Source organism: Methanobacterium sp. BAmetb5 (genome assembly GCF_003491305.1).
GTDB lineage: Archaea > Methanobacteriota > Methanobacteria > Methanobacteriales > Methanobacteriaceae > Methanobacterium.
Genome location: NZ_CP022706.1, coordinates 1,405,001 through 1,462,671, shown reverse-complemented (window position 1 = coordinate 1,462,671; position 57,671 = coordinate 1,405,001). Strand labels below are relative to the sequence as shown.

The following is a 57,671-nucleotide window of genomic DNA, read 5'->3' as shown; positions in this document are numbered from 1 at the left end:
AGGTCTTATAAAATCCATTAAATCCCTGTAAAAATATTTATTGGTCTGACAAATACTGTAACTGTCCAAATTTCAAAATAAGATAGGAGATATACCATGATTATTGACCCCCATATTCACAGTACCTATTCCGGAGACTCCACAGCCTCAGTTCGGGACATAGTCAAACACTCCCGGAAGATTGGTCTGGATGCCCTTGCCATTGCTGATCACAACTCTCTCAAGGGTTCGGAGGCAGCTTTAAAGGAGTTTGGCCCCCTGGAAGATCTGGTGATCATACCGGCCATGGAAGTCTCCTCCAGCAAGGGACACATCGTGGCCCTGGGTATAAGTGAAGAAATTCCCCAGGGACTCTCACCGGAGGATACTGTGGAGTTAATCCGGATTCAGGGTGGAATTGCCATAGCCGCCCATCCATTTGTATCTTACCGGGAAGGACTCTTCACTCAGGTGAAATTCGTGGATGTGGATGCCATGGAAACTCTTAACTCCCGTTACATATTTGGATACTCTAACTGGCGGGCTAAAAACCTGGCCAAGGAGAAAAACATCCCCCAGATCGGTGCCAGTGATGCCCACTTTTTGGGAGCCATTGGTAGCTGTGTCACGGAACTGGAAGCAGATTTCACGGTAGATGGCATCATTCAGGGTATCCTCTCGGGGAAGACCAATGTATTCGGAGACAGAACCCCTCTCCCTCTGATACTCAAGGAAGTTATTAACAAGAAGATCAGGAAGATTCAATAATCCTCCTATTTTCCCTAATATGAGATTTTCCCAGTGAAATAGCCTAGATTTGACCTAAAACCTGTGGGGAGTAGGGATTTAATGTTTAAAGAAGGGATTAAGTACAGAAAATGCGACAACGGGGACTTTATTAAACTTCATGAAATCAACCAGGAACGTTTTATTAATAAAACTTCCTTAACAACATTTAAAGTAGGGGAAAGACTCCATAGAAATACTATTTTCCTGGCAGAAGATAATAATAATGCAGTGGGCTATGTTTTTGGAATGGGGAGTCAGGATAATCCTGAAGAAGGTTGGATTAGGCAAATTGCAGTTTTAAAGAAATACGAGGGGAGGGGCATAGCAAAAACGTTGCAAAAATTGTGTATCGAGGCTTTCAAGAGTATGAGGGGAGTGCGTTATGTTGGTTTGTCTGTCGAGCCAGGGAATAAACCGGCACTATGCCTGTATAAAAGTTTAGGTTTTAAAATAGTCGAACCGGAACAGGTTTATGAAACAATAGCTGTAAATGGAAAATTAGCCATTAAAGATTATTATGGTCCCGGTGAACATAGATTTATAATGAAAAAGGAATTATAAAGTATTTTTATAATAAAAATAATCAAATATGGGGATTTAATTCATGGGTATCGACTCTATAATACAGTACATCCAGGAGAACTTCGTCTATCTGCATCCGGGTTACACCACTTACAATACCATTGTGTTCGGCATTATACTGGGTTTAATAATTCTCTTAATCATTCGGATGTTCAAATGGATTGATAAAGACCCTAAGGACCTTTTCATACCCTTAATTCCCTTCATATTCTTTGGATCCAGTGCCCGGGCCCTGGTGGATAATGGGATATATCCTCTAACCTACACTCTGGTAACTCCAGGGATATACATTTTAACGGGACTAACCGCTATTTTCACCCTGCTGGGATCAGTTCTAATCGAACGAAAAATCGGCTGGGACTACCGCTACGTAATATTTGCAGTGGGGGCTGCCATGTGTGTTCCCAACATATACTATGCTCAACACCTCAACCCCGTGGTAGTTTTCCAGGTACTGGGTCCATGGGCCCTGCTGACTGCAGTTTTTGTTTTAATCGGTAGAAAATGGAGTCTTCTAAAGGATAAATTCAATTTGAGTGTACTTTCAGCCCACCTGCTCGATGCCAGTTCTACCTTCATCGCCGTGGATTACTATGGTTACGGTGAGCAGCATGTTCTACCCAACGCACTCACTCAGCTGGCAGACAGTGCCATTATAATGTATCCCCTTAAAATTGCAGTTATACTTCCGGCCCTCTACATCATAGACACTTATGTGGAGGATAAAACCATCCGTAACATGTTAAAACTGGCTATATTCATATTAGGATTGGCACCGGGTATCAGGAACTTCCTGAGCCTAGCCATGGGCACATGATCTCCTCATGATTCTTTAGAGGGGAACAGTTTTTAACACAATTTTTTTAATTAAGTACCGCCCAATAAGTCTACTAACTAATGTCAAACCACAGGGGTCTTCCCAATGTACATAGATAAAGTAAAGCAAGAGATGAAAATACCTGAAAAGGTGCGAATATTCGATACCACCCTCCGTGACGGTGAACAAACACCTGGGGTGGCTATAACGCCGGAAGAAAAGATAAGAATAGCCAAGAGGCTGGATAACCTGGGAGTGGACGTGATTGAAGTAGGGTTTCCAGCAGCATCACTGGGTGAACGGAAGGCAGCCCAGGAAATTAAGGGTCTGAATCTGAATGCAAAGGTCTGTGGTTTGGCAAGGGTGCTGCAGGAAGACTTGGACGCAGCCCTGGATTCAGATGTGGATTACATTCACACTTTCATTGGAACTTCTCCTCTACACCGGGAGTACAAGCTGCACATGGACCAGGAAGAAATACTCACCAAGGCTGTGGATGCTGTGGAGTACATCAAAGACCACGGTATCATAGCTGAGTTCTCAGCCGAAGATGCCACCCGGACAGAGTTCGAATTTTTGAAAAACATCTACAAGGCTGTGGAAGAAGCAGGGGCCGACGTGATCAATGTCCCGGACACCGTGGGAGTCATGGTACCGGCTTCCATGCGCCAATTAGTGGGGGACCTTAAAGAAGTGGTGAGCATACCCATCAGTGTGCACTGCCACGATGACTTTGGACTGGCCGTGGCCAACAGCCTGGCTGCAGTGGAAGCCGGAGCCCAGCAGGTCCATGCCACCATTAACGGCCTGGGAGAAAGGGCAGGTAACACCTCCTTAGAAGAGGTGGTAATGGCCCTAATGACCACTTACGGTATTAAAACCAACATAACCACTGAACTTTTAGTGAGCACCTCGGAACTGGTTTCCAGAATAACCGGGGTGAAAATGCCCCCTAACAAGGCCATTGTAGGAGAAAATGCCTTTGCCCATGAGGCAGGAATACATGTCCACGGAGTCCTGCAGAAGGCAGAAACCTACGAGCCCCTTAAACCGGAGATGGTAGGTCACACCCGTCGAATTGTAATGGGAAAGCATACGGGAGCCCGGGCTATTAAGTCCAAACTGGATGATTATGGAATTGAAATGAACGAAGACCAGTTCTGCACCCTGTACGACCAGGTGAAGAAACTGGGTGATAAGGGTAAAATGGTCACTGACGCTGACCTCCAGGCACTGGCCGAAACAGTTTTAGGTAAACCTAAGGAAGAAAAGGTCAAACTGGAAGGATTCACGGTGATGACCGGGGACAATGTCCTCCCCACAGCCACGGTAAAACTCAGCATTGACGGTAATATAAAAACCGCTGCCAAAACCGGTGTGGGGCCAGTTGACGCGGCCATTAACGTAATACAGGATCTGGTACGGGAAACTGCCGACATAGAACTTAAAGAATATCATATTGAAGCCATAACTGGTGGTACCAATGCACTGGCCGAAGTATTTGTAATAATGGCTGATGGAGATGGGCACAGTGCCACTGGTCGTTCTACTGTGGAAGATGTAGTCATGGCCAGTGTTGAGGCGGTTTTAGATTCCATAAATAAGATCCTCCTGGCCCGAGATATGGATCAGTTGCCGTGATTACTTCCACTGGTGATCATTATAAGAAGGAAATGATATAATAATCAAATAATAGTCTCATAACATAATATCAAACAATTCAGGAGCTACTATACCATGGCCAAAGCAACTATTCTAGTGGTGGAAGATGAAAGAATCACCGCTGAAGATATCCGGGCCGGACTGGAATTTGCTGGTTACAAAGTACCGGTAATATGCTCTACCGGTGAAGATGCCGTTAAAAAGGCGGGAAGGCTGGAACCAGATTTAGTGCTGATGGACATTAAGTTAGAGGGTGAAATGGATGGTATAGAAGCTGCTGCCCAGATAAGAAAATCCTATGACATACCAGTAATCTACCTAACTGCTTATTCTGATGAAAAAACTGTGGAAAGAGCTAAACTAACTGAACCATCTGGATTTCTGGTTAAAGGGCAGGGAATGCTAAGCAAACCCTTTGATGAGAACGAACTCCACGCGGCCATAGAAATAACCCTCTACCGGCACGAGATGGAAAGGGAGCATGACCAGATCTCCGCGGCGATTTTGCTTAGAACCAGCGAAGCGGTGATTGCCACCAATTCCACGGGCCAGATTAGGTACATCAACTCCCTGGCCGAGACCATAACTGGCTGGCCTAAAAATGAGGTCCTGGGTAAGAAACTGGAAGAGATATTCCTGCCTCTATCCAAAATAAATGATGAATCTCCTTTAGAAGATGTTCTGGTTGGGGGGGAACCGGAAATAATATCCCGTAATGGGGCTAAATTCACTGTTAAAGGCACAGTAACTCCTATAAAAGATTGCAAACAAAAAAACAACGGCATGGTGATATCTTTTAAAGTTGTTAATGATGATATTTAACTAAAGTGATTTTTTGGTGATGGGGAGGTTGTTATGGCTAAAATAAATATCGTAATAGTGGAAGATGAGAGGATAACCGCTGAAGATATTAAAAAAGCCTTAAATAGTGTGGGGTATGAGGTTCCAGCCATTGTACCGTCTGGTGAAGAGGCTATTAAGGCTGCTGAAGAGCTTAAACCTGATCTGGTGATTATGGATATTAAGCTGGAGGGGGAAATGGATGGTATTCAGGCCGCAGAACAGATACGTTCCAAGCTGGGAATACCTATCATCTATCTAACTGCTTATTCTGATGAAAAAACAGTTCAAAGGGCCAAAATCACTGAGCCTTCTGGATTTATTCTTAAACAACCCTATGGATTTTTGCGCAAACCCTTCGAAGAGAGCGAACTTAACACCACCATTGAAATAACTCTCTACCGGGACAGGCTGGAGAAAAGACTCCGCAAACATGACAAATGGTTAGGGGCCATGCTTAAAAGTATCAGTGATGGGGTAATTGCCACGGATCTCAATGGCCAGGTACGATTCATGAATTCCATGGCTGAAGAGTTAACTGGCTGGCTGGAAGAAGATGCTCTGGGCCATGATGTTCGGGAGATATTTGATCCGGTTGGTTACAAACTCCCCCTGGAAGATGACATGTCCCGTGAAGTGTCCTATCTTAAAAATACGGTTTTAAAATTAGAAGAGGGGGAGAAGTTAACCGTAGATGGTAGTGTAACTATTATTAAAGATATGGAAGGCAATGTTGATGGTTTAGTGATAGTATTCCGCCAGGTTAACCTTAGTAACATCTAAAATTCACTTATTTTGAAAGGAGAGGGATTAGCACGAATTTCTTTCTAGATTAAATCTCCGTCGTAGGATCATTCCTGAAAAAATATGGAGTTTAAAGCACTATTTATTGCTAGAAACGTTTTTAACACCGTAATTTCCTTAAAAAACTCCCATCACAAAATATATATAATACCAAGATAAAGTTTAGAATCATAGTATATCAATGGAGGTTAAGCGAATGTCAGAGGAAAATGTGGTGTACATTGGAAACAAACCGGTAATGAACTATGTATTGGCTGTAGTAACACAAATGAACGGCGGTACTCAGGAAGTAATACTAAAAGCCAGGGGAAGAGCCATTTCCCGAGCAGTTGACGTAGCAGAGATTGTCAGAAACAGATTCATTACTGACGTGAGTATCGGAGGTATCGACATCTGTACCGAAGAAATTATGAACAATGAGGGAACCTCAACCAACGTTTCAGCCATTGAAATACAACTTTCCAAAGATTTTAGTTAATTTGTAGGGTAAACTCTCTACTCTCTTTATTCCACTATGGGGTTTATGGAATACTGGAAAGATTTATATCTATTTTTTTTTAATTAAATTGGAGATTAGGCCTTAAAAATAATTTTAATGTCTAATGACTATTTTATGGTTTAACAATTCTTTTATTAACAGTAATTTCCCAAAATAGTTTTCCAAAAATATATCCTGAAATTGTTTCTCAGAAATAGTATTCTCTAATTTTAAAAATAAAAAAAAGTAACAGAAGAGAAGGTTATCTTCTGTGTTTTAGGATAAATCCGGTCTATTATTCATTTATTCATTCTTTTTACGGCGGTTTAACACAGCTCTACCTATAAGGAGTAGGGCTATGATGACTACAATGGCTCCACCAATGTAATAGATGTATACTGATGTCGGAGCAGTTTCTTTGTCGTTGTTGAGTGCGTAAAGTGACCCGTCATCTGCGCCAATGTAAATCATGTTTCCGTAGGTTGCGGGAGATGATTCCATGGGCTGGTTAATCACACCGTAACCTGGATTGTAACTCCATTCTTCGTTACCATTGTACTTGTTAAGTATGTAAACCGTGCCTCCGTTGGATCCGAATACTATTTTGTTATCCCGGAGGGATGCCGTGGACTTCACTGCACCGCTGGTGGTGAAATTCCACTTTTCAACACCATTACGGGTGTCTAAACACATCATTTTTCCATTATCTGCCCCGATAAACAGGCTGTTATCATTGGTATCAATGGTGGGAGAGGAAGTGACAGATTTACCCATATCGTAATTCCACTGTAATGTTCCATCGGTGGCACTGAGGGCGTACACTTTTCCGTCATCAGATCCCACGTAAACCGTGTTGTTCATCACTGCTGGAGAAGATTGTACTTTATCTCCAGTGGTGTATTCCCAAGTTTTATTTCCGGTGTCTTTGTCCAGTGCGTACACTTTTCCGTCATCAGATCCTACAAACAGGTTTTCTCCAGAGATAACTGGAGATGATCTAACTGAATTACCGGTGTTGTACTCCCAGACTTTGGTTCCGTTATTTATATCTATGGCGTAAACACGTCCATCATTGGAACCAATATACACCCGGTTATTCTGCACCAGAGGTGAAGATTCTATGGCATTTCCGGTTTTGTATTTCCATTTAACATTACCGTTTTTAATGTCCTGGGCATACAGGTATCCATCTGATGATCCCACGTAAAGAACATCACCCACAACTGAAGGAGAAGAGATTACTGCCCCGTCAGTTTTATAATCCCATATTTTGGTACCATCTTCCATGTTAACCGCATAAACGTGGCCATCATTGGAACCAAAATAGATTATCTTGTTCTGTATTGCGGGAGATGATTTTATAGCTCCCTGGGTACTGAAGTACCAGGCGGTGGGTGTGAAATCTGAGGCCTGATCAGTAAAACCGGTGTGCTGGGCATTTTCATGGAAGGAATTCCAATCCGCACCCGCAGCAGTGGCGATGCCCAGTGGCGATGCCAGCAGGCATGTTATCATAAATCCAAGAAGTAACTGCTTTTTTCCAATATCCATTGTATCACCTTATCAATCTACATTCGTTAGCTGAATTCTCCTTAAATATCTCTGTTAAATCTGGTAACACCCAGAGCAAAGAACAATAGGGTGAAACCTCCTAGAACTGCTATATCTAACCACACGTCCCCAATTCCTGCTCCTTTTAACATAACTCCTCTAAGAGCGTCGTTAGCATAGGTTAAGGGGAATATGTAAGCTATTTTCTGGAATATCCAGGGCATGGTTTCAATGGGGTAGAACACTCCAGAAACGAACATCATGGGCATGGTGAAGGGCATCACCATTTGAGTGTAGTCTTCCTGGGTAGAAACCCGAGCAGAAACCATTATACCGAATCCAACGAAACATAATGCCGAAAGGACCAGTAAAAGGATGGTCAGTACCATACTACCGTTTATGGTAATTCCAAACAGCACTATGGCTGCAAATATGAGTAATATAGCCCGGGCTGTTTCTATGGTCAGTTTGGATATGATCTTACCTCCCACCACAGTAGCCACACTGGTCGGGGTCATGAATAAACGTGCCAGTTCTCCTCTTTCCCTTTCACCGGCCAGTGCCTCACCCATACTGAACATGGCCCCCATCATGATGGTCATGGCCAGAATTGCCGGAACCAGGAAGTCGATGTACTTGATATCACCGTAAATCTTGTTAATCTGGAAGTTTATGGAATTCATTATGTTCTGGTAGTTAACTGCTCCCAGGGTGGATGTGCTTTGAACTCCCTGTGACTGAACCTGAATGGCTTGCGATTGGCTGTTCAATGCTTCCAGTTTTTTCATCCCGATCTGGGCTGATATCTGATTGAAAAGACCCTGCGTCGTCGGTATCAATGTCTGGGCTGCCATTTGATCTGAAGAATCAACGTAAGTTACCACGGATTTAGCATTAGAACTGTTTAAATCCTCATAATCGGATGGAAGTATAATGGCTGCCTTTACCTGGCCTGATTCGACCATCTCCTTTCCCCGTTGGGGATCACCGATGATATCCTTCACATTGTAAAATGACATGTCTTTGATGGCGTTGAGGGTGGCGTCAGTTACCGGACCATCACTCTGTTTCACCACCACCACCGGAACATTTTCAATGGTTCCTCCCATTCCGTAACCGAAAAGTGCGATCATGAGTATGGGGAAAATAATGATGGACATTAGCCGGGGTTTGTGTCTCCAGAGGACTATTAAATCCTTTTTAAGCATCCACAAGATTTTTTTAGTTTCCACCATTCCTAATCACCTCCCTCCGTATCTTTTTTAACCTTCCTTGCAGTTACCTTCATGAAAACATCTTCTAAAGAGGGGTCTTTAGTTGAAATAGAGGTAATATTCCCTCCGGTTTCCATAATGGTTGATATTACCTGGGTTACTGCGGTTTCGGTGTTGGATAATTTAAAAGCAAGCCGGCCCGAGGCATGGGTTTCAATATCCAGAACACATGGGATTTGGCTTAATTTGTTAATAAGTTCCTGATCAGTGTCAGTTATCATTAAACTCATTTCTCTTGCGTTATCAATTTCAGATTCTCGGGCAACTTCCTTCAACTTGCAAAATGGGGTGCTGGTACTGGCACTGGAATCGGATTCCTCCATTTCACGTACAATTTCTCCTATGTTGCTTTCCGTACATTCTTCCTGAACAAGTACCGTATCTTTAAGGCCCTGAGGAGTGTCAAATGCAGCCAGCTTACCCAGGTTGATTATGCCCACATGGTCGCAAAGCATATCCACTTCGTACATATCGTGGGAGCAGAGTATGATGGTGTGGCCGTTCTGGTTCAACTCATCGATCAAATCCCATAGGACACTTTTGGTGGTGGGGTCCAGTCCGATGGTGGGTTCATCCAGGAAGAGGATATCGGGCTGATGCACCAGGCTGGCCACCACCGATACCTTCTGTTTCTGTCCTCCGGACATCTGCTTTACCATCTTATTTTCAGCATATTTTATGTCCACCAGTTCCATTAGGTCGTCAATTCTCTGTTCCTTAAGGTCCCGGGGCATACCATAATAATCGGCACATAGTTCTGCGTTTTCACGGGCAGTTAGGTCGCCGTATAAACTTACCAGTTGGGGTACCATTCCAATTTTTTGACGCACTTCATCTGGTGATTTAACCACGTCGTATCCGGACACTGTGGCTGTACCGGATGTGGGGGGGATAAGACAAGTAAGCATTTTAATGGTAGTAGTTTTTCCAGCCCCATTTGGGCCTAAAAATCCAAAAATACTTTTATTTTTAACCTTCAAATTCAAAGCATCCACTGCGGTGAAGTCTTTGTATATTTTGGTAAGATCAGAGGTTTCAATGGCATATTTCATACCTTTAACTCCTGTTGTTTTTTATGGACATCATATCTATTAGAAAATCTTCGTAAAGATTATTTTTACTGCTTTTAAAGAAATTCCTTATATTTTCAAGGGTATTTGAACCTTTAGGGGTTATTTCATAATATTTAACTTTTCTTTTTCCATGTTTTTCCCAGGTTCCCTTTATAAGGCCTTCCTCTTCGAGTTGGTGTAATTTAGGATAGATGATGCTGGCACTGGGCATTTTAATTTTATCCTTAAAGGGGGAAGATTCATGTAGTTTGGTCATGATCTCGTAGCCGTGCTGGCCCTTCATGTTGATGAGCCAGAGCATCACTATGGGGCCCGAACCCCTCATAATGCCTTTAACCAGTTTTTTTTCATAATTATTCAGGTTATAGAATAGTCTATTATCTTCCAAAGCCTTTGCGTAGTACCCTCGTGGAATTTCAAGATTTTCAGCATCTTCTTCTGAAATTTCAGCATCTTCTTTGTCGGGCTGGTCTCTGATTAAATCATCATCCATCCACTTTACACCTCTATTATAGTAATCGATATATCAATTTCCGACATAGTTTAAATAGATATATCCACTTTCCATATAAATGTTGGGGTTAGCCCTGTAGAGTGAAAATAGGATCAACAATTGGCAAGGAACCCTCCTATTCGAAAAATATATCACAATTACTAGCACAAAAAGTGAAACATGAAAATCGGATTCTCCACCCTGGCGCTGTTTATGAAGTCCTTCGAAGACTTCCTGGATATGGCCACTGCCGATGGCTTCCAACTGGTGGAAATACTCTGTGAAGGTCCCTACTGGCCACGAAACATTTTAACTCAGGGTGAAGGTTTGGAGGTATTTTCCTCCTACGATGTGGATGTTTTCCTGCACGCTCCCACCATTGATCTCAACCCGGCCAGCCTGAACCCGGGTATCCGCGAGGAAACTATGCGCCAGATTAATGAAACATTAGAACTGGCTTCGAAGATGGGGGCAAAGGCCATAACCACTCATCCAGGAATGATTCACAGATTGGAAGACAGAGTCAGGGAAATGGGTAAATATTTCGCCATTGAAACTCTAAAAGAAGCAAATAACTATGCAGAAGATTTGGGGGTTATTCTATCGGTGGAGAACATGCCCTGTCGTTACGCTTATTTCTGTAACACTGCCCCTGAACATTCTTACTTCCTGGAACAATGTGGCTGCCACGGTACCGTAGACTTAGGGCATGCCAATACCACCAATCATCCCGCTTCATTTTTAGAACTGGAAAGAATCTATTATTATCATCTAAGTGATAACAATGGTAATAAAGACCAGCACCGAGCTTTAGGCGAGGGCACACTTGATCTGAGTTTGATTAATGGTATTGAAAGGGGAATAATTGAATTGAACAATTATGAGGATGTCCTAAAAAGCCGAAATCTTCTACTTCAACTGGCTAAATGAACCGGTAATTATGAACTAAAGGCCATTGATACAGATAAGGGCCATGATGCAGATCAATAGGGAATAACTACTTATACTATTTATAATGGTTCAAACACGAAAATAACTTAAAATAATCTTCTATGGAGTTAAAAAATGACTAGTGAAGTGTATTTTTCCAATCTCCGATCCAGGGGCCAGAAAGAGAACAAGAACAGTAAGATAAAACAGTTATTTGATGGGGCAAAATTCGGTGATTTAATCCAGGAAGAGGATTTAACCGCCATAAAACTTCATTTTGGAGAGAGGGGAAATGATGCTTTCCTTAAACCAGTTCTAGTAAATGCCGTTGTTGAAAAAACTTTGAATTCGAATGGAAAACCATTTTTAACCGATACCAACACTCTTTACTTTGGTAGCCGCCACAATGCTGTCCAGCACCAGGAGACGGCCATAAAAAATGGATTTGCCTATGCAGTAACCGGGGCACCGGTTATTATCGCCGATGGACTTCGTGGAGATAACTGGATTCCAGTGGAGGTGGGTTTGAAACATTTCCAGCAGGTGAAAATCGCCGGGGATATCATTAATGCGGACAGTATGCTGGTTTTATCCCATTTTAAGGGACACGGGATGTGTGGTTTTGGAGGGGCCATTAAAAATCTGGCCATGGGTTGTGCCTCAGCCCCGGGTAAGGTGGAACAGCACCAATGCGCCAGACCAGTTATAAACGATAATTGCACCGGCTGTGGGACCTGTATAAACTCCTGCCCCCTGTCGGTTATGTCTCTTTCTGATTGTAGGGCCATCATTGAACTGGAGGAATGTGTAGCTTGTAACAACTGTCTGGCCGTATGTCCAGAATCTGCGGTGAGCCTTGATTTTGATGCCCTACCTGAATTCATGGAACGAATGGTGGAATACGCTTATGGGGCCGTTAAAAACAAAAAAGGAAAGGTGGGCTACCTGAACTTCCTGATGGATATCACCCCAGACTGTGACTGTGAAGCTTTCAGTGATGCTCCCATAGTCCCGGACATAGGGATATTGGCCTCCACGGATCCAGTTGCCCTGGATACGGCCAGCTATGACTTGGTAAACCAGCAGGTGGGATTGGAAAACTCACTACTGGAACATCACCACCAGAAGGGCGGTGACAAATTCAGAGGGGTCTGGGAAGAAGTTGATGGCCGGGTACTACTGGAATATGCCGAGGAAGTGGGGATGGGTAGTAGAGAATACCATTTAATAAACCTATAATCATCTTTTCTCATTATAATCGGTCAAATTCTCTATTTGGCCGGGTAAAGAAAATCGTTTATAAGTGTTTCCATTTGCGTCCCAGAACAAGGTATTAAATAAAGGATAATAAAAGGCAAATAGTAATGTGTTAATTTTATATAGGAAGTAAAATTAGATAAGAGAGGGGTTTAAATGGATACAGCTTACATCTGGCTGGTATTGGGGATAATCATTGCATTGGTAATGCTGGGAGTTCAATTTTATTCCAAACGAGTTTTGACCCTGAAAAGAATAATAGGAACAACTCTTTTATCATTACTGGTTGTTACTGTAGGTATAGGTTCTATCTGGGCCTCCATTGGCCATTCATTTTTCGCTAACCAGGTAGCTTCCACCATAGGCTGGGCTCCGGGAAGTCCCTTTCAACAGGAGGTTGCCTTTGCCAATCTGGCCTTTGGAGTTCTGGGGATACTGTGTATATGGATCAGGGGTAATTTCTGGACAGCTACAGTAATAGGAGTTTCAATTTTCCTCCTGGGGGATGCCATAGGTCATATCAGTAACATCATGGTCACCGGTAATTATGCCGCCGGAAATGCCGGAGCGGTCCTGGTTCTGGATATACTAATTCCTTTACTGTTGATAGGTCTCCTGGTGGCCTACAAGATATTGGAAGAAAGGGCAGTGCGCAGTGCTATAAAGAGTTTGGAAAGATCACTGTAGTGGGGGCCAAATTTTGCAGGATAAAGGGGTGCCTGAAAAAGAAAATTCTTCAGGAGTCAATGCTAAACGCATAGAGACCCTGGTTGATGGTATATTTGCTATAGCCATGACTCTGCTTGTATTGGGGATTGCGGTACCATCCATTGCTAATCCCACTGAAGCAGCACTTTACCAGGCTATTTATAATCTCATACCTAATTTCTACAGTTACGCCATCAGTTTCATGCTTCTGGCAATTTTCTGGAGGATAAATCACCTTCAATTCAACCGTATTCAGCGGGCTGACGCCACTTTACTGTGGATAACCGTGGTCTGGCTCCTTTTCGTGGCTTTAGTTCCTTTTTCGGCATTCTTCGTGGGAGAGTATGGGAATTTCCAGCTACCCAACATATTCTTCGACTTGAATCTTCTGGCCATAGGTTTCCTGCTATTTCTCAATTGGCGCCACGCACTTAACAGTGGCCTCACTGATAAAATGGATGAAGAAGTGAAAAAATCAAGTTTAAGAATCAATTTAATGTTACCGGCCATTTCCTTCCTGGCCCTGGCCTTAACTTTTCTACCATTTATTAAGGAGTATGGTTACGGATGGTCCAGCCTGGCCTACCTTTTGATCCCGGTAATAAAACATTTCCAGTAACTTTAGATAATTTTTAAAGATAGTTTTTTGGATCCCACTAAATCAGTTGAGTAAAATAACTGTGGAGTAAAATAAAAAATATTATCATTAATTAAAATCAATTACACTTAAAATTCAATATCCAGGATCTCCTTAATATTGCTCACCACCACATCAGCAGCTTCAAACACTTTATCTGGTGTTTCTTCTTCTTGTTGGATGGTTAAAACGCCCACATCTGCTTCTTCAAGTGCAAGGATATCGTTGGCACTGTTACCCACCATCATCACCCGGTAGGTTCCTTTGAGCCCGGATACGATCTCCCTTTTTCTCTTGGAATCTGCAGTGCCGAATACGTTTTCTGAGGGGATGTTGATGAAACTGGCCAGCTCTTCCAGAGATTTCATCCGGTCTCCCGAGGCCACGTAGATATGGAATGATCTTCTCTTCAATTCTTCCACCACCATGGGCACTTCTGGAAATATTTTGCCCCCGGCAGTGATGGTAAATTCGATATGACCCGTTCGGGTGTTCATAATGAATCCAGATCCACTGCATATCTGCACGTTGTATTCCTTATCAATTACGGCTTGTATAGTGTCCTGAATATCACTGATCTTTGCTTTTTCATCTTTAATAAGGGTTAATATGTCCTCTTTGTTGAGAGGGGAAGAAGAGTAACTGATATCGAAGGGTACCTTGTTCCGCGTTATAAACTGAAAAATGGTCTGGTCTGGTCTGGCATTAATCAGACAGGTGGAAGGGTCTGTTTGAAGGACTACCAGTGCTCGATTGGGATGTTTGTCCACCAGATCAATGGAACTGATGTGATCATAGATTCGTCCACTATCTAACTCTTTGATAGCCCTGTAGCGGGATATAAGTGTCCCCGAGTTATCGAAAACAACTGCTTTCATGTTTTGATGGTTCCTCCTTGAAAGTAGTGTATTTGATCTTTCCCATTCAATTTAGGCAGTTCATCTATTTGTGTTTGTCTATGGTTTCTAGTTCATACTATCAGGGTGGAGTAAATAAAATAAAGCCCTAAAAACACCAGGAAAACTCCGCATACCATCATCATGACACGGTAACGTTTACCCGGGAGCACATGCCTCCCTTTACTGGTGAAAAATGACACCAAACTGTACCAGCTAAGATCCGAGCTCCAGTGGCCCACCAGGAAACTTAAAACCCCTATAATGCCGGCTAATTCTATCCCCTTAAGCATGAAAGCCCAGCCTACCGTGGCCCACCAGATATAGAAGTAAGGATTGGTGACACTGGTGACTATTCCACTTATAATTGACCCCCTTTTTTCTATTGGTTCTCCATCTCCCGGAAGTTCATCGGGCACTGGGGACCGGGCAATGCTATATCCAATGTAAATCAACATAGCTCCGCCTATGCCTCCAATTATCATGGTTACAGTTGGAGATCCAATAATCCATCCTAAACCCATTATCAGGAGTATTATCAAGGCGGTTTCAGCAATAACATGCCCTAAAACTACCAGTGGGCCAGCTCGGAACCCTTTTTTTAGTGAATCTGATATGGTAACGGTTAACATAGGTCCGGGAACCATGGCACCAGAAAAGCCCACCCAAAAGGAGGCTGCAGCAAATAAAATAACCTCTATCCACATTTAAATCATTTAATCCTTGAAATGGTATTATTAATTATTTCTTTAATTAACTGTTTCCATAATATGTATTAATCAGTAAAATAAGTACCTGTCCAGTTAGAACACAATTAAAACCGGGATGGAAAGATAGGTGGTCTAACCTGAAGATCCCGGGATAGTATCCGTTCCCCAGTATAAAAAAATCCAACAAACTTTAGGGAGAGGTTATGAAGTAATGATCTGACTAGGGTTAACTTTTGGGCTGGTTAAGCACTTCCATGATCTGGGATAGATGTTGATCTATGGCTTCTACCTGGTCATCACTCAGGGACCTGGTCCGGGATAAGAACTGGAAGCGTTTGTATAAATGGCCCATTTTATGGAGGACTTCGCTTCGAATTACTTTCTGGTACATTCACATCACCAGAACTAGATTGAACTTCCCAACCTATATATCTTACCTAAATTGGATGGGTTGTCGTCAGCAACCGTTACCAAAAGTAAATAAGAGATTCCAACTAACTTATAAAGTCAAAATCTGTTCCTATACCTTTTTCACGGGCACGCCGGTAGATGAGTCCCGCAGTGACTATATCCTGAACTGCCAGACCCGTGGAGTCGAAGATAGTGATTTCATCACCTTCTCGGCCAGTTTCATTTCCCACGATAACATCCCCTAACTTGGCATGGATGTCTTTTCGTTTTAAAACCTTCTGAGCAACGGGCACATTTATTTCACCACTATGGCTAGCCTGCTCCCAGGAGTCAATAATGATCTTTGATTTTAAGAGTAATTTGGTTTCTAACTCCTGTTTACTGGGGGCATCAGCACCCATGGCGTTGATATGGGTTCCTGGACTGATCCAGTCGGCCTTTATCAATGGTTTTCGGGAAGGAGTGGTAGTCACCACTACATCTGCATTTTTAACTGCTTCCTCAGCAGTTTCCACGGCTTCCACATTAAAACCATAGGTTTCAGTAGCTTTCTTGGCGAAGTTGGTACGGGTGCTGCAGGTCCGGCAGAAAACCTTGGCCTCTTTAATGTCCATAACCTCATTCAAGGCCATTAACTGGGTACAAGCCTGTTTTCCAGCGCCAATTATGCCTAATGTTTCTGCGTCTGGCCGGGCCAGGTACTTGGTGGCTACTCCGGCCGCTGCGCCGGTTCTTAGATCAGTTACTAGGGTTCCATCCATTACTGCCATTGGAAAACCAGTTTCAGGGTTTACCAGTTCTATAACGGCCATTACTGTGGGTAAATGTTTTTCTAAGGGGTTGTGAGGATGAACATTGACGCATTTGACCCCTGCTTCTTCAGTACTCCGCACATAACAGGGCATTATACGCAGATCCCCTTCCTGGAAAAATAAGTACTCTTTAGGTGGCATCTGCACATCACGCTGAGCATAAGCCTTAAAAGCGGTTTCAACAGAATCAACAACTTCTTTCATACTAATAAGTTCTTTAATTTCACTTTGCTTTAATAAAAGGGTTCCTGACATGATTTGCACCTTTTAAATTTAATTCTCCAAAGATAAAATCAATATTTATTATTAATTATCACCTACCAATTCAAATAAGTACCTCTACCCTATAAACTGAAATTAATATAAGGTGAATTATTCTGGTTACGGTTGGGGGATGCTATAACTCAGCTATAAACTGGAACTAAATAACGGTGACTGAGAGAGAACATGGATCTTGACCAACGTTTCTGGGAAATAGATGCCATACGTGGCCTGGCCATAGTGATGATGGTGACCTATCATTTACTCTTTGATATGGCCTTTTTTGGAGTTTACACCCTGGATGTTTCAACAGGAATTCTGTGGTGGTTGGCCCGACTAACCGCATTCATGTTCCTGTTGCTGGTGGGAGTTTCCCTAGTCCTGAGCCACACTCGTGCTGAACTCAGGGGAAAAAACGGGGAAAAGAGCGGGTTTTTCTTTAAATATCTAAAAAGGGGGGTTAAAATATTTTTATGGGGGATTTTAATCACCCTGGTAACCTGGATATTCATACCTCAGGACTTTATAGTTTTCGGAGTCCTGCATTTCATTGGAATAGCTATAATCCTGGAATATCCCTTTTTAAACAAAAAATACCTTAATCTAATCCTGGGAATTCTCTTCATAATTTTAGGCTTAATATTGGCCCAGTTCACGGTCAGCTACCCCTGGCTTTTATGGTTGGGCTTGAAACCCATGGGATTCATCACTGTGGATTACTTCCCCCTTCTACCCTGGTTGGGTGTAGTTTCCCTGGGATTATTCGCGGGAAAAACACTTTACCAAGGTTATAAAAGGAGATTTCACCTGCCAGACCTCTCAAAAAACCCCTTCACCCTGTTGTTCAGTTTCCTGGGACGACATTCCCTGCTGATCTATCTCCTGCATCAGCCACTTATCATACTGGTGCTGTACCTCATGGGAGTACTGGATCTGGGGAATTTATTTTATTTTCTAAACTAGACAGGGTCTAAAGGGGATTGACGATTTTAAAGTATTAAACAGAATTTATATGGTTTTCCTACACCCGGGGGTCACTACCGAAATGGTAAATAATTCCTTCAATGGTAAATATAATAAGATTCATTTTCTAAATCAAAAGGATGTATAATGATTAATTGCTAACCACATTTGACTACTCACGCATTAGGTGGGAATATGAGTATTTTGGAAAAATCACAATCAATCAGGAATCATGAATTAACCTCCGAAGAGAATCTGGAAACATTCATTAAAGGAATCGAAAAGGATAACTCTGCTATAAGGGCATTTGTTGAACTTAAAGTTGATGAAGCCCGTGAAAAAGCCAAAGAAATTGATGATAAGATTAAAAATGGCCAGAAATTGGGAAAACTGGCTGGTATGGTAGTGGGAATTAAAAGTAACATTAATGTGGAGGATTTCCACATCACCGCAGCCTCTCCCTCCCTGAAAAATTACCTGGGGAGCTACGATGCCACAGTCACCCGGCGAATAAAGGCCGAAGATGGAATCATAATTGGAATGACCAATATGGATGAATTTGCAGCGGGAAGCTCCACTGAAACATCGTGTTTCGGCCATACTGACAACCCTGCCGCCCCGGGACGCATACCTGGTGGATCCAGTGGGGGTAGTGCCGCAGCAATCGCTGCAGGGATGTGTGACCTGGCTTTGGGTTCAGATACCGGTGGATCCATACGTAATCCGGCTTCCCACTGTGGGGTGATGGGATTCAAACCAACCTACGGTGCAGTGAGCAGACAGGGACTGTTGGATTTGGCCATGAGCTTCGACCAGATCGGACCCTTCGCTGCTGATGCCAGTGGTATAGCTTTAATGCTGGAGGTTATTGCCGGGGAAGACCGCCGGGAGTGTACCACCATTGACTGGAAAGTCCCAGAATTCACCTCTTCCATCACTGATCCAGAAAATGCACTTAAAGGCATGAAGCTGGGGGTAGTGAAGGAATTCTTCGATGTATCAGATGAGGCTATCGTCAATATTATTGAAGATCGCATCAACCAGATGCAGGAGGCTGGGGCGGAAGTGGTGGAATTAAGCTTCGATCATCTCAAATTATGCCTACCTACCTACTACCTCATAAACTATGTGGAATTCTTCTCTGCCACCCGAAAGTACGATGGCCGAAAGTACGGGGAACGCATTGAAGAAGTGTGTGGAGAGGAAGTACTCCGCAGGATACAGATGGGATCCTACATCAGCCAGAAAGAATTCAGTGGCAAATACTACAAGAAGGCTTTACAGGCCCGTTCCCTCATACGGAGAGAAATAACCGGACTCCTGAAAGATGTGGATGTGCTGGTTGGCCCCACCGTACCCAAACTACCTCATAAACTGGGCACCTCTCTGGAACCAATGGAAATGTATGCCTACGACATCCTGACCGTTATAGCCAACCTGGCTGGTATACCTGCAGCAAGCACACCGGCCGGGGATGTTAAGGGAGTACCGGTGGGAATGCAGTTCCAGGCCAAACCACTGGATGATGAAAAAATACTTAAAGCAATGGTAGGCGTGGAATCTCTTCAATAAGATGGGACACGACTTAATTACTAAAAAAACCATTCTTTTTTCTTTTAATCCATAGCCTGTTTCCAATCAGAAACCCAGATCAGGGTTCAATTTAATCACACTACTTATATTAGAAAACAGAATAGTTAATCCATCATTATTGATTTAAAATATTATTCCATAGATTGGGGAGTGAAATGAACAAATCACTTTTAAATCAGTATGAAACGCCCACTAAAACTCATTACAAGATATTCGGGCTTAGCTGGGCAGGATGGGTTTTTGATTTTTATGATCTAATTTTATTCACCTTTCTCATCATTCCTATTGGCCAGGAACTTCACCTGTCAAATTTAATGCTTTCTTACGCATTGAGTGCGTCAATTATTGCCGCCGCAGTTGGCGGAGTATTATTTGGGGTATTGTCTGATAAATACGGGCGTAAAATAGTTCTGCAGTTAACCATAATCATATACAGCATAGGAACAGTTTTATGTGCATTTTCAACGAATCTGGAAACTCTGATCCTGTTTAGAATTATAACCGGTCTTGGTGTTGGTGGAGAATGGGCTACCGGGCAAACTTATGTTAATGAAACATTCCCGGCTAAACTTAGAGGCAGGTTCGGGGCGTTTCTTCAGACTGGAAATCCAGTTGGATTAATATTGGCTTCGCTTGTGGGGGGGTTCCTCCTCCCAGTCATTGGGTGGAGGGCAAGTTTTCTTATTTCCGTCTTACCCGCCATATTGGTAATACTAATCCGAAGACAAATCCCTGAATCTGACTTATGGCTCCAGAGGAAAGATAATGCTGAGGATAAACTTAAATCACTGAAAATTAAAAGCAATGAATTTGTTTCCCTGTTATTAAAACCATACAGAAAAACATTTCTGATGGCATTAATACTGGCTATACTGGGTAGTTCTGCTTACTGGTTCACTTATTCATGGTTACCAACTTATCTGCAGGGGAAAGGTATTTCTGTGGTTAATTCTGCAATGTGGATAATAGTAAATCAGGTAGGGGGGATTTTGGGACTTTTATTCTTTGGACTTATCGCCGATCGATTTGGTCGTAGACCGGCATTTTCTTCCTTTGCCCTGACCATGGCCGCCGGATTGATAATGATCACCCTCTTCTGGAATAATATCGCAACATACCCCTACCTGATATTCGTTTTCATGTTCATGATAGGTATTGGGACGGGTATTTATGGCGGATTTGGTCCTTTAGTCTCTGAATTGTTCCCCACAAGTTTGAGGAGCACCGCCATGGGTTCTAGTTTCAATCTGGCCCGAGGAACTCAATTTTTAACCCCTATTTTAATTGCACTAATAGGGACAAAATACGGTCTGGGAAGTGGAATATTCCTGGGATCTGTCTTTGCTTTAGGTGTAGCCCTATTTATATGGGCATTTCCAGAAACAAATGCCATTGAACTGGAAAAACTGGAAGAATAAATTTTTTCTTACTCTGGTTGATCCAAATAGTTTTTGATGAAAACATTTAAGATTACGTTATATAAACATAGCAAAAGATGAAAAAAATAGGCATCCTCTATGTTAAAGGGTCTCTACCCAATTTCGAGGACTTTGGAAAACTTCCCACTCATCTGTTAAAGGACAATGGCCTGGTAGGTGGGGAAAAGGCACACCAGGTTCTGGATGGCCTTATAATACCGGGGGGCAGTATTGTAGAGTCAGAAAGTATCACTCCTGAAGTAAAAAGGGTTATCCGGAAAATGGATGCTCAGGAGAAGTTCATACTGGGGATGTGCTCTGGATTTCAGGTACTGGCCCATAAAACAGATATAGGGCGTAAATCTCCCTGTCCAGTGGAACGTGAAGGACTGGGAATACTGGATGTCACCTTCCATCCCCTCATTGGCACCGACCGGGTGGAAGCAGAAGTGGCTGATGATTCCTTCCTCACCACGGGAATGAAGGGAAAAAGTGTCACTGGTTTCCATTGCCACACTTACGGGGATATAAGGGGAAATGCACCACCAGTACTATTTTCACAGGTTAAAAGAACCGATTACGCGGATAATCCACGTAAGATACTTGCCGGGGTTCGTAACGATGAAGGAAACGTGGTGGGAACCATGATTCACGGTTCTCTGGATGAAAACCCCTCCCTGGTTAATAACATCCTGAATTACATGGATACGGATGAAGAAGAAACACAACAAATCTATCAGGCCAACCAGGAACTTCTGAAGAAAATCAAGGGAGAAATAGGAATCGGTCTGGATATTTACGCGGATTATCGGTTATCCTCCAATGCAGATGAATCGCACCGACCAATCCCTGGAAATAACCCTGAAAATGCAGAAATACCTCCTTTCATTATGATAGCCAGCACCGGGTCTGATTCCGGGAAAACATTCCTCACCACTGGACTGGTGGGAGCCCTGCGCAGGAAGGGATACCGGGTGGGAGTTTTAAAGGTAGGTCCGGATACCCGGGATCTGGTACCGGCCCTCTACCTAAACAAGGAAAGAATGGTCAACTTTTCATCCATTAAAATCGGTGGACTGGGCTGGAAAGATTTGAAAGAGATAATAAACACTTTAAAAGGCAAAAAATATGATTTGATATTGATTGAGGGAGTTATGAGTGTTTTTACCGGCCTTTTAAATGAAAAAACACCCTTCTCTGCCGCAGAGATAGCCCTGGCTGGGAACATCCCCACCATCATGGTGACCGGATGTAACAAGGGGGGCATAGAAACCGCGGCACTGGATATGGTTTCTCACCTGGAAATGATGCAGAAACTGGGCATAAAGACAGTTGGAGCTATTTTAAACAAGGTTTACCACGAAGAAATAGCAGAAAACGCATCCCGTTACATTAAAAAAAGCACTGGACTGGACTGGGTGGCCCGGGTACCCAAGGCCCAGCTGGCAGCCCGTGGTGGAACTCCGGAGGTGGAAATAAAACTGGAAGATTTCTGCCAGAAGGCCATGGAAACCGTGGAACAACACCTCGATGTTGAAAAAATCATGAAAATAGCTCAAAAACCTGAATTTACTGGTTACCGGTCTTACAGTGATATTTTGGATATTTATTTATCCTAAATGTTCTCACTATACTTATTAAAAAAATCAATTACTCTAAGGGGCCCGTCTCTAAAAATAATTTAATTGTTTATTAATTTTTCTTTTTTTCCATGTATTATCAAATGTTTTTTTGTTCAGGGGGATTTTCATTATTATTTATAGGTCTTGTGTGTTAATCAGATTTTTTTGCGGGAATTTGTGCTATTCTGTGTGTTATTAATTATGTACTTTAATTTTTAGATATAACTCCTAAAACAAGATCTTAAAAAATTAACTATGATACAATCATTGATCCCTTTAAAAAAAGGAAGGGGGGTGTATTTGGTTGTTTATTTTTTCTTTGGTGTGAGTATTCCTCCGAGTATGGCTAGTATGGCTAGTATGAGGCTTGTTGTTGGTGTTCCTGTTTTTTGCATTGTTATGGTGTTGCTTGCCGCGTTTGCGGTTGTAGGGTTTGTTGTCGGGTCGTTGTTATCGTTGTTGTTTGTTGTTTCTATGTTAATGTTGAATGGTTTTATTGTGTTTGTGTTTCTGTTGAGTGTTTGTGAGTTTATTGTGGGTATTATGGTGTATGTTCCGCTTGTTAGTGCTTTTAGTGTGAGGTATAGGTAGGGGTCTCCTACTTCTACGTTGTTGAGTGTCCATGTTATTGTTCTGTTTGTGGGGTTGTAGGTGTATGTTCCGCTGTCAACACTGGCTGTTACAAATTCCAAACCTTCCGGTATCTGGAATGACACCACAACATTAGCCGCATCATCCGGACCACTATTACTGAGTTTATAAGTTAAAACAAACTTATCACCCACACTAGGATTAACCTTCGAACTTGTAACGTTCATGTACAGATAGGCGGATGGTTGCAATGTCAAACTGGTACCATTGGTGGAAGCCAAATAATTACTGCTACCAGAGTAGTCTGCAATTATATTGTAGGTACCGGTGGTCCAGGTTGTGGGGATGGTCCATGTGATAGTCGCTAAACCATTGGAGACATCCACGGTGCCAATAATAGTACTGTTTACTTTGTATGTTACTTGTCCGTTGGTCACTGGATTGCTGTTGGAGTCTGTTATGTGGGTGTTTATTGTTATGGTTTGGCCTGCGTGGCCGTTAACTGGGTCCACGGTAATTGTGGTTGGGATGGGGTTTACTGTTAGGTTTGTAGTATTGGTGGAAGCCAAATACTTATGACTACCTAAATAATTTACAACAACACCATAAAAACCACCAATCCAAGTAGAGGGAATGGTCCAGTTAATGGTTGCTAGGCCATTGGAGATATCCACGGTGCCAATAACAGTACCGTTTACCTTGTATGTTACTTTTCCGTCTTTCACTGGATTTCCGTTGGAGTCTGTTATGTGGGTGTTTAGTGTTACAGTTTCACCCGCCTCACCGCTAACAGGATCTACCGTAATGGTAGTGGGGGATTGGTTTATTGTTACTGATGTTGAAAGTATTTGATTATCAACTGTCACCTTAATATTATCTGAGCCTACGGTTCCGGGTATGTAAAACGATGTTATACTACCATTCACCAGTACATTATCAGCTGGTCTGTAGAGTCCCAAGTAACTTGAGAACTCAACATCGATTCCATCTGGCACATGGCCGTTTATTGGATCATGATAAGTTCCAGTATTGTCATGTAGTAAATCAACAGTAACAGTCGAATTACCACCATAGGAAATGTTAGTAGGGTTAGTTGTCATATTCAGAATCAACCAGGAACTTACGTCAACATTACCACTTGAACCATTAGACACATAACTTAATGGATTAAGGTTTGAACCCCACCAGTTAAGCGTAGCATTCACTGTGCCCATTTCGCTGTGGATCTGGCTGTTATTTGGACTGTTTCCAACAATCCTGTTGAAATGAACAACAACATTACCTCCATAACTCCAAATAGCACCACCAGCACCACTATCACCACCAGCAACACTATCCCCATAGGCGGTGTTGTTGGTGAATGTACTCTTCGTAACAATTAAACCTCCAAGATGATTGTAGATAGCACCACCGTAAGAAGTATAGGCATTGTTGTTTGTGAACGTACTGTTTGTCACAGTTGAACCTCCACTATTGTAGATGGCCCCACCATCACCAGAAGCGGTGTTATTTTTTAGTGTACTGTTTGTCACAGTTAAACTTCCATTATTGTAGATGGCCCCACCATCACCAAAGGCGTAGTTATTTTTTAGTGTACTGTTTGTCACAGTTAAACTTCCATTATTGTAGATGGCCCCACCATACCAATATGCGGTGTTGTCTGCGAATGCACTGTTTGTCACAGTTAAACTTCCAGCATTATTGAAGATGGCACCACCATAACCTTGTTCTAGATTCATGGTGTTATCTGCCAGCATACAGTTCATCACAGTCAAACGTCCGCCATCCTTGTAGATGGCACCACCATAACGCGCTGCTTTGTTGGTGGTGAGTGTACAGTTTGTCATACTAAAACTTTCACCATCTTTACTGTAGATGGCCCCACCATCCTCAGATACTGTGTTGGTGGTGAGTGTACAGTTTGTCATACTTAAACTTCCACCCTTATTGTAGATGGCCCCACCACAATATGCGGTGTTGTTGGTGAATGTACTGTTAATTACAGTTAAACTTCCACCATTATTGAATATGGCACCACCATAGCGAGTTGCACTGTTGTTGGTGAATGTACTGTTAATTACAGTTAAACTTCCATCATTATTGTAGATGGCTCCCCCAGAATCATCTCCGAGGCCAGAAATGGTTTTGGTTGTGAATATACAGTTGGTCACAGTTAAACTTCCACCATAATTGTAGATGGAACCACCCCAAGCACCAACATGCTGCTTTGCGGTGTTGTTGGTGAATTTACAGTTCTTTACAGTTAAACTTCCAACATTAGTGTAAATGGCACCACCATAACCTGCAGTGTTGTTGGTGAATGTACAGTTCGTCACAGTTAAATTTCCACCATCCTTGTAGATGGCTCCACCCAAAGGTGTCCTGCCGTTTGTGAGTGTTAAGTTAGTTATATTGGCTGTTATTCCTGATAGTATGTTGAATATGCTGTTTCCGCTTTGTTGTCCATTGATTATTGTGTTTTCCTGGTTTTCACCGGTGATTGTCATGTCTTTGTTTATGGTTATTCCTGATTCGTTGTAGGTTCCTGGTGCTATGTAGATTGTTCCGTTTGTTGTAACTGTGCCTGTGGCATTTGTTATGGTCTTTTTGGGTCCGCTTGTGGTGTTGTATGTGGGTGATAGTCCGTCCCATGTGTCGTTTCCTTCTGTACTGACGTATATTGTGGAATTACTTGATGTGTTGGCTGCGCTTACAGCACTAACACTTAAAGAAAATAAAACCACACCTATTAGTAGTAGAAAGGGAATTTTAGGGATTGATTTTTTATTTTGGTTTTCCATTGGTCTTTTTCACCTCCTTTATGACGGTTTTAAATATGGATGTTATTATCATATCCATAAAATCATAGCATAGGTTATAACAAATAAAACTTCCGTTTGTATAACGAAAATAGAGACAATTAAAGTTAGTAAATACAATCCAAAAGGAGAATAACTTTTAAAATTAGAACCGCATTTAATTAAACGAAATCATAACAAATTAAGTGAAATACGCGAATAAATAAACATGTATCGATACCTCCATAAAGTGATAAAAAAAATATGCAAAAAATATCTAATAAATGCCTAAAATGTTCAATTAACCGAAAAATAAATGAATCATAATACAGAATCAAGTCCCTTTAGTTCTAGTAAGAATTTAAAACTAACAAATTAGTCATTAAATAACTTACAAGCCTAATCATGTATAATAATTAATGGATTATATTAACTTTCAATCATGTAAAAAAAGGATAATCACGTTTTTTTTTGAAAACTAAGATCCCTGACACATGTGAAGTTAACTATGAGGGCAATCCCAAAAGAATTAAAAAATAACTTCATTCGCGGTTATAATAAATGATTTAGGGATTTGAAAAAATTCCCTAAATTTAAATTCCTTTAAACTCATGGTAGGCTTCAATGAGTTCTGCTCCGCTTAAAAACACCAAATCATTCTTTTTGGCATATTCAGCTACTTTATCGGTGTTCATGGAACCCCCGGTTTCATCATCCATCATTTCACAGCAAACTGCTACCTGTGTAGTGCCGGCCATCTCCGCCAGAGCAATACTCATCTCCGTGTGACCCTTCCTTTTCAGAACATGGCCTTCAGTGGATCTGAGGAGGGTTACATGTCCCGGGGCACGGAAATACTTGCCGAAATCCTGGAAGTTCCCGTTTTTACACATGAGTCCCAGTTCCTTGATGGTGCAGGCCCGGTCATTGTCAGTTATTCCGGTGAAGGTTTTCCGGTGGTTGACAGTTATGGAAAAGGCAGATTTTTCATCGTAGGGTATATCATTAGGTGTTAATTCACCTAAAACTGGATATTCTCCGCTTGCGGCATCCATCACATCAGTCATGAATGGTATTCCCAGTTTGTCAGAGTTTTCTGCGGATATGGGGACACAGACCAGACCTCCGGCATCATTTCGGATGGTGGTCATGTGCTGGGGGGTCATGAACTCCGCAGCGATGATCATATCGGTTTCCCTCTCCCGGTTATCATCGTCAAATATTAGAACTATTTCTCCCTTTTTAAATGATTCTATGGCTTTTTTTATCATGTGATCACAGATTTTTTGAGTGTTCGTGGTTATTGGATTTTTTTAGTTATAAGTAAATTTTAGTTTAGGTATAGTACCTCACAGTTAATAAGTTAACAATTTACAATTACCTGTAACGGTTCAGTAAATTAAAAAAACAAAAATTTATTCAGTTTATTTCTAAGGTAACTTCATCTCCATCATTAAGTTTAAGTTTAGAGCGAAGATTTTCCTGGGCAACAAATTCCAAAATTTCTGGAGCATGCTGAGTCCTAACCGGGAATAAAATAGCTCCATCTACAACTCCACTGAGTTTAGCCGGGAGAAACTTCACATCCCCATAGTTGTCAGTCCCTTCAATTACTCCCATCTTATCCTGCGTTTTGGATATTTCCCGGACACATTCTTCTGATATTTTCAGGTTAAGAGTCCCGGGGTAGGGTTTGAATTTAAGTTTTTCCCTAAATTCGTCCTGATAAACATCTAAAGACATGAAATAGGTGCCTTTATGGGTTCCAGAGATAACCTTCCCTTTGATTTCCATGTTCGATCCTTCAAATTTTTTTGATTTATTCTATTCCTTCCAATTATCCTATTCTTTCCAAAATACTTTTGAAAGTTTCGGTGGCCAGTAGGTGGGCTTGTCTAATTGGTTCGGGGGTTTTGAAGATACTGGTCCTTTTTACAACATTTAAAGCAGTCTTTAAGGATATTCTATGGCCAACACTTACGTATTTTCCCCTAAAAAAGGCCCCAATTACGCGGTTATTTTTTGATATTAGGAATTGGTCCTCAGCGTGGTGTCTTTGGGTGGCTACGTTTATATACCTTTCATCAATTAACCTTTTGGCCACACCAATGGTGGGACAGTCCAGAAGTACACCCACATGGGAAGCCAGTCCAAAACCACGGGGATGCATAACACCATGGCCATTAACCATTAAAACATCGAAATCATGTTTCAAGGTATTTAAAACAGATAAAGATGGTTCAACCTCCCTTATACCCAGAAAACCGGGGATGTACGGGAAAAATAACTCTGTCTCCAGGGTTTCAGTTTCAATTATTTCCAGTCCTTCCAGTTCCAGGATCACTGCCGCCGCCACAGCTTTATTATGTACTGGAAATGAAATGTCAACCCCGGCCACCCTTTCCAACCTACTACAGAAGTCGTCACTTTCAGTTACTTTATCTGCCAGAGAATACTGTATACTGGCTAGTTGTGGGGTGAGGTTAACGAAACACATTCTTTTAAATCAGGGGTTTGCTTTGATTAAATTCTTGAGTTAAACCAGTTACTCATCCTTCTTAATTTCAGCGGTTATAGTACAGAATATAGGTCCTCTAATATCGATTACCTTATTTCTACTGTTAATGTAACGCATGGCCAGTTTATCCAGTTTGAGATTGATATCTGAAGGAGACTTGGCTATGGTGGTCCTTAGATTAACCTGTTCTTCTCCACTAACCACCATCTCCTCTATGTGGTAGGCGGCCTGGGCAGCAACTCCTCCCATGTAGCTGATACCCGTGGGGATACCCTTTTCCACTGCGGCAATAGCCAGATCATCGGCTATTTCCTTTCCCAGATTTTGCAGAATATTTTCGGTATTATCGGAGGTGGGGAATCGTTCCATCCGGGCTGGCTGGGGCACGCCCACGATATTACCATCGTACACATAAACTCTGTTCCAGCTGGCAGGTCCCAGGAGCCTGGTGCCTGCTTCCGGTTCGATGATCTTGACTTCCAGGGATTTTCCCATAAACTCTCCTTTAAATGCGGTGAATTCACAGGGTGATGATGTATCTCCATATTCTTGGGCAGTGTTTACCAGTGTTTCCATCAATTTGCGGCCATCATCCGTTACTGGATACAGGTTCAGGCGGAGCATGGAGGCCATTTCCCGGTCACTGAGGCCCCACTTACCATAGGTATGGGGATAAACCATCTCCCGAATGTCTTCATGGTCTCCGAGTATCATGGCAATCCGCTCGGCGCCCACACCCAGGTTCATTACCTCCTGGTCAATACCGTACTTAGCCAGGGCAATGGGTGAGTACAGGCCGAAGGTGGCCACTTCCACCCATTCCTTCAGTTTGGGATGGTATCCGTAGACTTCGGTCTGGGTCCCGGGTATGTAGTACTTTGATTTCTTCTCATCCGGCAAAAATTTGAACTTCCTAAAACCAAAGTACTCCAGCAGGCTTTCCGAAACTGCCATTCCCATATCCAGAGATACTTCATCATCCATCCATACACAGGAAGCAGAATGATAGGTCATAAGGTGACTGGAATCTTCTCTTTGCTCCCTGCGGAAACAGCGGTCAATGGAAAACAGTTTAACCGGTAAGGGGCTGTTTTCATGCAGGGCCTCCAGGGTTATGAACCATCCCGAAGTCATGTGTGAACGTAAGGTGGTTTTACTGGAGATGGGGGTTAATTCCTTAAGTTCAGGGAAAACCCTTTCCAGGACCCTTAATCCGATTTCGTCGGCTATTTCCAGGGCAATGGAAACATCGTGCACCAAGTCATCGCCACTGGTGTCTCCCTTTTTATAGCTCCGGAAAACTTCCTTAAGCCCCTGTATTTTATCTTCATTAAGGGAAACACCCATCTCTTCGATCTGTTCAATCTTATCCATACCTATTCCAATATCTGGTCGGGGAAGTCCAGCCAGGTAGAAGCAACGGTCCAGTACTGCCGGGGCCTCTGGTCCGAACTGGCGGTAGACATGTTCTTCATCAATGAATACGGGATTGATGGTTTCCTGAAACCCCAGGAGTAGATATGCCTGCCTGAGCTGAGCAATGGTATCTGATAAGGGATGGGTCCGGCCAGGTTGGAAGTGCAGACGGGGATATTCCTCATCATGATGGGGATTTTTCAATCCTTTGCCTGTTTCCACCCAGGCCTTTTCAAAATCCCTCTTGGCCAGTTTTAATATCTCCTTTTTCTTCACTGCACATCCTCCTATGGTTTAAAGATAATAAGAAATTGTTTTAACATATTTTTATATTTGTTCATACCCTTAAACTTCTCTCCACTTTACTTAAAAAACTTAAATAAAACCGGGTGCAATTTCATATCATGGAAAGGGAGACTTACCAGACCGATGTACTGGTCATTGGATCCGGAGGTGCCGGATGCAGAGCAGCCATCGAAGCAAAAAAACATGGTTTAGATGTAGTTATAGTATCCAAAGGATTATCCTATAAATCAGGGTGCACCACCCTGGCAGAAGGGGGCTACAATGCCGCATTTGCCTATGTGGATGCTGAAGACAGCACCCAGGCCCACCTGGAAGACACACTACGGGGAGGGGGCTACCTTAATGATCCGGAACTGGCCCGTATACTGGTGGAAGAGGCACCAGAGAGACTTACCGAACTGGAAAGTTATGGGGCCCTATTTGACAGACAGGAATCAGGGGAACTCAACCAGAGGCCATTCGGAGGTCAAACCTACCGTCGGACCTGTTTCCAGGGGGACCGCACCGGCCACGAGATGATGACTGCCCTCAAGGAGGAGGTTATTCGTCAGGATATTCGAACGGTAGAGGAGGTCATGATCACTTCACTCCTCCAGGATGAGGAGGGACGGGTGGGAGGGGCCTGTGGAATATCCCTGCAGAGCACAGATCTGGTGATATTCCATGCTAAATCCACCATAATTGCCACCGGGGGTGCGGGTTGGCTTTACCCGGTAACCTCCAATGCCCTGCAAAAAACCGGGGATGGATACTCCCTGGCATGGAAGGCCGGAGCAGACCTACTGGATATGGAACAGGTCCAGTTCCACCCCACCGGCATGCTATACCCTGACTCCCGAAGGGGAGTACTGGTAACCGAAGCTGTTCGTGGAGAGGGAGGAAGACTCATAAACTCTCAAGGGGAACGTTTCATGACCAAATACGACTCCCGGGGAGAACTGGCCACACGGGACGTGGTAGCGCGGGCCATATACAACGAAATAATGGAAGGAAGAGGCACAGAAAACGGGGGAGTCTACCTGGACGTGACCCACCTCCCCGCAGAGGTCATTGAGGAAAAATTGGAAACCATGCTCTTACAGTTCCAGGATGTGGGAGTGGACATCCGGGAAGAGCCAATGGAAGTGGCCCCCACTGCTCACCACTTCATGGGAGGAACCAGGATAAACCCACAATGTGAAACCAACGTACCCAACCTCTACGCAGCAGGAGAAGCTGCCGGAGGAGTTCACGGTGCCAACCGCCTTGGAGGAAATGCTCTGGCCGAAACACAGGTTTTCGGAAGGCGGGCCGGCGAATATGCCGCTGAAAATGTGGCCAAATCCAAGTTCAAATTAAACCCTGCTTTTTTAGAAGAGGAAGAAGGAAGAATCAAAAAACTATTCCGGGAAGGGGATTACTATCCCTTCCAGCTTAAAAAAGAACTGCAGGAAGTCATGTGGAACAATGTGGCCATAATTCGCCGGGAAGAAAGCCTTAAATCTGCTTTAAATGATATTCATGTTATTAGGGATAAAATGGCCCGAATGAAGTTACCAGAGGTACATGGCTACAACCAGCACCTTTTAGATGCTCTGGAACTGGAAAACATGGTCTTAATTGCAGAATTAGTAACCAAATCTGCCATTATCCGTGAAGAAAGTCGGGGAGCCCATTACCGTGCTGATTTCCCGAAAACCAGGGATGAATGGAAGAAGAGTATTGTTCTGAATAAGAGTCGAAATGAAGAATACCTTGCCCGGTAATCCCTTAGGATGGTATTGTCTAAAAAAACCATTCAACCATTTTTTTTTATTGGCAAAAAAATTTAGTGATAGGGATTGATAATTTTAGTGATAAAGTATTGATAACAAGTTTTACTATTTTTTAGTAAGGATATGCTAATTAATAAGGGCATGGATAACTAACAGTTACCTTAATTGTATTTAAGTGTATTATTTTAGGTTTATCCAAAAATTAGAAGGGAAGGGTATATGCCCTGACCGGGACTTGAACCCGGGTTATAGGATCCGCAATCCTAAGTGATATCCACTACACTATCAGGGCCTACAAAATAACAGTTTTCACCACACCATAAAACTCACGGTAGGGTATATTCTTCATTGGATTTTTTCCTATTTAAAGTTTTGATGTCCAGTGGACTGATTATTAAGAAAAGGTTAAAAACAGTGTCCATTTGCATGATGGTTCTTACCTGATGGGTCTGCACATTTTACAAATCCTGCTGGCAGCCACTTTCAGGTAGATTTAATGTCTGCACTGGATTATAACTTTAGATACTTCAATATACGATTTTTTATTTCATTTTTAAACTGAATTGATAGTTGAACTGCAGGGTTTCGATTATACATGGTACTTTTACCAAAACAAGGGTCATAAAATGTTTTTCCATTGAATTCCACCTGATTCTTGTAACGGGGAATGAAATGCCAGTGCAAATGGGGGCAGGCTGGGTCTTCTAGGTAGGAGGAGTTCATCAAACATCCCCAGTTGAACATGGTGGCGTTAAAAGCTTTTCGAATTGCTGATTCGAGTTTTTTAACCACCAGGGCAAGGTCAGCCCATTCTTCATCTTTTAACCCGGAGAGCTCTTTTTCATCCCTTTTAAGGGCCACGACACAGGTTCCCAGATTCCTCTGATCCGGGGCCAGGATGATAAGCCAGTGTTCAGTTTCAGCCACTAATTCACCAAACTGGTGGGTCTTCAATCTTTCAAAGTACTCGCATTCCAGGGGAGATCCCTCCGGTGTAATTTTAGAATTTAGGTCTGTTTAAATTTAGGTCTGGTAACTATTGGGATGATGTTAATTTTTAGACTTAATTCTTAGAATTCTTAGACTAATTCTTAGACCCATGATAACTTATGCTTGAATGGCTGAATAATTTTGGGTATTAAAATCCCAGTAACAAGTAAAGCTGCAATGCGGTTAACAAATAACCCAAGGTTGTCCCGGTAATTAGCTGGGCTGGGGTGTGTCTTTTAAGGTGCAGTCTGCTCCACACTACCAGGGGCACCACTAAACTGAATGCCAGCCCGGGCCAGCCGAAAAGGTAGATAAGTGCGGTGGCTGGACCAGCAATACCCATGGCGTGTATGCTGATCTTCCAGAACAAACTGAACAGGAGCACGATGAGGGTGTTGTTTAAGTAGCAGACCATTAATGCTGAGGTAAGTGGTGGAGCGCCGGCAGCGAAGAGTACAATTACCCCCACCACGTAGGACAGAATAACCAGTAACAGGGGATAGATCCTGTCTTCTCGGCGAGGCATGTCCACTTCCAGATTGTTTCTCAGTATCCACAGTGAACTAGTAATTATGGGTAAAATACTCACGAAGAATATGCTAAGGAATGAAAACCATGCCCAGTTCCCATTGTAAAGTAGAGTGTAATTGATAACCAGAAAAACGGGGATGGCTACCAGGGGAGGGTTGCTTACTGTGGATATGAAACTGGCCAAGCTAGTGGTAAATGATTTGTTCTCTGTAGAAGGGGTCATCTAGTTCCTCCGGTAACATAAAAAAGGGTGAGCCTAATTATTGTGTAATGTTTTTCTTTAAAATTAATAGCTAATAAAACCTTTCTTTAGGGACAGAGTAGAATTAACTTATTTAATGTAAATACGGAAGGTGTAGTTCCCACAATTCCGGGAGGCAGTGGCCACATTATCCTCTTTTTTTAAATCCATTTTTCCGGCCAGTATTTCCCCACGCAACTGATTCTCTTCCGTCAAAAGGTAGTCAGTTCCTGTTAATTTTTCATCAAGGAAGCTGGAGGCAATTTTTTGGGCATCGGTTATACTGGCTCGGCTGTTGTTCCCTGATGATAGGATTAAGGATATCTTTTCCAGAACAGATACATGGTTTGCTCCGGAATAGGTCATAAGTTCCAGGATATCCTGGGCGTTCTGGGATGAAGGGAGGGGGTTGGCCGGTTCAACCGATGCCATGAAATTAGAAACTCCAAAAATAACAATAATAACTGGTATCAGGGCTAAAACTGCATCTAATGTGTAAACTAATCCTTTATCATCCATAAAATTCCCATAAATTGTTTTTACCCCATCCTACAGTACTTCAAGGGGAAGTTAACCGAATCCAGTAAAAAGATGGGGTGGGAATAGGGAATTATTGGTTTTCGTGTTTTTCTTTTATTCGAGCTACCACTTCATCTTTCTTGGCAATGGCTTCCAGGGCTGATCTTTCCACCTTATGCTTCATCTCCTCGAAGTCTTCCGGGTGCAGGTCGCCAACGATCTTTTTGATCTTGGTGTAGGCTGCTTCCCGGAATAGTGGTCGGAGTTCTTGTTCCCCTCCAGATTCAGTGAGGAGACGGGGGGTCCCGGTATTATCTACTTCCCCTATCCTACCAATCTGAACTCCTGCACTGGAGACTGCCTTTTCCACCTCAATGGCAATGTCTTCCGGTGCTATGATCATGAGTGAATCCACGGAAACACCTAGATGGTCGATGTCCAGGCTTTCCAGCATTTCCAGAACCTTGGGGTTGACCAGTTTTCTGATCTCCTCTTCACTGAATGCCAGTCCCAATCCGGTGGTCTGGGATATTTCATGGGCATCTCCCCGGAGTCCTCCGTTGGTAACATCAGTCATGGCATGGACTTTTGGAAGTAATCCTGCATTTAATATAGCTTCAGAAGCCTCTATAAAGCTTATATCCATGGTTTCCCACACTACATCGAAGAGTCCATGGTACAGGGCGGTGGTGGTTATGGTACCGCCTCCGGATCCTTCGGTTAAAAGTATTATATCACCTGCTTCAGCCCGTTTACGGGCAGTAGGGGGATGGGGTGATATTCCCACAGAACCGACAGCACTGACCAGCCGGTCTCCCAATACCATGTCTCCACCTACTCGGAGAGTGCTGCCGGCCACCAGGGGAACTCCGGTGAGCTCGGATACCGCACATACTCCGGCAGTGTAATCAAATAGTTTGGCCACCTCTCCATCGTCAGCCAGGTGAAGGTCGCTCAAAAGAGCAACTGGCTGGGAGCCCATGACGCAAACATCTCGCATTGATGCCCGTGCCACATGGAAACCTCCCAAGAAGGGGTATTCGCTTAAACGGGAGTGTATTCCATCTACAGCGGTGGTGATGTATACTTCATCGGCTCCAGCAGTTGCTTTAACCACTCCTCCGTCATCCTGGGCTGTGGGATTGATGAAGGCATTGGTGTGGCTGCTTTTAACGATTTGGGCGATTTGACGGTGAACGAAAAAGTCTCCTGCTCCCCGGGAACCTACACCCATTTGGCCCATTCCTATTCCTGATTTTGGATATTTTATGAGTCTTTTAAGGGATTCATCAGGGTGTTCTTCTATTTTAAGGGTGCATTTGACTTCATCCAGGACTGCCTGTGCCATTTGGCTGGCCTGTTCTGGGTTGATGTCTTTGAATTCCAGGATCTTATCCTGGAGGCTTTTTTGAACAGATTCTTCGTCATGATCTACCAGGGTGCGCCTGGCGAAACCTTCTATGTCCACACTAACACCTTCTTTAGTATTACTTATATTTAAATTTTTCCTACTAATGGGATTAAAGAAACAATATTATAGGGCCGGTTTAGTATTATATGACTTGTTTAAGGAAGTTTTTCAATATTTCCAGACCTACTGGTCCACTTTTTTCCGGGTGGAACTGGGTGGCGAATACATTGTCCCGGGCCACAACTGCGGGCACTTCCACTCCATAGTCCACGGTGGCCACAACTATTTCCGGGTTCTCTGGCTGTACATAATAGGAGTGAACAAAGTACATGTAATTTTGGTCTATCCCATCCATTAAAGGGGAATATCGGCGGGTATTAAGATCGTTCCATCCCATGTGGGGAATTTTAAGGCCTTGATGGGGCAGCGTCTCTGGAAAACGAACCACCTTACCGGGGAACACATCCAGCCCTTTAACTCCAGGACTTTCCTCACTCTCACTGAATAACACTTGCAAACCCAGACAAACACCTAAAAAGGGTTTACCTTCCTGGATGTGTTGATGGATGATGTCCTGATATTTTTGGAGGTTTTCCATAGCTGTTCCGAAAGCCCCCACACCAGGGAGGATCAGCACCTCTGCCTGCTTTAATTCCTTTTTATCATTAGTTACCAGCGCCTCTGCCCCGATACGACGGAATCCATTACGAATGCTTTTCAGGTTTCCGCTACCATAATCGATAATAGTTATCATGATTACCAGTGATTAAACACGTTTTTTTTAATCTAATACTCCATAATAGAGTTATTGTGGATTATTTCATGGATAATCCGTTTATTCGCCCATCTTTTTAAAAAAAAATAGAATTACCTGACGTCGTAGTAGTCCTTAACTCGGACGGTGTCGTCAGGATGAGGGGTTGATATTTCGTGGAGAACTGTATTTTCCATGGCCACTATGGTGTGGTTTTCAAGGGGCTTAATCCGAATGGTGTCGTTTTTACCGAAATACTCTTTACGGTCTTCAAATTCTATGTATCCTGCTCCACTGAGGATGTACATGGTTTCATCCTTGTGGGGGTGGTGGTGGTAAGAGGTCTGGTAACCTTCCCTGATGAATAACTCCTTGGTTAAGTATTTTTCAGTGTTTATCAGGATTTTTTCGTATCCCCATGGTTTATCTTCCCGGTTTTTGTACTCTTTACGGATTTCCTCCAGTTCCTTGGAGGTGTCTATGGCCATCCAGAACAGACCATCCTCCTGGTAGTAACCCAACTGGTTACTTTTGGCGTACATGGGGAAGACCGTTTTCTCAATATCTCCAACATCAAAGTCTCCAAAGTTAATTTCTCCCTTGGAGAAGTACACTCCTCCGTTTATATAGTAATCAAGAACTGGTTTTTCCTTGAAAGATACTAATCGATCGCCGCTGATTTCCACTATTCCGTAGGGGGAAACCATGCGGGTGATAAATATGGATAAGGGGTGGTCGGATTTTTCACCAGTTTCAATCATTTTTTTAATGTTAAGATCAGCCACAACATCTCCGTTGCGTATAATGCATTGTTTTCCAGGACCAACAGCTTCCATCCCTAACCTTATGGCATTAAGGGTCCCCAGTGGTTTATCTTCTTCCACATATTCTATTTTAACGCCCATGTAGTCTTCACCAAATCTCTCCCGGATCTTATCACTTAAAAAACCGGTCAAGAGGTAAACCTGGTTAACACCAGCGTTTTTGAAGTCGAAGAGTTGTTTATCTAGAATAGTGTAATCATCCTTAATTTCAATGAGGGGTTTGGGCACTCTTTCCGTGAGGGGCCTTAAACGTTTCCCAAATCCTCCGCAGAGTATCATACCTACTGTACTGGTCATAATCATCACCACAGTTTTTAATCTGTTATATTTTTATCAAATTCATCTCTGAATCATAATCACGATTTTTAATCACAGTCTAATCATTTATTTATGGGCTATATTACTACGCAGTTATATATAAAATTCACCAACTGACCATCACCACATGATCAGGTCGGGTTAGGAGATTTTTCATCGCTAATTTTCGCCCTTAAAACACTTCCAAAATCAGATTCAACTATCTTATCAGTTCCCAGTGTTTTGGCGTGGGCATCGAGTTCAGTGACCACCCAAGTGTATCCTAATTTTTTAAGTGGCTCCACTAAACGGGGACCATCAGTAATAGCAATAGAGGGGATGTCTAATTTCTCGATGGGAAGGGCGTGGGGCACTCCGGCAACCACCACCAGATCGAAGTCTTCTTTTTCCAAAAATTCAACGGCACGTTCTCCAGTTACTGGATATTCATCCAGTCCTCCAGTTATTGATTCGACTTTCTGGCCTATTTCTCCCAGTTCCTGGTGGATGTTCTGGGCGTGTTTCCGGATGCGGGGAAGACCAACCTCGGGGTCTAAATTGGCAATTATGAATGGTTTGTTCTCGGGGCAGGCCTCGTCAAACGGTATTTTCAGAAGGTCAGCGAAGAGATAGGAGGTTTCTTTCTTGGCGTTGAGTACCAGGGCAATTTTATCCCCTCTTTCCAGGGCTTCTAAAAGTATGCTGGCCACTTCTTCTTTGTCATCACCATAGGATGGGGCGATGTACTTGCCCTGGGCCATACCTCTGGTTTTTTCAATTTCAGTGGCCTTTTTCAGCATCCGGGTTTGTCTCTCTGTTTCCTGGGTGGGAATCACTCCTTCTCGTTGAGCAGCTTCCAGGACAGCAATGGCGCCTTCTGTGTTATCTCCTTCACTTAAACCACCGTGGGACTCCACAGTAAGGACTTTGGCCGGGATCCTGGCGTTGTTAACTGCTTCTTGCATATCTTCCCCAATGATCATACTGGCACAGGTACCCACTACCCCCACCAGCTGGGGGTGGAAAAGTTCTTCCACTTCGCGGAGTGTTTCTTCCAGTTTTTCCGCTGCCCCGAATATGAAATCGTTTTCCGACATGGCGGTGGTCACCACCCTTACTCCGTCATTTTCCAGAAGGCGGCCTGTACGGAAACAACAACCATGGGGTCCGTGTAGAATGATAACATCGGCGTTCAAATCTCGGAGAGTGTAAAGGGATGCGGCAATGGGGCTGGGTCGGGGATGCAAGTAAATCACCTCTATAATTTTTAAGATTCCAGTCAGATTAATCACACTTTGACTGGTCACACATTTTCATTAACATTAACCATATAACTAATGCCACTATAATAAAGTTAAATCTCAGACACAATGCTGGGATAACCACAGATAAATTTGAGGTATAATCCACGTTAACTGAATTAAACACATCTAAATACAATCATTCATACAATGCACATTTACATTCAATAATTAATGGGCATTTATGGGGGACGCGATATGGGCAGAGAACAATGGTTTTTAATTTTTATAATGATAATAGTAATGGTTGTGGGAGCAACAACCAGTTTAAGTGGGATTTCTTACAATTACAACATTTCTGATGGGGATAATTACACTGCAGGGAGTAGTGTATCCAAGGTCAAATTTTTAGGGGAGCGCGACGATGGTTTTGTGGTCCGCTATGGTCCTTATGGCAATACTAAATCACCGGTAAAGGTGGCCTATGTGATGGGGGTTCATCCCATGGAAGTTCAGGCCCACCAGGCCATGATGACTGCGGTAACCAATGAACAGTCACTTAAGCACGCCTATTACATTTATCAGATCACCGTAACCCGGGACCGGGATGACTACAATCAGGGTAGAATCCATGGCCAGGAACTAGCCAGGATTTATGCTGTGCCTGATATTATAAAGGAGGACTATGACTTGGTGGTTGATGTACACTCCACCCGGGGAGATTACCCCGAAACCAGGTTTATTTCTGTACCCACTGATGACAGCCGTTCCTTACTACTGGCCCATCTTATTGTGAGTAAAATACCCTGGCTAGTTTTCTACCGTCCTCCCTTTGATGGTGGCCCTACCAGTGGGCCCTACGTGACCATCCCCATCATTAACTCCGGAACACCGGCCATGGTTTATGAAACTTACACCTATGCTTCCTTCAATGAAACACTGGACCATGCCACTGAATTCCTGAGGGCAGTGGATGGTTTATCCCTTTAAGTTAGTAGGGAGCTATCTTTAAGGGTAGTGGGGATGATTCCCTTTGATTACTTACTCAATTATAGGATATATTGGGTATGCTGGCAGATTTAGGATTAAGACTCAAACAATGGTGATCAGATGAAAATATCGAATATAATTGAAGGAACATTCAAAGACCGACCCAATCGTTTCACCGTAACCTTCCAAACATCTTCAACTGAGGATAAAGCCCATTTAAGGGATCCGGGAAGGTTAAAGGAGCTTTTAATCCCGGGGGCTAAACTACTTTTACGGCCGGCTCTAAACCCGGAGTCACGCAAAACCAAGTACGATGTTATTGCTGTCTGGAGCGAAGGAATATGGGTGTTAATTAACTCCGGTTTCCACAGCGACCTGGCTGAAGAATTAATAAAATCCGGGAAGATACCAGAATTATCAGATTACAGTGTGGAAAAAAGGGAATACACCTTTGGCCAGAGCCGTCTTGATTTTTTACTTAACCGCCCAACTATTAAAGAAATTCCCGCACAAAATGAGGGAGAAACACAGGATGTTGCGGTAAATACAAAAAATAAGATGTTACTGGAAGTGAAGGGCTGCACCCTGGTTGAGGATGGGCAGGCCCGGTTCCCGGATGCACCCACCACCCGGGGAAAAAGACACCTGGAGGAGCTTATTAAAGCCAAAAAAGAGGGCATAAACTCCGCGGTGTTATTTTTAATTCCCCGTGAGGATGCCCAGATATTTTCACCCAACTGTGAGATGGACCCTGATTTTTCCCAGACCCTGCACCAGGCAGAACAGGACAATGTGCTGATAATTGCCTATTCATTCACCTTAACTTATCAGAAAAACGAACTGGAATTAGAACCATTAAAAGAGGTAAAAATAAGGGTTAAACCTTAAATTTTAATTCAGTCCCCTTCTCAAGTTACCTTAGTGTTCTCCAGTTTTTCGAATTCTTCCACTTTACCAATACCCAGAACCACATCCCCTGTTTCCAGGGTGTAATCACGGGGCGGGTCAATGATCAGGTCCCCGTCACGGCCTACTCCCACCACCACCACTCCGGTTCTCTCATGAATATCGGCTTCTAACAGGGTTAAACCATTGAACTGGCTTTCTGGACTTATTTTAACTTCCCTCATCTCTCGGCTACTGTGTTCAGCCAGAACATCTTGGACGAACATGGCCTCGTAACCATCATCGATACTTTTGTACATAAGGCGCCCGGATATTACGAATGGTGAGATCACCTGACTGGCACCGGCCAGTTTTATCTGTTCAATGTTTTCATAGCGCTGGGCTTCAGCCACCACCCTCACCTTCTTATCCACTTTGCGGATGCTCAAAATGCAGTGGAGGGTCTTTGAATCCGATTCCATGTCTACGATAACGGCCTGGGCCCCTTTAACGTTGGCTTTTTCCAGATCCTTGATACGGGTGGGATCACCGTGAACGAAGTTGGCCCCGTTTTTCAATGCGTTTTTACGGACCTGTTCATCTTCATCCAGTACAAATATTTCCCCACTTTTCCCTATTTCTTTAATACATTCCTCTGTACTTTCGGTCCATCCGCATATAACTATGTGTTTAGATCGTTCCACACTTATCAGCCCCATAATTCTCATTTGTTGTCTTTTGAAGATCAGGTTTACCAGGGACTCTATTGCCAGGGCAAAGGTTCCTATGCCCAGAACAATCAGGCTAATGGCGAAATACATTCCCAGAGAAGTTTTGGGACTGTAATCTCCATATCCTACGGTTCCTATGGTTACAAAGGTCCAGTATAAAGACACAGTCCAGGATTGTCCTTCAATGAAATGAAAGCCCAGGGTTCCGTAGGCAATTATGCAGAGAACCAGGATTAAAATCCAGGTTAACCGTTGTTTTGCTACCAGTGGTAAGCTTTTTCGGAGTACCCTCAGAAGTACAAACATTTAATTCTCCAATATAATCTGTGGGTGGTTATTTACGAAGGAATAGATACCATATAACCAATCCTATGATTCCAAGGACCACGACAATTATAACCACCATCATCCACCAGGGGAAACCGCTGGAGTCATCAGTTCCAGTGGTATCATCATCGTCATCACCATCTTTCACTTTGACCTTTTTGGAAGAACTGGAACTACTGCTCTTACTACTACTGCTACTTTTCATTACTGGTACCAGGTTGGCCACATTTTGTGAGCTTATCTGGGAATCAGATTCTCCAACGGAATCTTCATTGGCCCAAACAACTGGAAATGACATAAAAACAAATACTAAAATTGATATAAGAATAATTCGCCCTTTCATTATTTTCTCCTCCCCGCAATTATTGATATTATTATGCGCGCATGGTTTAACAAAGGCCATGCTTGTATTCGATTTTTTTTATTTCTACCTAATATGGTTTATCCTAAAGCATTACTTATACTGCATATTTAAATTGAAAGCTTACCACTAAAATTCGTTTTTATAATGGAAGTACCTTGAATTCATGTTTAAATACATTTAAACCCTTTTTCTAACTATATACTTGCGTACTTCGTCCGCTAGGAACATTACCGGTACAAAGGTAAGTAAGTAAATCCATTCGGTCAATCCCAGTGAGGTTGTTCCAAATAATTCCTGAAGTGGAGGAATATAAATAATAGCCAGGAGAATTGCCACTGAAAAAGCTATTCCCCTTAAAATCCACCGGTTTTTGAAGATTCCCACTTCCAGTACCGAAGTCCGGTTGGTCTGGCAGGCCAGGAGATTTCCCATCTGGGCCAGGACTATTCCGGCAAAGACCATGCTGGTGGCTTTAAGGTAAACCGGGTCAGTGAATGATAGTTGCTGGCCCCAGGCCCAGCCACTACTTAACAGAACCCAGAAAAATCCAGACATCACCAGGGCAGCCTCAATCACTCCCAGAAAAACGTAACCCCTGAATATGACTCCCCGGTTTAGTAGACGTTCGCTGCGGGGTCGTGGGGGCCGATCCATGACATCTGACTCAGAAGGACCCACACCCAGAGCCAGGGCAGGTACAGTATCTGTTCCCAAGTCAATGGCCAGAATCTGCATGACGGTAATTGGTAAAGGAATCCTGAAGAGGACCATCATCACGAAGGGAACTATCTCCGCTGTTTCGTGGGAGAAAATATAGGTGATGAACTTGCGGATATTTTCATAGATGGTACGGCCCTCCTTAATGGCCTCCACAATGGTGGCGAAGTTATCATCGGTGAGTATCATATCCGCAGCTTCCTTGGCCACATCAGTACCGGTGATCCCCATAGCCACCCCTATATCTGCCTTACGAAGGGCCGGAGCATCATTCACCCCGTCACCGGTCATGGCCACAATTTCATCCATTCCCTCCAGTATGCTGGCTATGCGCATTTTATGCTCGGGAACTGCCCGGGCAAAGATAACGTTACAATCCCCCTGGAGAATTTCCCGGATTTCATCATCACTCATCTGGTCCAGTTCTTTCCCCTTAACAATACGGCAGGCCTGACTTACAATTCCCACTTCCTGGGCAATGGCCTGGGCAGTTAAACCATAATCCCCGGTGATCATGATGATGCTGATGCCTGCTTTATGACAATCCTCGACTGCGGGTTTGACTTCGGGACGGGGTGGGTCCTGCATGGCCATCATACCCAGAAATACCAGCTCCTGTTCAACACTACCAGTCTGGTAATCATCAAAACCAGGTGGAAGGACACGGTAAGCCATGGCCAGAATACGCAGCCCAGAAGCAGCCAGTTTATCGTGTATCTTAAATACTTTCTCCTTTTCCTGGTCAGTGAAGGGCCGTACCGTACCATCATCAGAGATCAGGGGGGAAAGTTTGATTATTTTCTTGGGGGCTCCCTTCACATAGGCTACCTGTTTACCTTCCTCCTGGTGGATACTGGTCATGGATTTCCGTTGAGAATCGAAGGGTAGCTCCAGTATCCTTGGTTTCTGTTTCATCTCCTCTTCCCAGTTAAAACCACTTTTACGGGCAGCTACCAGCAGGGAAGCTTCCGTAGGATCACCAATGATCTTCCATTTTTCTCCCTCCTGCTCTGGTTCCACCAGTCTGGAATCATTGCAGAAGGTGGCCGATCGCATGAGAAGTTTTAGTTCCCGGATTTCATCATGGTTTATGGGATTTTCGTGGTGTAAAAACTCCCCTTCCGGGGAATATCCCGCCCCGGTAACCTCGATTATCTGGCAGGGTAACCAGATCTTACGCACCGTCATCTCATTCTTGGTCAACGTCCCTGTTTTATCAGTACAGATTATATTGGTGGATCCCAGGGTCTCCACACTGGATAAACGTTTTATAAGGGCATTTTTGCGAACCATCTTTTGCACCGAGGCCGCCAGGGCCAGGGTGACTGTGGGGAGCAATCCTTCCGGAACATTGGCCACGGTCAGGCCAATGGCAAATATGAAGGCCACGGAAAGGGGGAGTTTAACCACCCACAGATTCACGGCAAAGAGAACAACTCCCAGTAATATGGCCACGGAAGCTATGATACGGGTTACTCTGGCTAGTTCCTTCTGCAGGGGGCTGGCTTCCTGGCTGACCTCCTGGGTTAAACTGGCTATCTGGTTAAACTCGGTATCTCGGCCAGTAGCAAATAGCACTGCCTTTCCCGAGCCAGAAACCACACTGGTTCCGGCAAATACCAGATTACCCATCTCCACAAAGGTATGGTCAATGTCCCGGGTTTCGTGGGAGAATTTCCTTACTGGTTTGGACTCACCGGTAAGGGTGGAAATATCCACCTTCATCTGGTTGGCCTCCACCAGACGGGCATCGGCCGATATGTTGTCTCCCTCTTCCAGCACCAGCAGATCACCGGGAACCAGCTGGGCAGATAATATCTCCCTTTTCTCATTATCCCTGATCACCTTCGCTGTGGAGGGGAGTATATTCTTAAGGGCCTCCAGTGCCTGTTCAGCCTTGTATTCCTGCCAGAAACTAAAAACAGCATTTATGATAATGACGGCGATAATAGCCAATCCTAACTGGGGAGTACCACTTAAAAAAGCCAGTCCACTGGCGGCCCATAACAACAGAGCCAGAAGCTGATAAAGATTGGCCAAAAACTTAAAAATAACCGGTTTTTTCTTAATTTCCTCAATTTGATTGGGCCCATATTTTTCAAGCCTCTTCTGGGCCTCATCAGTAGATAATCCTCTCTCAGAAGAGTTTAATTCTTCAAATACATCTTCAGGGGGGAGTTCATTGATCATCATTTTTACACTTGAAACTTACCTCTCTGTCTGGTAACATTTCTAGTACAGTGTATCATTATGTCACTGGAGTAATATAAAATTTGAGCATTTTTAAGGAGTTAAAAGGATATAAATTCCAATCAAAAGGTCAAATAACTTTTTAAAAAGAATTTAACAGAGTTTAATGACTTGATATATTGTTAAAAAAGTAGAATGGGCATGATTTACTGGGACTGTTGAAACCATCTGAGTTCTATTTTTCCCTTACACTCAATCTCGGGTGTTTTACTAAATTATATTAAGGACAATTACACAGGAGTTAATAAGAATAACTGAATTTACATGGTGATGGAAATGATAATCGAACTAATTATCCTAGTTATCCTAATTTTAATAGTCGTAGTGTTTGTATACCTTTACAACAGTCTGGTTAAACTTAGAAACCGGGTTAAAAATGCCTGGTCCCAGATCGATGTCCAGCTGAACCGGAGGGCAGACCTCATACCCAACCTGGTGGAAACAGTCAAAGGATATGCTAAATACGAGAAAACTGTATTCGAAAACGTAACTGCAGCCCGAGCGGGATTGATGAATGCTAAAACAGTCCAGGAAACAGCAGAGGCCAATAATGTATTAACTGAAACTCTGAAAAGCCTCTTTGCTGTGGCTGAGAATTATCCTGATCTAAAGGCCAGTGAAAACTTCCGGGAGCTCCAGGGTCAGCTGGAGGAAACTGAAAACAAGATCGCCTATTCCCGGCAGTTTTACAACGACACCGTCCTGATGTACAACAACAAATGCCAGATGGTGCCCAGTAACATCATTGCCTCTCTCTTCAACTTCCAGGAAGAAGAGTTCTTCGAAATCGAAGAGACCAAAAGGGAAGTCCCTAAAGTGGAATTCTAAACTCTTGGGGGGAATTACCATTGGATAAAAAGAACTTCATTATCCGGACAGTCCTAATATCCCTTATTTTAATTTCTTTTTCAGGATTGGCCTTTGCCGAAGACCGGAGTTACTCCATACCTTCCCTGGACATGGACCTCTTCCTGCAGAACGATGGTTCCATCCATGTTAAGGAAACCATCCATTACTCCTTTTCGGGAACCTACAATGGAGTGTACCGGGATATACCTTTAAAAAATGGACAAATTCTGCAAAATTTGAAAGTTTCCACGAATGGTGCTTATTCCAGTCCGGAAATTATTGATCAGGGCACCACCAAACGGATCAAAATATATCTCTACTCTGACGCGGCAAAAACTACTCCCATTACCAGTAAAGACGTGGATGTCACTCTGGAATATGATTTATCCCATGTACTCCGTTTTTACAATGATATAGTTGAATTACAGTATAAACTGGTGGGAGAAAATTGGGACGTAGATATAGGTCAGCTTAACGCTAGAATTCATGCCCCCTCCAGTGATGGTGTGAAATACTGGCTAAATCCACCTTACTATGCCAAAAATTCCAGTTGGCAGGGCAACACCCTGGAAGTAACCAGTAAGACGGTTCCTTCTGGAGATTATTTCGAAGTGAGGATGGCCCTACCTAAAGATCAGTTCTCGTCCAATCCCACCAACGGTACCATCATAAACCAGGACGCTCTGAACCAGATAGAACAGATACAAAATAACTACCAGAATCAGCTAAACTTTAAAGGCACTCTATACTCTATTCTGGCCATTTTAATGCTACTGGGTATTTTCATACCGGTGATTATTTATTTCCGTTATGGGAGAGAACCGAAAATAGATTATCAGGCAGAATACGAGCGAGATATCCCTACAGATGATCCTCCGGCTCTGGTTAATGCCATATGCGGTCCGGGGTTCTCCAAAAAAATAGGAGAACCGGATATGGATGGATTTAAAGCCACCATAATGGACCTCATTGACCGGAAATATCTTTTAATAGAAAAAGAACCCTCATCCCAGGAAGGATATGGATTCGATGATTCCCTGTTCCTGAAGGTCAACCCGGGAAAGGATAAATCCACACTCAAAGGATTTGAACAGGATGTTTTGAATTTCCTGGAAGAATTTGCGGACGAAGGCCTTATATCTCTAGATCAGATATCTGCAGATTTATCGAACCGAGAAACTGCTAAATCCTTCCGAGAAACTTATATGGACTGGAGAGCAGGTATAAAAGATGAATACCTCAATGACGACCAGTTGAGTAAGATATTCAATAAGAAGGGCGACAACTACCTGAAGATCTTCGGAATAGTGGGGCTTGTGGTGGCGGCTATTGTGTTCTTTTTCACCATAACTGACCCTCTACCTGCGGCTAGCTATGCTTTAGTAGCATCCATAGTACTGGGGCTGGTTTCCATCATTTCCCTGCTCCTGCCCCAGAAGGTAGGGGGGCAGTGGACCACCTACGGCGAAGAATACGATGCAAAATGGCACAATTTCAAGAAGTATATCCAGGATTTCAGCCTGATAAAGGAATACCCTCCGGAATCCGTGGCCATCTGGAACAAGTACTTGGTATACGCTACAGCCCTGGGAGCGGCAGAGGCCGTCAAAAAGGCCATGGAACTGTACCTCCCCAGTGACCAGCTGGAAGGCAGTGACATCTACCTGTTCCATTACTACGGGGGATACGTTCTCCTCTCCTCATCCCTAGATACTGGTCTCACCACGGCCACAGCCGGTTCTGGTGGAGACTTCGGAGGAGTGGGTGACATTGGTGGAGGAGATATTGGAGGTGGAGGAGGGGCTTTTTAGGACCTTCATCCTCCACCTATTCTTTTTCAATACGGAGTTTAGTAGTCTGATGCATAATTTCCAGTTTAATACATGCTTAATAGGTGATTGGAGTTTCTGGAGAATTATATGGAATAAAAATGAATTTCAGGTTATATAATTTAAAAAGAGGGGACACCATGGTAAAACTCAAGGGTTTTGAAAATATTGAATTAGAGAAAGAAGAAATGATGAATATTGGAAGTATAGCCAGAATTAACCAAGTTATTGCCATATTGGAAGGGTTAGAACCTACTAATGAAATAACAGAGTGTATTGAATTACTGGAAGAAGTAAAAAAAATAGAAGGGTGGTAGTAAACTTATAACCGAATTCAAGTCTGGGGGGATACAAAACTTTACTAATATCCCACCTAGCGTGTAATTATACTGATTATATCTCCATCCTGGAGTTCATGGTCACTGGACACCCTACGGCAGCTCCGGGCGTCAATGGCGTGCATGAAACCCTCACCAATATCGGTGTGAATTAGGAATGCCATATCCCTTGGTTTAGAACCACGAGGTATGAGCAGTGCATCCGGTAGTACATTTCCCTTCTGATCAGAGAGTTTGTGTTCATCTTCCACCGGGTAAACCACGATCATATCCAGAAGGTTGAAAATGGCCTGGTTAAGGGCTTCCTGGACTCCGGTTCCCCCGTATTTCTGGAGAACGTTTTCCCGAATGTACTCCAGGGCCTTTAACTGCTGCGGACTCAACTTATCTGCCTGCAAGATTTCAAAGTCATCTTCTCCCGAGGTGTATTTTATTAACCCTGCTTCTGCAGCTCTACTCAGGGCCAGTTCTGCCTCGGCCGATGCCGGGACCACGTTATCATATTTTTCTTTAAGTCTCTGGATGTTCTCCTGGGCATGGGGAAGATCGGCCTTGTTGGCCACGATCATCATGGGTTTGGCGATTTTAAGGAGATTGTCCAGGAGAAGGATCATATCTTCATCTTCCCAGTCTTTATACTCCTTGGTAATTGTCCTTTTAGCTTCCAGCACATCTTCCACCATGATACCGGCACCACTGAGCTGTTCAGCTATTACTTTGGCAATGTCCAGTTTCTCTGACAGGGCCTTTCTCACCAGGCGGTTCCAGTTTTTATGGAGTATTCCAAAGAGCCACATGGTTATTTCGTGCTGCAGGAAATCCACATCCTCCAGGGGGTCATGGCTACCTGCCTCACAGGGCCGGCCCTCTTCATCAGTGGATCCCGAGGCATCAATGACATGGATGAACACTCTGGCCTGGCGCAGGTCATCCAGGAATTTGTTACCTAATCCCCGGCCTTCGTGGGCTCCGGGTACAAGTCCGGCCACATCTAACAACTCCACGGGTATTAGTCGCTGGCCTTCCCGGCACTGGGAGTTTCGTGGGTTACATTCCACCTCCAGTTCCTGGCAGGGACATGGTTTAACCACGTGGGTCACTGCTTTGTTAACATCGATGGTGGTAAATGGGTAACTGGCTACTTCGGCCTCTGATAAAGTGGCTGCGTTGAAAAAAGATGATTTACCCACGTTGGGCTTTCCGGTAACTGCAATCTGGAGCATAATAATCACTACTAATTCTCTTTTACCTCACCAGTTTAAAGATTTATGGGGAGGACTTAAGGGTACATCACATTACTTGGGCATCAAAAACTCATACTGAATATCAAATTCTATTTATAATCAGGATTAAACATAAATTGTACATTATATTAACGGTTTATATTTAATGTTAAGGAGCAATTCACATGTCAAAACTTTATTTGGTGGGAATAGGGCCAGGATCCAGTGATTACTTAACCAAGGCAGCCATAGAATGCGCACACTCTGTTGATGTGCTGGTGGGGAGTCGAAGGGCCCTGGATTTGTTCCCGGGATTTGCAGGGGAAACACTGGTACTCCGGGCACAGAATATGGATGAAATGATGAAAAAATCAATTTCCCGGGTACATGAAGGTAGAAACGTGGCCATCCTATCCACCGGAGACCCGGGATTTTCGGGAGTTCTAAAACCCATACTGAAACTACGGGAAGAACTGGATCTAGAGGTAATTCCCGGTATCAGTTCGCTGCAACTGGCAGCGGCCCGGCTCCAGTTACCATGGGATGAGATCAACCTGCTCACCCTTCACGGTAAGGGAAACTCTCATGTAATACTGGATTATGTGGATAATGGGAAGCCAACCATGGTTTTACCTGATTTTAGGGTGGAGAAACTGGCACAGTTTTTAATTGATGAGGGAATAAATCCTGAAAGGAAGGTTTCAGTATGTGAACGTCTCAGTTATCCTGATGAAAGAATATTTACCGGGAATCTAAGAGAAATAGCAAATATGGAGTTTAGTTACCTCTGCGTGATGGTGGTTTACTAGGTTTTTCCACTCGTTCACAAGAGTTTTCCAGTTAATCACACAGTTCTTCGTCATTTTCCTGCCAGGGGGGAGTTACCACGCACAAAAACTTCAAAGGAGCATCACCAGGGTTCTCAATCCACTGGGATGATCCCGGAGGAATGTAAATAGCGTCACCAGGTTTAACTATGGTGGATTCACTATCGATGTGCATTTCACCTTCCCCTTCTAGCATATAATAAATTTCCACCGATTTATTCAGTTTGTGGGGTAAGGAGGCTTTGCCTGGTTCTATGATGGCGTGGGCAATACTGCAACCCATTTCAATATTTTCATTTTTAGGATGCAGAAGTTCACACAGTACGGTTTCATCCATTGCCTGGGTGTAATTACATTTATTAAGGGATTTTATTAACATTTACATCACCATAACATACTATTTTTAGTTAGATTCCATTTTAGGATACCAATTATTCTATATCACTTAACAGTAATTCAGGTTCTATCTGGATATAATTTCCCATACCTCCAGGGCAACCAGTGAACCAGCAATCCAGGAAAAAATTTTAATGGGTCCTGTGGGTGAAGTTTCACCCATAAGATCGGCTATCAATCGGAATATCAGTACGATAACCAGGAACACCACTAGAGCCACTAAAAAGTTTCGAATTTCTTTGTAATTCATTTTATCAAACTCGGGTTCATCCCGTAATCTTCCACTAAGTTATTCTGCATTTCCACAATTTTCTCCCATTATTTTTCCACTAATCTACTCCCTTCATGGTTATTCTTTTTTCGGGTAAATTCTTGTGAATAAACCCTATACCTTTCTATGGTTCACTTTCTTCCGAGGCAAGGGCTTCCAATTCATCTATAACTTCCAATTCTTTGCCTTTCCTTTCTTCTCTTTTTATCAGGATAATTCCCATTGCTGCTCCTAGTATACCCCCCAGGGTGTCTACGTACAGGTCTTCCATGGTATCTGCCAGTGGTGAAGCAATCATGGACCCCTGAGTAAGTCCTGTGGGTAGATATGGGCCGATTAAGGGATAAAGAATTTGATCGTAGAAGTATTCAGCCATTTCCAGACCCGCCCCCAGCCCCATGGTTATTAAAACAATTAAGGAAAACATCACTCCGGTGCTGGCCTGGAGCTTTCCCAGGGCGTAGAATGTGTAAATAATCATCATGCCCACAATACCCACAATGAAGGAGACTAACAAGTGCATGAACTTATCATAGTAAGGTACTAAGCTGTAGAAATTGTATGCATCCGCCACAATCAGCTCAAAAAATATTACAATTAGAAACAGTATCTCAATATCAACAGGAACGACACAAACCCGGTTTTTAGTAAAAAATCTGGGAATTAACAGGATGGTAAGGGCTACCAGTGCTAGAAACCCGAAAAAAACCTCACCAAAAAGAACCTGGTACAGTGCATTGATAAGGACAATTATGCGTAAAAATCCCCTGATATATCTTTTCCAGGCGGGAATATGATTTTTATGTACTGGACAAGATTTTCCATGCATTTTAGTTCCACCGGTGACGGTGATGTGATTAATTTGTTTTGTTACATTTAATAGAGGATAGGGTACTATATTAAGTAACCAGATCCACACACATATTTAAATATGGGTACTTACTACACATCACTTTAACCCCATTTTCCGGGGAGTTTAATCTATCACCATAACCATAGGTGTCCGAGGAACTATGAATAAAAACCTGATAATGTTAATTCTTACTTCTTTAACATTTTTAGCAGTACTCCAACCAGTGTCTGCTTGGGGAGCACCCAACCATTATGCCATAGTTGAAGAAGTTTATAACACCCTTCCTGCAGATGCACAGGGGAATTTAGACCTGGATAAAATGCTTGACGGGGCGGATGACCCTGATTATAAGTTCATGGACTATCAATATCATCATTACCCGGATAGTCAGGAAAAAATAAATTATTGGCTTGGAAAAGGCCGGGAATCTTATTTAAATGGGGATTACAATCAGGCCAGCTACTGTTTTGGTGTGGCAACCCATTATATTTCGGATAGTGTGTGCCCGCCCCATTCAGGAGAGGGACACTCTGGTTACCAGCACACTAAATTGGAGTTACAGGCCATATTTTTAACACCCCACCTCTCGGAGAAAACCGGTGATATGAATGGTGAATTGGCAGTGTGCAGTCAGATGAGTGGGAATTCATGGGAAGACTGGTTAAAAACTGGTGATAATGAAGATATACAGCAATGTCTGAATAAAGCAGCTGATTTATCTTATCTGGCAGTGAATAATGCTGTTTCATGATTAGGCCTAATTAAACTCTTTAAAAAATTTCCCAATTAATTTATAAGACTAATAACTTTGATTCCGGCCATATATAAACATGGTTAAAATTGATTTTTGGGAAATTATTTTTAAGGTATAAGTTAATAGTTACCTAAAAGAACATTTAAAAACTGGACAGGGTTAGTTAAAAGTCCAGAAATCCTTATAATTATTAGTTAAAATCATTTTAAGGGAAGTTTATCATCTAAAAGATGGGTGTGTAGGAATAACATACTCTTCAACTAATAAAACACCTCTGTCGAGATGAAAATGCCCTGGAAGATTTAGATGAATTTGATGGTTGCATGTGAACATGGTTAGTAAAACAGAACAGAAATTTTTAGATGCCGCTCTGGAAATATTTGCTGAAAAAGGTTATAAAGGTGCCACAACTAGACTTATAGCACAAAAAGCAGGTTTCAGTGAATTAACGTTATTTAGAAAGTTTAAAACAAAAGAAAATCTTTTTAACAGTGTTTTAACCCATAATATTGAAAAAGTTAAAGCCGACATGACTAAAGCCCTGGAAGCCAATAAATCCGAAGATGAAGAGGTCTTTTTAACCACTTTAATTACAGATATGGCAGGGATTGCCGAAAAAAACTATGAATTCATACTGTTATCCAGTACCCAAAAAGATGACCCCATGCGGGAAGTATTTGTGGAATACCTGAGTAAATGTATGGAAAAACACCTCCCGGGAAGGGATATTAGCTACCGGGCATTCGGGCTCTCCATATATTCCTACACCTTCATGATCACCCAGACCAAACATTATGAACAGGGCTGGTTTAACTATGAACGGGCTTTGTCCGGGTTCATTCAGAATGCTTTTAAAATTTTTTCACTCTAGAGGCGAATATAACTCTAGAGTCCTAAATTACTTTTAAATAAGAATATCCATTTTTACAGTCCCTTTTTAATAGGAACATCCCATATTAATAAGTATCCCCTTTTTAATAAAGTATCCAACTCTTTTTTGACATATTTACTACTTAAAATAAGTTTTAAGTGATTTCAATTGCAAGTTTATTGTAGAAATAAAATTTATGAAATATTGAATTTAATTGGGGAAAAAGAGTATGTTTTTAAAAATAAAGGATTCAGGAAGCTTTTAAGACTCCCCGTATAAAATATTCCCTACTTCGCGCAGTTTATCCGTACCCTTGATTTCCTCACGGAACAGGGGTATCTCCGCCACCACCTGATTACCAAATTTCTGACGGATACTTTCCATCCTTTTTTGCTGAATCTGACGTCGTGCACGGCAGAAATCACAGTCTGCTTCTTCTGGCTGGATCTGGTTGACGATAACGGCGTCAGTGTTCATGTTATTCTTTTCCAGTGCTTCCATAGCTCTTTCAGATTCGTAGATGGACATTTCCTCTGGAATAACCACCATCTTAAATGATGTTCGTTCCGGATCGGCCATAACTTCCCTGGCAGCGCGTATCTGTTTTTTAGTTGCTTCCATATCTTCCAGGGCTTTGTCCTCTTCTTCTTCATCTCCCATGAAGGGCATGATGTTCTTGAAGGCCTTGGCCATGCTTCCGATCTGTCTCCTGACCTTGATCATCTTCCCTACCCAGCTATCCATCATTTCCGGGAAGGACAGGAGTCTCAAGGTGTGACCGGTTGGCGCGGTGTCAAAAACCACCACATCATACTCATCGGTGGTCATGTACTGCAGGAACTTGTCAAAAGCCGCTGCTTCGTCAATTCCGGGGGACATGGTGGCCATTTCCATCTGGTCCTGCATCATTCCCATATCCATACCCGGGTTGAGGGCCTGTTGTTCCTTCATTTTAACCTGATAGTCCTGCATGGCTACTTCGGGATCAATTTCTGCAGCCCACAGATTTTCACCGATGGGGGTGGGGTCATGTTCCAAGTGTCTTTCTAAAGAGTCAGAAAGGGAGTGTGCGGGATCTGTTGAGATTACCAGGGTTTTTTTACCTTGATCAGCCAACCATAGGGCGGTTGAGGCTGATACGGTAGTTTTACCCACTCCTCCTTTCCCTCCGATAAATACGAATGTTGTTTTTCCTTTATTAAAATGGAAAAGGTCTTTAATTGCCATTATACTTGCCTCCATTATTTATTCTAGGATCGTAAAAAGCCTAAAATAAACTTAAATATTTAAATCTCCATCTTTCCAAGTTAAATGTTTCTATGAGATTATCTTACTTAAACCATGGGGTTATATAAAAATTGTGTAAAATCCATATGTAAGAAAGACCCATATAAAATAACAGAATAATTTAAAAACCAGTTAAAGGTCAGAAAAGGGACAGAATCTCTGTTTAATGCTTAAACATGATTTTAATTGGGTTGGTTGCCGTTGATGTGGTATTAACTTGTTAATAAGGTTTATCAATAAATAAATTATGCGGTGTATGACATGGACAAAAATAAGGAGATCTTACCAGTTTTGGATGTGGAGAAAGTATCCCGGGAGATATCGGGTTTCATAGAAAGTTCTTTGATAGAATCTAAGGCACAAGGGCTGGTTGTAGGTCTTAGTGGTGGGTTAGATTCATCGGCCACAGTTAAACTATGTGCACAAGTGGTGCATGCCGATAAAATACTGGGATTGATCCTGCCCAGTCAGACCACCAATCAGGAAGATGTGGATGATGCCGTGACTCTGGCCGAGGAAATTGGCATAAAACACAGGGTAATCCCCATAGATCCCCTTATGGAGCCTGTGGAAAATATTTGCCGCTCTTCTCCGGACACAGAGCAATACCAACTTGCTGGGGCAAATCTTAAGGCACGAATGAGGATGTTAATTCTTTATTATCATGCCAATGCCCTGAACCGGCTGGTTGTTGGTACTGGTAATCGTACCGAACTTTTAGTGGGTTATTTCACCAAGTACGGTGATGGTGGGGTGGACATTCTCCCCATCGGCGACCTGTACAAAACTGATGTTCAGAAAGTGGCTGAATACTTGGGCCTCAGCGACAGTATCCTATGCAAGGCCCCTACTGCGGGATTATGGCCCGGGCAGACTGATGAAGAAGAATTAGGGATTAAATATGGGCTTCTAGACCAGATTCTGTACCTGATGACTGAACATGGCATGGGGGAGGAAGAAGTAGCTCGAGAACTTCAGATAAAACTGGACGAAGTGGTTAGGGTAAAGGTCATGATGCGTGCTGCTGAACACAAATCAAAAATGCCTCCCATACCTAAAATAATCCGATAATATTCTTGTTTTACCAATGGGAATATAAGATTTAAATCAAGGGGATAAATGCTAGGGATGTAAAAATGTATTCTATGGTTTATATCACTACTTCTGGAGGAGAAGAATCTAAAAAAATAGCCAGAGTCCTGTTAGAAGAGAAACTAGTGGCCTGTGCTAATATAATATCTAATATGGAATCTATTTACTGGTGGGAGGGAAAACTGGAGGAGGATGTTGAATCTATCCTTCTGGTGAAGACCCGATCCGAGTTGGTGGATAAAGTTATAGATAAGGTTAGAGAAATCCACAGCTACCAGACACCATGCGCCCTGGAGATCCAGATCAAGAAAGGGTCACCGGACTATCTGGACTGGTTAGATAACTCCCTGTAGAAGTAACGAGCTTACTTGTAGGATTTACGTAATTTATTGAATAAAAATTAGTGTTAACCATCATAAATTTACTTTTACCAGATTAAAATTTATTCATGGCGGTGATTTAGTGACAGACATAAAAATCGAGGATAAATGGCAGAAAAAATGGCAGAAATCAAAATTATTCCAATCCAACCCTGATAACCGGGAAAAAATTTTCCTGACTGTAGCTTACCCCTACCCTAGTGGAGCAATGCATGTGGGCCATGGCCGTACATACACAGTTCCTGATGTTTACGCACGTTTTAAGAGGATGCAGGGGTACAACGTACTATTTCCCATGGCCTGGCATGTAACTGGAGCTCCAGTTATAGGTATAGCCAAGCGTATCAAGAGAAGGGATCCCTGGACTCTGGATATATATCAAAACGTCCATAAAGTACCTGAAGAAGAGCTTAACAAATTCACAGATCCTCATTACATAGTTAAATACTTCAGTGAAGAGTACCATGATGTCATGACCCATATGGGTTATTCCATAGACTGGAGGCGTGAATTCACCACTATCGATCCCCACTACCAGAAATTCATAACCTGGCAGTTCGCCAAACTCAACCAAAAGGGGCTGGTACGAAGGGGAGCCCACCCTGTAAAATACTGTCCTGATGATGAAAATCCCGTGGGAGACCACGACTTATTGGAAGGAGAAGGAGTAGCCATCAACGAATTAACCCTCATCAAGTTTAAAATGGGGGAAACATATTTGGTAGCGGCCACTTTCCGTCCAGAAACTCTCTTCGGAGCCACCAATCTATGGTTGAACCCGGATGAAGAGTATGTTAAGATTAAAAATAATGGTGAGGAATGGATCGTAAGTAAAAAGGCCTATGATAATCTTTTAAATCAGAAAACTGGTTTAGAGATGGTAGGGGAAGTGGATGCTCCAGGTTTGATAGGGCAACACGTCGAAAACCCGGTAACTGGTGAAAAACACATTATATTACCGGCTTCCTTCGTTGATCCAGCCTATGCTACGGGTGTGGTTTATTCGGTGCCGGCACACGCACCAGCAGATTACATTGCCTTAACCGACCTTAAAAATGATTCTGAAACCCTGGAAAAATATGGAATAAAGGAAGAAGTGGAAAATATACAACCAATTGGACTCATAACCCTTAAGGGATTTGGCCAGCACCCGGCTGTGGAGATGATTGAGCAAATAGGGGTTAAAAACCAGCAGGACCCTAAACTCAAGGAAGCCACCAATGAGATGTACAAGCTGGAGCACGCCAAGGGAGTTATGGATGAACACGTAACTGGATTTTCTGGTTTAAGGGTACCGGAAGCCAGGGACGCCATTAAAGAAACCTTACTGGAAGAAGGTAAAGGGGACATAATGCATGAATTCGCAGAAAAACCGGTGATTTGCCGTTGCGGTACAGAATGTGTGGTTAAAATCCTGGACAACCAGTGGTTCCTTAAGTATTCCGATGAAGAATGGACCCAGACTGCACAGGACACCCTTTCCCACATGAAAACCATCCCTGCGGAGATAAGACCTAACTTCGAATATTACCTCAACTGGCTCCATGACTGGGCCTGCGCCCGTAGGATAGGACTGGGAACACCCCTGCCCTGGGACCCGCAGTGGTTGATAGAACCACTCAGTGACTCCACCATTTACATGAGTTACTATGCCATAGCCACTCATCTTAAGAACATAGACCCGGA

56 protein-coding genes and 1 tRNA gene (2 of these 57 running past the window's edge) are annotated in these 57,671 nt (G+C 43.0%); 28 read left to right on the top strand and 29 right to left on the bottom strand.

What is annotated here, in order from left to right:
- The 8 genes from CIT02_RS07130 to albA all read left to right on the top strand — a co-directional run.
- Window positions 1-31: the final stretch of a DUF1786 domain-containing protein gene (locus tag CIT02_RS07130; protein WP_292611025.1), read on the top strand. The gene continues 989 nt to the left of window position 1, outside the view; 31 of the gene's 1,020 nt are visible here — the last part of the coding sequence; the start codon falls outside the window, past its left edge; its stop codon occupies window positions 29-31.
- 65 nt (window positions 32-96) lie between these two features.
- Window positions 97-747, top strand: a complete 651-nt coding sequence (locus CIT02_RS07125; RefSeq protein WP_292611023.1) for a PHP domain-containing protein — start codon at window positions 97-99, stop codon at window positions 745-747.
- Window positions 748-828: 81 nt separating this feature from the next.
- A complete protein-coding gene (locus CIT02_RS07120) occupies window positions 829-1,329 on the top strand; it encodes an N-acetyltransferase (RefSeq protein WP_292611021.1) in 501 nt (166 codons plus the stop codon).
- Window positions 1,330-1,372: 43 nt separating this feature from the next.
- Window positions 1,373-2,167: a DUF63 family protein gene (locus CIT02_RS07115; protein ID WP_292611019.1), complete on the top strand. Its 795-nt coding sequence runs from the start codon at window positions 1,373-1,375 to the stop codon at window positions 2,165-2,167.
- Between the two features lie 105 nt (window positions 2,168-2,272).
- Window positions 2,273-3,808 (top strand): 2-isopropylmalate synthase, encoded by a 1,536-nt coding sequence (locus CIT02_RS07110; protein ID WP_292611017.1) that lies wholly within the window; start codon window positions 2,273-2,275, stop codon window positions 3,806-3,808.
- Window positions 3,809-3,904: 96 nt separating this feature from the next.
- Complete coding sequence (locus tag CIT02_RS07105; protein ID WP_292611016.1) at window positions 3,905-4,651, top strand: response regulator; 747 nt, start codon at window positions 3,905-3,907, stop codon at window positions 4,649-4,651.
- A gap of 33 nt (window positions 4,652-4,684) precedes the next feature.
- Window positions 4,685-5,452, top strand: coding sequence for a response regulator (locus tag CIT02_RS07100; RefSeq protein ID WP_292611014.1), 768 nt, complete (start codon window positions 4,685-4,687; stop codon window positions 5,450-5,452).
- Between the two features lie 217 nt (window positions 5,453-5,669).
- Complete coding sequence (gene albA, locus CIT02_RS07095) at window positions 5,670-5,951, top strand: DNA-binding protein Alba (RefSeq protein WP_292611012.1); 282 nt, start codon at window positions 5,670-5,672, stop codon at window positions 5,949-5,951.
- 303 nt (window positions 5,952-6,254) lie between these two features.
- Here albA and CIT02_RS07090 read toward each other — a convergent pair whose 3' ends face one another.
- Genes CIT02_RS07090 through CIT02_RS07075 form a run of 4 tightly spaced genes read right to left on the bottom strand, consistent with a single transcriptional unit; the run spans window position 6,255 to window position 10,342 of the window.
- Window positions 6,255-7,502, bottom strand: coding sequence for a PQQ-binding-like beta-propeller repeat protein (locus tag CIT02_RS07090; RefSeq protein WP_292611010.1), 1,248 nt, complete (start codon window positions 7,500-7,502; stop codon window positions 6,255-6,257).
- Window positions 7,503-7,543: 41 nt separating this feature from the next.
- On the bottom strand, window positions 7,544-8,737 hold the full coding sequence (locus CIT02_RS07085) for an ABC transporter permease (RefSeq protein WP_292611008.1): 1,194 nt from the start codon (window positions 8,735-8,737) through the stop codon (window positions 7,544-7,546).
- A 2-nt stretch (window positions 8,738-8,739) separates the two neighbouring features.
- Window positions 8,740-9,828, bottom strand: coding sequence for an ATP-binding cassette domain-containing protein (locus tag CIT02_RS07080; protein WP_292611006.1), 1,089 nt, complete (start codon window positions 9,826-9,828; stop codon window positions 8,740-8,742).
- Between the two features lie 4 nt (window positions 9,829-9,832).
- Window positions 9,833-10,342 (bottom strand): PadR family transcriptional regulator, encoded by a 510-nt coding sequence (locus tag CIT02_RS07075; protein ID WP_292611004.1) that lies wholly within the window; start codon window positions 10,340-10,342, stop codon window positions 9,833-9,835.
- A 180-nt stretch (window positions 10,343-10,522) separates the two neighbouring features.
- On the opposite strand from CIT02_RS07075, the gene CIT02_RS07070 reads away from it, so the two are divergent.
- The 4 genes from CIT02_RS07070 to CIT02_RS07055 all read left to right on the top strand — a co-directional run bounded on the left by CIT02_RS07070 (window position 10,523) and on the right by CIT02_RS07055 (window position 13,856).
- Window positions 10,523-11,272: a sugar phosphate isomerase/epimerase gene (locus CIT02_RS07070; protein ID WP_292611003.1), complete on the top strand. Its 750-nt coding sequence runs from the start codon at window positions 10,523-10,525 to the stop codon at window positions 11,270-11,272.
- Between the two features lie 135 nt (window positions 11,273-11,407).
- Complete coding sequence (locus tag CIT02_RS07065; protein ID WP_292611001.1) at window positions 11,408-12,511, top strand: DUF362 domain-containing protein; 1,104 nt, start codon at window positions 11,408-11,410, stop codon at window positions 12,509-12,511.
- A 174-nt stretch (window positions 12,512-12,685) separates the two neighbouring features.
- Window positions 12,686-13,216 carry a DUF6790 family protein gene (locus tag CIT02_RS07060; RefSeq protein ID WP_292610998.1) on the top strand — a complete coding sequence of 177 codons (531 nt, stop codon included), beginning with the start codon at window positions 12,686-12,688 and terminating at the stop codon, window positions 13,214-13,216.
- Window positions 13,217-13,229: 13 nt separating this feature from the next.
- Window positions 13,230-13,856: a TMEM175 family protein gene (locus CIT02_RS07055; RefSeq protein WP_292610996.1), complete on the top strand. Its 627-nt coding sequence runs from the start codon at window positions 13,230-13,232 to the stop codon at window positions 13,854-13,856.
- A 107-nt stretch (window positions 13,857-13,963) separates the two neighbouring features.
- Here CIT02_RS07055 and CIT02_RS07050 read toward each other — a convergent pair whose 3' ends face one another.
- The 4 genes from CIT02_RS07050 to ala all read right to left on the bottom strand — a co-directional run bounded on the left by CIT02_RS07050 (window position 13,964) and on the right by ala (window position 16,958).
- Window positions 13,964-14,752, bottom strand: coding sequence for an HAD family hydrolase (locus CIT02_RS07050; protein ID WP_292610994.1), 789 nt, complete (start codon window positions 14,750-14,752; stop codon window positions 13,964-13,966).
- Window positions 14,753-14,844: 92 nt separating this feature from the next.
- Entirely contained in the window at window positions 14,845-15,477 is a 633-nt protein-coding gene (locus CIT02_RS07045; protein WP_292610992.1) for a LysE family translocator, read from the bottom strand.
- A gap of 229 nt (window positions 15,478-15,706) precedes the next feature.
- Complete coding sequence (locus tag CIT02_RS07040; RefSeq protein ID WP_292610990.1) at window positions 15,707-15,871, bottom strand: hypothetical protein; 165 nt, start codon at window positions 15,869-15,871, stop codon at window positions 15,707-15,709.
- Between the two features lie 103 nt (window positions 15,872-15,974).
- A complete protein-coding gene (ala, locus tag CIT02_RS07035; RefSeq protein WP_292610988.1) occupies window positions 15,975-16,958 on the bottom strand; it encodes an alanine dehydrogenase in 984 nt (327 codons plus the stop codon).
- Between the two features lie 192 nt (window positions 16,959-17,150).
- Here ala and CIT02_RS07030 point away from each other — a divergent pair, with 192 nt between their 5' ends.
- The 4 genes from CIT02_RS07030 to CIT02_RS07015 all read left to right on the top strand — a co-directional run bounded on the left by CIT02_RS07030 (window position 17,151) and on the right by CIT02_RS07015 (window position 22,557).
- A complete protein-coding gene (locus CIT02_RS07030) occupies window positions 17,151-17,927 on the top strand; it encodes a heparan-alpha-glucosaminide N-acetyltransferase (RefSeq protein WP_292610986.1) in 777 nt (258 codons plus the stop codon).
- Window positions 17,928-18,122: 195 nt separating this feature from the next.
- Complete coding sequence (gatA, locus tag CIT02_RS07025) at window positions 18,123-19,499, top strand: Asp-tRNA(Asn)/Glu-tRNA(Gln) amidotransferase subunit GatA (RefSeq protein ID WP_292610984.1); 1,377 nt, start codon at window positions 18,123-18,125, stop codon at window positions 19,497-19,499.
- Window positions 19,500-19,675: 176 nt separating this feature from the next.
- Window positions 19,676-20,938 (top strand): MFS transporter, encoded by a 1,263-nt coding sequence (locus CIT02_RS07020; protein WP_292610982.1) that lies wholly within the window; start codon window positions 19,676-19,678, stop codon window positions 20,936-20,938.
- 77 nt (window positions 20,939-21,015) lie between these two features.
- Window positions 21,016-22,557: an AAA family ATPase gene (locus CIT02_RS07015; RefSeq protein ID WP_292610981.1), complete on the top strand. Its 1,542-nt coding sequence runs from the start codon at window positions 21,016-21,018 to the stop codon at window positions 22,555-22,557.
- A 311-nt stretch (window positions 22,558-22,868) separates the two neighbouring features.
- Here the strand turns inward: CIT02_RS07015 and CIT02_RS07010 are convergent, their stop codons facing one another.
- The 5 genes from CIT02_RS07010 to sepS all read right to left on the bottom strand — a co-directional run bounded on the left by CIT02_RS07010 (window position 22,869) and on the right by sepS (window position 30,159).
- Entirely contained in the window at window positions 22,869-25,952 is a 3,084-nt protein-coding gene (locus CIT02_RS07010; protein WP_292610979.1) for an S-layer family protein, read from the bottom strand.
- 590 nt (window positions 25,953-26,542) lie between these two features.
- Entirely contained in the window at window positions 26,543-27,220 is a 678-nt protein-coding gene (ribB, locus tag CIT02_RS07005) for a 3,4-dihydroxy-2-butanone-4-phosphate synthase (RefSeq protein WP_048084386.1), read from the bottom strand.
- A 148-nt stretch (window positions 27,221-27,368) separates the two neighbouring features.
- Window positions 27,369-27,743, bottom strand: a complete 375-nt coding sequence (locus tag CIT02_RS07000; RefSeq protein WP_292610974.1) for a CTP-dependent riboflavin kinase — start codon at window positions 27,741-27,743, stop codon at window positions 27,369-27,371.
- A gap of 43 nt (window positions 27,744-27,786) precedes the next feature.
- Entirely contained in the window at window positions 27,787-28,446 is a 660-nt protein-coding gene (locus CIT02_RS06995; RefSeq protein WP_292610972.1) for an endonuclease V, read from the bottom strand.
- 48 nt (window positions 28,447-28,494) lie between these two features.
- Window positions 28,495-30,159 (bottom strand): O-phosphoserine--tRNA ligase, encoded by a 1,665-nt coding sequence (gene sepS, locus CIT02_RS06990; RefSeq protein ID WP_292610970.1) that lies wholly within the window; start codon window positions 30,157-30,159, stop codon window positions 28,495-28,497.
- Window positions 30,160-30,287: 128 nt separating this feature from the next.
- Between sepS and tfrA the strand changes: the two genes are divergently transcribed.
- Window positions 30,288-31,934: a fumarate reductase (CoM/CoB) subunit TfrA gene (gene tfrA, locus CIT02_RS06985; protein ID WP_292610968.1), complete on the top strand. Its 1,647-nt coding sequence runs from the start codon at window positions 30,288-30,290 to the stop codon at window positions 31,932-31,934.
- Between the two features lie 229 nt (window positions 31,935-32,163).
- On the opposite strand, the gene CIT02_RS06980 is transcribed toward tfrA, so the two are convergent.
- From CIT02_RS06980 to cfbD, 8 genes are all read right to left on the bottom strand, one after another.
- Window positions 32,164-32,235 (bottom strand) — tRNA-Arg (locus CIT02_RS06980).
- Window positions 32,236-32,453: 218 nt separating this feature from the next.
- The gene (locus tag CIT02_RS06975; RefSeq protein WP_292610966.1) at window positions 32,454-32,870 is read right to left on the bottom strand and encodes an HIT family protein; all 417 of its coding nucleotides are present in this window, start codon (window positions 32,868-32,870) and stop codon (window positions 32,454-32,456) included.
- Between the two features lie 211 nt (window positions 32,871-33,081).
- Complete coding sequence (locus CIT02_RS06970; RefSeq protein ID WP_292610964.1) at window positions 33,082-33,687, bottom strand: PAP2 family protein; 606 nt, start codon at window positions 33,685-33,687, stop codon at window positions 33,082-33,084.
- 108 nt (window positions 33,688-33,795) lie between these two features.
- Window positions 33,796-34,224 (bottom strand): hypothetical protein, encoded by a 429-nt coding sequence (locus tag CIT02_RS06965; RefSeq protein ID WP_292610962.1) that lies wholly within the window; start codon window positions 34,222-34,224, stop codon window positions 33,796-33,798.
- Window positions 34,225-34,315: 91 nt separating this feature from the next.
- On the bottom strand, window positions 34,316-35,692 hold the full coding sequence (locus tag CIT02_RS06960) for an AIR synthase-related protein (protein WP_292610960.1): 1,377 nt from the start codon (window positions 35,690-35,692) through the stop codon (window positions 34,316-34,318).
- Window positions 35,693-35,777: 85 nt separating this feature from the next.
- Window positions 35,778-36,389 carry an imidazole glycerol phosphate synthase subunit HisH gene (hisH, locus tag CIT02_RS06955; RefSeq protein ID WP_292610958.1) on the bottom strand — a complete coding sequence of 204 codons (612 nt, stop codon included), beginning with the start codon at window positions 36,387-36,389 and terminating at the stop codon, window positions 35,778-35,780.
- A gap of 113 nt (window positions 36,390-36,502) precedes the next feature.
- Window positions 36,503-37,510, bottom strand: coding sequence for a sugar phosphate nucleotidyltransferase (locus tag CIT02_RS06950; protein ID WP_292610956.1), 1,008 nt, complete (start codon window positions 37,508-37,510; stop codon window positions 36,503-36,505).
- A gap of 152 nt (window positions 37,511-37,662) precedes the next feature.
- Entirely contained in the window at window positions 37,663-38,757 is a 1,095-nt protein-coding gene (cfbD, locus tag CIT02_RS06945; RefSeq protein ID WP_292610955.1) for a Ni-sirohydrochlorin a,c-diamide reductive cyclase catalytic subunit, read from the bottom strand.
- 252 nt (window positions 38,758-39,009) lie between these two features.
- Here cfbD and CIT02_RS06940 point away from each other — a divergent pair, with 252 nt between their 5' ends.
- The gene (locus tag CIT02_RS06940; RefSeq protein WP_292610952.1) at window positions 39,010-39,741 is read left to right on the top strand and encodes a hypothetical protein; all 732 of its coding nucleotides are present in this window, start codon (window positions 39,010-39,012) and stop codon (window positions 39,739-39,741) included.
- Between the two features lie 120 nt (window positions 39,742-39,861).
- Complete coding sequence (locus tag CIT02_RS06935; protein ID WP_292610950.1) at window positions 39,862-40,629, top strand: DNA/RNA nuclease SfsA; 768 nt, start codon at window positions 39,862-39,864, stop codon at window positions 40,627-40,629.
- Window positions 40,630-40,649: 20 nt separating this feature from the next.
- On the opposite strand, the gene CIT02_RS06930 is transcribed toward CIT02_RS06935, so the two are convergent.
- The 3 genes from CIT02_RS06930 to CIT02_RS06920 all read right to left on the bottom strand — a co-directional run bounded on the left by CIT02_RS06930 (window position 40,650) and on the right by CIT02_RS06920 (window position 44,958).
- Window positions 40,650-41,663 carry a TrkA family potassium uptake protein gene (locus tag CIT02_RS06930; RefSeq protein WP_292610947.1) on the bottom strand — a complete coding sequence of 338 codons (1,014 nt, stop codon included), beginning with the start codon at window positions 41,661-41,663 and terminating at the stop codon, window positions 40,650-40,652.
- Window positions 41,664-41,691: 28 nt separating this feature from the next.
- Window positions 41,692-42,027, bottom strand: coding sequence for a hypothetical protein (locus CIT02_RS06925; RefSeq protein WP_292610945.1), 336 nt, complete (start codon window positions 42,025-42,027; stop codon window positions 41,692-41,694).
- Window positions 42,028-42,225: 198 nt separating this feature from the next.
- Window positions 42,226-44,958, bottom strand: coding sequence for a cation-transporting P-type ATPase (locus CIT02_RS06920; RefSeq protein ID WP_292610943.1), 2,733 nt, complete (start codon window positions 44,956-44,958; stop codon window positions 42,226-42,228).
- A 321-nt stretch (window positions 44,959-45,279) separates the two neighbouring features.
- Here CIT02_RS06920 and CIT02_RS06915 point away from each other — a divergent pair, with 321 nt between their 5' ends.
- From CIT02_RS06915 to CIT02_RS06905, 3 genes are all read left to right on the top strand, one after another.
- Complete coding sequence (locus tag CIT02_RS06915) at window positions 45,280-45,843, top strand: LemA family protein (RefSeq protein WP_292610941.1); 564 nt, start codon at window positions 45,280-45,282, stop codon at window positions 45,841-45,843.
- A 20-nt stretch (window positions 45,844-45,863) separates the two neighbouring features.
- Window positions 45,864-47,675, top strand: a complete 1,812-nt coding sequence (locus tag CIT02_RS06910) for a DUF2207 domain-containing protein (protein ID WP_292610940.1) — start codon at window positions 45,864-45,866, stop codon at window positions 47,673-47,675.
- A gap of 158 nt (window positions 47,676-47,833) precedes the next feature.
- The gene (locus tag CIT02_RS06905; protein ID WP_292610937.1) at window positions 47,834-48,010 is read left to right on the top strand and encodes a hypothetical protein; all 177 of its coding nucleotides are present in this window, start codon (window positions 47,834-47,836) and stop codon (window positions 48,008-48,010) included.
- Between the two features lie 56 nt (window positions 48,011-48,066).
- On the opposite strand, the gene CIT02_RS06900 is transcribed toward CIT02_RS06905, so the two are convergent.
- Window positions 48,067-49,254 carry a redox-regulated ATPase YchF gene (locus tag CIT02_RS06900; RefSeq protein ID WP_292610935.1) on the bottom strand — a complete coding sequence of 396 codons (1,188 nt, stop codon included), beginning with the start codon at window positions 49,252-49,254 and terminating at the stop codon, window positions 48,067-48,069.
- A gap of 185 nt (window positions 49,255-49,439) precedes the next feature.
- On the opposite strand from CIT02_RS06900, the gene cbiE reads away from it, so the two are divergent.
- Window positions 49,440-50,063 carry a precorrin-6y C5,15-methyltransferase (decarboxylating) subunit CbiE gene (gene cbiE, locus CIT02_RS06895; protein ID WP_292610933.1) on the top strand — a complete coding sequence of 208 codons (624 nt, stop codon included), beginning with the start codon at window positions 49,440-49,442 and terminating at the stop codon, window positions 50,061-50,063.
- A 31-nt stretch (window positions 50,064-50,094) separates the two neighbouring features.
- Here the strand turns inward: cbiE and CIT02_RS06890 are convergent, their stop codons facing one another.
- The 3 genes from CIT02_RS06890 to CIT02_RS06880 form a co-directional block, all read right to left on the bottom strand.
- The gene (locus CIT02_RS06890) at window positions 50,095-50,460 is read right to left on the bottom strand and encodes a cupin domain-containing protein (RefSeq protein ID WP_292610932.1); all 366 of its coding nucleotides are present in this window, start codon (window positions 50,458-50,460) and stop codon (window positions 50,095-50,097) included.
- A gap of 84 nt (window positions 50,461-50,544) precedes the next feature.
- Entirely contained in the window at window positions 50,545-50,727 is a 183-nt protein-coding gene (locus CIT02_RS06885; protein WP_292610930.1) for a hypothetical protein, read from the bottom strand.
- Window positions 50,728-50,872: 145 nt separating this feature from the next.
- Window positions 50,873-51,577 (bottom strand): hypothetical protein, encoded by a 705-nt coding sequence (locus CIT02_RS06880; RefSeq protein ID WP_292610928.1) that lies wholly within the window; start codon window positions 51,575-51,577, stop codon window positions 50,873-50,875.
- 184 nt (window positions 51,578-51,761) lie between these two features.
- On the opposite strand from CIT02_RS06880, the gene CIT02_RS06875 reads away from it, so the two are divergent.
- Both CIT02_RS06875 and CIT02_RS06870 read left to right on the top strand, forming a co-directional pair.
- Window positions 51,762-52,352 (top strand): zinc dependent phospholipase C family protein, encoded by a 591-nt coding sequence (locus CIT02_RS06875; RefSeq protein WP_292610926.1) that lies wholly within the window; start codon window positions 51,762-51,764, stop codon window positions 52,350-52,352.
- Between the two features lie 334 nt (window positions 52,353-52,686).
- The gene (locus CIT02_RS06870) at window positions 52,687-53,226 is read left to right on the top strand and encodes a TetR/AcrR family transcriptional regulator (RefSeq protein ID WP_292614929.1); all 540 of its coding nucleotides are present in this window, start codon (window positions 52,687-52,689) and stop codon (window positions 53,224-53,226) included.
- A 261-nt stretch (window positions 53,227-53,487) separates the two neighbouring features.
- On the opposite strand, the gene CIT02_RS06865 is transcribed toward CIT02_RS06870, so the two are convergent.
- The gene (locus CIT02_RS06865; protein WP_292610924.1) at window positions 53,488-54,453 is read right to left on the bottom strand and encodes a TRC40/GET3/ArsA family transport-energizing ATPase; all 966 of its coding nucleotides are present in this window, start codon (window positions 54,451-54,453) and stop codon (window positions 53,488-53,490) included.
- Between the two features lie 321 nt (window positions 54,454-54,774).
- Between CIT02_RS06865 and CIT02_RS06860 the strand changes: the two genes are divergently transcribed.
- From CIT02_RS06860 to leuS, 3 genes are all read left to right on the top strand, one after another.
- A complete protein-coding gene (locus CIT02_RS06860; protein WP_292610922.1) occupies window positions 54,775-55,584 on the top strand; it encodes an NAD+ synthase in 810 nt (269 codons plus the stop codon).
- Window positions 55,585-55,649: 65 nt separating this feature from the next.
- Entirely contained in the window at window positions 55,650-55,958 is a 309-nt protein-coding gene (gene cutA, locus CIT02_RS06855) for a divalent-cation tolerance protein CutA (RefSeq protein WP_292610920.1), read from the top strand.
- 109 nt (window positions 55,959-56,067) lie between these two features.
- Window positions 56,068-57,671, top strand: the 5' portion of a protein-coding gene (leuS, locus tag CIT02_RS06850) for a leucine--tRNA ligase (RefSeq protein WP_292610918.1). Its footprint extends 1,252 nt past the window's final position; the window shows 1,604 of its 2,856 coding nt (coding positions 1-1,604); its start codon is at window positions 56,068-56,070; its stop codon lies beyond the right edge, outside the window.

What these genes read in the sequence shown, in the direction of transcription:
- CIT02_RS07010 (WP_292610979.1), bottom strand. Translation starts at nt 25,952, where the DNA reads ATGGAAAACCAAAATAAAAAATCAATCCCTAAAATTCCCTTTCTACTA.
- CIT02_RS06925 (WP_292610945.1), bottom strand. Translation starts at nt 42,027, where the DNA reads ATGAAAGGGCGAATTATTCTTATATCAATTTTAGTATTTGTTTTTATG.
- CIT02_RS06965 (WP_292610962.1), bottom strand. Translation starts at nt 34,224, where the DNA reads ATGGATGATAAAGGATTAGTTTACACATTAGATGCAGTTTTAGCCCTG.
- CIT02_RS06905 (WP_292610937.1), top strand. Translation starts at nt 47,834, where the DNA reads ATGGTAAAACTCAAGGGTTTTGAAAATATTGAATTAGAGAAAGAAGAA.
- ribB (WP_048084386.1), bottom strand. Translation starts at nt 27,220, where the DNA reads ATGATAAAAAAAGCCATAGAATCATTTAAAAAGGGAGAAATAGTTCTA.
- CIT02_RS07070 (WP_292611003.1), top strand. Translation starts at nt 10,523, where the DNA reads ATGAAAATCGGATTCTCCACCCTGGCGCTGTTTATGAAGTCCTTCGAA.
- hisH (WP_292610958.1), bottom strand. Translation starts at nt 36,389, where the DNA reads ATGATAACTATTATCGATTATGGTAGCGGAAACCTGAAAAGCATTCGT.
- CIT02_RS06915 (WP_292610941.1), top strand. Translation starts at nt 45,280, where the DNA reads ATGGTGATGGAAATGATAATCGAACTAATTATCCTAGTTATCCTAATT.
- CIT02_RS07040 (WP_292610990.1), bottom strand. Translation starts at nt 15,871, where the DNA reads ATGTACCAGAAAGTAATTCGAAGCGAAGTCCTCCATAAAATGGGCCAT.
- cutA (WP_292610920.1), top strand. Translation starts at nt 55,650, where the DNA reads ATGTATTCTATGGTTTATATCACTACTTCTGGAGGAGAAGAATCTAAA.
- gatA (WP_292610984.1), top strand. Translation starts at nt 18,123, where the DNA reads ATGAGTATTTTGGAAAAATCACAATCAATCAGGAATCATGAATTAACC.
- CIT02_RS07050 (WP_292610994.1), bottom strand. Translation starts at nt 14,752, where the DNA reads ATGAAAGCAGTTGTTTTCGATAACTCGGGGACACTTATATCCCGCTAC.
- CIT02_RS07110 (WP_292611017.1), top strand. Translation starts at nt 2,273, where the DNA reads ATGTACATAGATAAAGTAAAGCAAGAGATGAAAATACCTGAAAAGGTG.
- CIT02_RS06920 (WP_292610943.1), bottom strand. Translation starts at nt 44,958, where the DNA reads ATGATGATCAATGAACTCCCCCCTGAAGATGTATTTGAAGAATTAAAC.
- tfrA (WP_292610968.1), top strand. Translation starts at nt 30,288, where the DNA reads ATGGAAAGGGAGACTTACCAGACCGATGTACTGGTCATTGGATCCGGA.
- CIT02_RS06935 (WP_292610950.1), top strand. Translation starts at nt 39,862, where the DNA reads ATGAAAATATCGAATATAATTGAAGGAACATTCAAAGACCGACCCAAT.
- albA (WP_292611012.1), top strand. Translation starts at nt 5,670, where the DNA reads ATGTCAGAGGAAAATGTGGTGTACATTGGAAACAAACCGGTAATGAAC.
- CIT02_RS07065 (WP_292611001.1), top strand. Translation starts at nt 11,408, where the DNA reads ATGACTAGTGAAGTGTATTTTTCCAATCTCCGATCCAGGGGCCAGAAA.
- CIT02_RS07020 (WP_292610982.1), top strand. Translation starts at nt 19,676, where the DNA reads ATGAACAAATCACTTTTAAATCAGTATGAAACGCCCACTAAAACTCAT.
- CIT02_RS07080 (WP_292611006.1), bottom strand. Translation starts at nt 9,828, where the DNA reads ATGAAATATGCCATTGAAACCTCTGATCTTACCAAAATATACAAAGAC.
- CIT02_RS07000 (WP_292610974.1), bottom strand. Translation starts at nt 27,743, where the DNA reads ATGGAAATCAAAGGGAAGGTTATCTCTGGAACCCATAAAGGCACCTAT.
- CIT02_RS07045 (WP_292610992.1), bottom strand. Translation starts at nt 15,477, where the DNA reads ATGTGGATAGAGGTTATTTTATTTGCTGCAGCCTCCTTTTGGGTGGGC.
- CIT02_RS07100 (WP_292611014.1), top strand. Translation starts at nt 4,685, where the DNA reads ATGGCTAAAATAAATATCGTAATAGTGGAAGATGAGAGGATAACCGCT.
- CIT02_RS07125 (WP_292611023.1), top strand. Translation starts at nt 97, where the DNA reads ATGATTATTGACCCCCATATTCACAGTACCTATTCCGGAGACTCCACA.
- cbiE (WP_292610933.1), top strand. Translation starts at nt 49,440, where the DNA reads ATGTCAAAACTTTATTTGGTGGGAATAGGGCCAGGATCCAGTGATTAC.
- CIT02_RS06860 (WP_292610922.1), top strand. Translation starts at nt 54,775, where the DNA reads ATGGACAAAAATAAGGAGATCTTACCAGTTTTGGATGTGGAGAAAGTA.
- CIT02_RS07085 (WP_292611008.1), bottom strand. Translation starts at nt 8,737, where the DNA reads ATGGTGGAAACTAAAAAAATCTTGTGGATGCTTAAAAAGGATTTAATA.
- CIT02_RS06995 (WP_292610972.1), bottom strand. Translation starts at nt 28,446, where the DNA reads ATGTGTTTCGTTAACCTCACCCCACAACTAGCCAGTATACAGTATTCT.
- CIT02_RS07015 (WP_292610981.1), top strand. Translation starts at nt 21,016, where the DNA reads ATGAAAAAAATAGGCATCCTCTATGTTAAAGGGTCTCTACCCAATTTC.
- CIT02_RS07105 (WP_292611016.1), top strand. Translation starts at nt 3,905, where the DNA reads ATGGCCAAAGCAACTATTCTAGTGGTGGAAGATGAAAGAATCACCGCT.
- CIT02_RS06880 (WP_292610928.1), bottom strand. Translation starts at nt 51,577, where the DNA reads ATGCATGGAAAATCTTGTCCAGTACATAAAAATCATATTCCCGCCTGG.
- CIT02_RS06885 (WP_292610930.1), bottom strand. Translation starts at nt 50,727, where the DNA reads ATGAATTACAAAGAAATTCGAAACTTTTTAGTGGCTCTAGTGGTGTTC.
- CIT02_RS06970 (WP_292610964.1), bottom strand. Translation starts at nt 33,687, where the DNA reads ATGACCCCTTCTACAGAGAACAAATCATTTACCACTAGCTTGGCCAGT.
- CIT02_RS06930 (WP_292610947.1), bottom strand. Translation starts at nt 41,663, where the DNA reads ATGTTTGTACTTCTGAGGGTACTCCGAAAAAGCTTACCACTGGTAGCA.
- CIT02_RS07030 (WP_292610986.1), top strand. Translation starts at nt 17,151, where the DNA reads ATGGATCTTGACCAACGTTTCTGGGAAATAGATGCCATACGTGGCCTG.
- CIT02_RS06875 (WP_292610926.1), top strand. Translation starts at nt 51,762, where the DNA reads ATGAATAAAAACCTGATAATGTTAATTCTTACTTCTTTAACATTTTTA.
- CIT02_RS07060 (WP_292610998.1), top strand. Translation starts at nt 12,686, where the DNA reads ATGGATACAGCTTACATCTGGCTGGTATTGGGGATAATCATTGCATTG.
- CIT02_RS07120 (WP_292611021.1), top strand. Translation starts at nt 829, where the DNA reads ATGTTTAAAGAAGGGATTAAGTACAGAAAATGCGACAACGGGGACTTT.
- CIT02_RS06890 (WP_292610932.1), bottom strand. Translation starts at nt 50,460, where the DNA reads ATGTTAATAAAATCCCTTAATAAATGTAATTACACCCAGGCAATGGAT.
- CIT02_RS06950 (WP_292610956.1), bottom strand. Translation starts at nt 37,510, where the DNA reads ATGACCAGTACAGTAGGTATGATACTCTGCGGAGGATTTGGGAAACGT.
- CIT02_RS07075 (WP_292611004.1), bottom strand. Translation starts at nt 10,342, where the DNA reads ATGGATGATGATTTAATCAGAGACCAGCCCGACAAAGAAGATGCTGAA.
- CIT02_RS06870 (WP_292614929.1), top strand. Translation starts at nt 52,687, where the DNA reads ATGGTTAGTAAAACAGAACAGAAATTTTTAGATGCCGCTCTGGAAATA.
- CIT02_RS07115 (WP_292611019.1), top strand. Translation starts at nt 1,373, where the DNA reads ATGGGTATCGACTCTATAATACAGTACATCCAGGAGAACTTCGTCTAT.
- CIT02_RS06940 (WP_292610952.1), top strand. Translation starts at nt 39,010, where the DNA reads ATGGGCAGAGAACAATGGTTTTTAATTTTTATAATGATAATAGTAATG.
- CIT02_RS06900 (WP_292610935.1), bottom strand. Translation starts at nt 49,254, where the DNA reads ATGCTCCAGATTGCAGTTACCGGAAAGCCCAACGTGGGTAAATCATCT.
- CIT02_RS06865 (WP_292610924.1), bottom strand. Translation starts at nt 54,453, where the DNA reads ATGGCAATTAAAGACCTTTTCCATTTTAATAAAGGAAAAACAACATTC.
- ala (WP_292610988.1), bottom strand. Translation starts at nt 16,958, where the DNA reads ATGTCAGGAACCCTTTTATTAAAGCAAAGTGAAATTAAAGAACTTATT.
- CIT02_RS07090 (WP_292611010.1), bottom strand. Translation starts at nt 7,502, where the DNA reads ATGGATATTGGAAAAAAGCAGTTACTTCTTGGATTTATGATAACATGC.